This is a genomic window from Candidatus Sodalis endolongispinus, assembly GCF_018777395.1.
Lineage (GTDB): Bacteria > Pseudomonadota > Gammaproteobacteria > Enterobacterales > Enterobacteriaceae > Sodalis_B > Sodalis_B endolongispinus.
This window is the reverse complement of the sequence record NZ_JAFJYC010000001.1, coordinates 403,095-460,765: the sequence shown is the minus strand read 5'-3', so window position 1 is coordinate 460,765 and position 57,671 is coordinate 403,095. Positions and strand designations below refer to the sequence as shown.

Annotated in this window: 28 protein-coding genes and 21 pseudogenes (2 of these 49 cut by a window edge); 21 read left to right on the top strand and 28 right to left on the bottom strand. The window is 57.0% G+C overall.

The window, feature by feature from the left end; genetic code table 11:
• The 3 genes and pseudogenes from JZM24_RS02310 to JZM24_RS02300 all read right to left on the bottom strand — a co-directional run.
• Positions 1-277: the beginning of an ABC transporter permease gene (locus JZM24_RS02310; RefSeq protein WP_215668426.1), read on the bottom strand. 749 nt of this gene lie to the left of the window's left edge; only the first 277 of its 1,026 coding nucleotides appear in the window; it begins with the start codon at positions 275-277; its stop codon lies off the left edge, out of view.
• Positions 274-1,371, bottom strand: a pseudogene (locus JZM24_RS02305) (microcin C ABC transporter permease YejB). Before JZM24_RS02305 ends, JZM24_RS02310 begins: the two are co-directional and overlap by 4 nt.
• Positions 1,372-1,385: 14 nt before the next feature.
• A pseudogene (locus tag JZM24_RS02300) lies at positions 1,386-3,191 on the bottom strand (extracellular solute-binding protein).
• A gap of 146 nt (positions 3,192-3,337) precedes the next feature.
• On the opposite strand from JZM24_RS02300, the gene JZM24_RS02295 reads away from it, so the two are divergent.
• Entirely contained in the window at positions 3,338-4,168 is an 831-nt protein-coding gene (locus JZM24_RS02295; RefSeq protein ID WP_215668425.1) for a sugar phosphate isomerase/epimerase family protein, read from the top strand.
• Between the two features lie 584 nt (positions 4,169-4,752).
• Here the strand turns inward: JZM24_RS02295 and mepS are convergent.
• The 6 genes from mepS to JZM24_RS02265 all read right to left on the bottom strand — a co-directional run bounded on the left by mepS (position 4,753) and on the right by JZM24_RS02265 (position 11,206).
• Positions 4,753-5,328: a bifunctional murein DD-endopeptidase/murein LD-carboxypeptidase gene (gene mepS, locus JZM24_RS02290; protein ID WP_215668424.1), complete on the bottom strand. Its 576-nt coding sequence runs from the start codon at positions 5,326-5,328 to the stop codon at positions 4,753-4,755.
• 410 nt (positions 5,329-5,738) lie between these two features.
• Positions 5,739-6,425: a phosphatase PAP2 family protein gene (locus JZM24_RS02285; RefSeq protein WP_215668423.1), complete on the bottom strand. Its 687-nt coding sequence runs from the start codon at positions 6,423-6,425 to the stop codon at positions 5,739-5,741.
• Between the two features lie 71 nt (positions 6,426-6,496).
• On the bottom strand, positions 6,497-7,495 hold the full coding sequence (locus JZM24_RS02280; protein ID WP_215668422.1) for a CobW family GTP-binding protein: 999 nt from the start codon (positions 7,493-7,495) through the stop codon (positions 6,497-6,499).
• A gap of 12 nt (positions 7,496-7,507) precedes the next feature.
• Complete coding sequence (locus JZM24_RS02275; RefSeq protein WP_215668421.1) at positions 7,508-8,977, bottom strand: mannitol dehydrogenase family protein; 1,470 nt, start codon at positions 8,975-8,977, stop codon at positions 7,508-7,510.
• 383 nt (positions 8,978-9,360) lie between these two features.
• A complete protein-coding gene (gene yeiP, locus JZM24_RS02270; protein WP_215668420.1) occupies positions 9,361-9,933 on the bottom strand; it encodes an elongation factor P-like protein YeiP in 573 nt (190 codons plus the stop codon).
• Between the two features lie 28 nt (positions 9,934-9,961).
• Positions 9,962-11,206 (bottom strand): sugar efflux transporter, encoded by a 1,245-nt coding sequence (locus tag JZM24_RS02265; protein ID WP_215669972.1) that lies wholly within the window; start codon positions 11,204-11,206, stop codon positions 9,962-9,964.
• Between the two features lie 406 nt (positions 11,207-11,612).
• On the opposite strand from JZM24_RS02265, the pseudogene fruB reads away from it, so the two are divergent.
• The 3 genes and pseudogenes from fruB to fruA all read left to right on the top strand — a co-directional run bounded on the left by fruB (position 11,613) and on the right by fruA (position 15,385).
• Positions 11,613-12,737, top strand: a pseudogene (fruB, locus tag JZM24_RS02260) (fused PTS fructose transporter subunit IIA/HPr protein).
• Positions 12,734-13,672, top strand: coding sequence for a 1-phosphofructokinase (gene fruK / locus JZM24_RS02255; RefSeq protein ID WP_215668419.1), 939 nt, complete (start codon positions 12,734-12,736; stop codon positions 13,670-13,672). The pseudogene fruB and the gene fruK overlap by 4 nt, the downstream one beginning before the upstream one ends.
• Positions 13,673-13,684: 12 nt before the next feature.
• A pseudogene (gene fruA, locus JZM24_RS02250) lies at positions 13,685-15,385 on the top strand (PTS fructose transporter subunit IIBC).
• A 345-nt stretch (positions 15,386-15,730) separates the two neighbouring features.
• Here the strand turns inward: fruA and nfo are convergent.
• Positions 15,731-16,615 (bottom strand): deoxyribonuclease IV, encoded by an 885-nt coding sequence (gene nfo / locus JZM24_RS02245; protein ID WP_215668418.1) that lies wholly within the window; start codon positions 16,613-16,615, stop codon positions 15,731-15,733.
• 89 nt (positions 16,616-16,704) lie between these two features.
• Here nfo and yieE point away from each other — a divergent pair, with 89 nt between their 5' ends.
• The 5 genes and pseudogenes from yieE (at position 16,705) to JZM24_RS02220 (ending at position 24,044) form a co-directional block, all read left to right on the top strand.
• On the top strand, positions 16,705-17,580 hold the full coding sequence (yieE, locus tag JZM24_RS02240; RefSeq protein ID WP_215668417.1) for a DNA-binding transcriptional regulator YeiE: 876 nt from the start codon (positions 16,705-16,707) through the stop codon (positions 17,578-17,580).
• 246 nt (positions 17,581-17,826) lie between these two features.
• A pseudogene (locus JZM24_RS02235) lies at positions 17,827-19,290 on the top strand (amino acid permease).
• A gap of 398 nt (positions 19,291-19,688) precedes the next feature.
• A pseudogene (locus tag JZM24_RS02230) lies at positions 19,689-20,740 on the top strand (FecCD family ABC transporter permease).
• Positions 20,737-21,527 (top strand): annotated as a pseudogene (locus tag JZM24_RS02225) (ABC transporter ATP-binding protein). The pseudogenes JZM24_RS02230 and JZM24_RS02225 overlap by 4 nt, the downstream one beginning before the upstream one ends.
• 539 nt (positions 21,528-22,066) lie before the next feature.
• A pseudogene (locus JZM24_RS02220) lies at positions 22,067-24,044 on the top strand (ligand-gated channel protein).
• A gap of 382 nt (positions 24,045-24,426) precedes the next feature.
• Here JZM24_RS02220 and fghA read toward each other — a convergent pair.
• From fghA to ptrR, 3 pseudogenes are all read right to left on the bottom strand, one after another.
• Positions 24,427-25,258 (bottom strand): annotated as a pseudogene (gene fghA, locus JZM24_RS02215) (S-formylglutathione hydrolase).
• 15 nt (positions 25,259-25,273) lie between these two features.
• Positions 25,274-26,223, bottom strand: a pseudogene (locus tag JZM24_RS02210) (zinc-binding dehydrogenase).
• Positions 26,224-26,360: 137 nt separating this feature from the next.
• A pseudogene (gene ptrR, locus JZM24_RS02205) lies at positions 26,361-27,195 on the bottom strand (putrescine utilization regulator PtrR); the annotation flags it as partial.
• 103 nt (positions 27,196-27,298) lie between these two features.
• Between ptrR and JZM24_RS02200 the strand changes: the two are divergent.
• The 5 genes and pseudogenes from JZM24_RS02200 to pmrB all read left to right on the top strand — a co-directional run bounded on the left by JZM24_RS02200 (position 27,299) and on the right by pmrB (position 32,554).
• On the top strand, positions 27,299-28,426 hold the full coding sequence (locus JZM24_RS02200; protein WP_215668416.1) for a YbfB/YjiJ family MFS transporter: 1,128 nt from the start codon (positions 27,299-27,301) through the stop codon (positions 28,424-28,426).
• 130 nt (positions 28,427-28,556) lie between these two features.
• Entirely contained in the window at positions 28,557-29,222 is a 666-nt protein-coding gene (gene folE, locus JZM24_RS02195; protein ID WP_215669971.1) for a GTP cyclohydrolase I FolE, read from the top strand.
• 58 nt (positions 29,223-29,280) lie between these two features.
• Complete coding sequence (gene yeiB / locus JZM24_RS02190; RefSeq protein WP_215668415.1) at positions 29,281-30,444, top strand: DUF418 domain-containing protein YeiB; 1,164 nt, start codon at positions 29,281-29,283, stop codon at positions 30,442-30,444.
• Between the two features lie 351 nt (positions 30,445-30,795).
• Positions 30,796-31,464, top strand: coding sequence for a two-component system response regulator PmrA (gene pmrA / locus JZM24_RS02185; RefSeq protein WP_215668414.1), 669 nt, complete (start codon positions 30,796-30,798; stop codon positions 31,462-31,464).
• A pseudogene (gene pmrB, locus JZM24_RS02180) lies at positions 31,461-32,554 on the top strand (two-component system sensor histidine kinase PmrB). The gene pmrA and the pseudogene pmrB overlap by 4 nt, the downstream one beginning before the upstream one ends.
• Positions 32,555-32,809: 255 nt before the next feature.
• Here the strand turns inward: pmrB and JZM24_RS02175 are convergent.
• Positions 32,810-33,025 carry a hypothetical protein gene (locus JZM24_RS02175; protein ID WP_215668413.1) on the bottom strand — a complete coding sequence of 72 codons (216 nt, stop codon included), beginning with the start codon at positions 33,023-33,025 and terminating at the stop codon, positions 32,810-32,812.
• 24 nt (positions 33,026-33,049) lie between these two features.
• Complete coding sequence (locus JZM24_RS02170; RefSeq protein ID WP_215668412.1) at positions 33,050-33,673, bottom strand: glycosyltransferase; 624 nt, start codon at positions 33,671-33,673, stop codon at positions 33,050-33,052.
• Positions 33,674-34,442: 769 nt separating this feature from the next.
• On the opposite strand from JZM24_RS02170, the pseudogene galS reads away from it, so the two are divergent.
• From galS to mglC, 4 genes and pseudogenes are all read left to right on the top strand, one after another.
• Positions 34,443-35,487: pseudogene (gene galS, locus JZM24_RS02165) on the top strand (HTH-type transcriptional regulator GalS).
• Positions 35,488-35,722: 235 nt separating this feature from the next.
• Positions 35,723-36,716 (top strand): annotated as a pseudogene (gene mglB, locus JZM24_RS02160) (galactose/glucose ABC transporter substrate-binding protein MglB).
• A 110-nt stretch (positions 36,717-36,826) separates the two neighbouring features.
• Positions 36,827-38,302, top strand: coding sequence for a galactose/methyl galactoside ABC transporter ATP-binding protein MglA (gene mglA, locus JZM24_RS02155; protein ID WP_215668411.1), 1,476 nt, complete (start codon positions 36,827-36,829; stop codon positions 38,300-38,302).
• 17 nt (positions 38,303-38,319) lie between these two features.
• Positions 38,320-39,297: pseudogene (gene mglC / locus JZM24_RS02150) on the top strand (galactose/methyl galactoside ABC transporter permease MglC).
• Between the two features lie 330 nt (positions 39,298-39,627).
• On the opposite strand, the gene sanA reads toward mglC, so the two are convergent.
• The 7 genes and pseudogenes from sanA to JZM24_RS02115 all read right to left on the bottom strand — a co-directional run bounded on the left by sanA (position 39,628) and on the right by JZM24_RS02115 (position 48,021).
• Positions 39,628-40,431: an outer membrane permeability protein SanA gene (sanA, locus tag JZM24_RS02145; protein WP_215668410.1), complete on the bottom strand. Its 804-nt coding sequence runs from the start codon at positions 40,429-40,431 to the stop codon at positions 39,628-39,630.
• Positions 40,432-40,583: 152 nt separating this feature from the next.
• Positions 40,584-42,276 (bottom strand): annotated as a pseudogene (locus JZM24_RS02140) (NAD-dependent malic enzyme).
• A 144-nt stretch (positions 42,277-42,420) separates the two neighbouring features.
• On the bottom strand, positions 42,421-43,350 hold the full coding sequence (gene cdd / locus JZM24_RS02135; RefSeq protein ID WP_215668409.1) for a cytidine deaminase: 930 nt from the start codon (positions 43,348-43,350) through the stop codon (positions 42,421-42,423).
• A gap of 83 nt (positions 43,351-43,433) precedes the next feature.
• Positions 43,434-44,131: pseudogene (locus tag JZM24_RS02130) on the bottom strand (CidB/LrgB family autolysis modulator).
• Positions 44,131-44,526: a CidA/LrgA family protein gene (locus JZM24_RS02125; RefSeq protein WP_215668408.1), complete on the bottom strand. Its 396-nt coding sequence runs from the start codon at positions 44,524-44,526 to the stop codon at positions 44,131-44,133. The pseudogene JZM24_RS02130 and the gene JZM24_RS02125 overlap by 1 nt, the downstream one beginning before the upstream one ends.
• Positions 44,527-44,760: 234 nt before the next feature.
• On the bottom strand, positions 44,761-46,479 hold the full coding sequence (locus JZM24_RS02120; protein WP_215668407.1) for a hypothetical protein: 1,719 nt from the start codon (positions 46,477-46,479) through the stop codon (positions 44,761-44,763).
• Positions 46,480-46,563: 84 nt separating this feature from the next.
• Entirely contained in the window at positions 46,564-48,021 is a 1,458-nt protein-coding gene (locus JZM24_RS02115; RefSeq protein WP_215668406.1) for a hypothetical protein, read from the bottom strand.
• Between the two features lie 300 nt (positions 48,022-48,321).
• Between JZM24_RS02115 and JZM24_RS02110 the strand changes: the two are divergent.
• A pseudogene (locus JZM24_RS02110) lies at positions 48,322-48,481 on the top strand (transposase); the annotation flags it as partial.
• A 38-nt stretch (positions 48,482-48,519) separates the two neighbouring features.
• Here the strand turns inward: JZM24_RS02110 and JZM24_RS02105 are convergent.
• Positions 48,520-49,629 (bottom strand): annotated as a pseudogene (locus tag JZM24_RS02105) (IS3 family transposase).
• Between the two features lie 87 nt (positions 49,630-49,716).
• On the opposite strand from JZM24_RS02105, the gene JZM24_RS02100 reads away from it, so the two are divergent.
• On the top strand, positions 49,717-49,962 hold the full coding sequence (locus JZM24_RS02100) for a universal stress protein (RefSeq protein ID WP_215669970.1): 246 nt from the start codon (positions 49,717-49,719) through the stop codon (positions 49,960-49,962).
• A gap of 28 nt (positions 49,963-49,990) precedes the next feature.
• Positions 49,991-52,691, top strand: a pseudogene (locus tag JZM24_RS02095) (cation-transporting P-type ATPase).
• A 140-nt stretch (positions 52,692-52,831) separates the two neighbouring features.
• On the opposite strand, the gene JZM24_RS02090 reads toward JZM24_RS02095, so the two are convergent.
• The 5 genes and pseudogenes from JZM24_RS02090 to JZM24_RS19580 all read right to left on the bottom strand — a co-directional run.
• Positions 52,832-54,187 carry an efflux transporter outer membrane subunit gene (locus tag JZM24_RS02090; RefSeq protein WP_312884989.1) on the bottom strand — a complete coding sequence of 452 codons (1,356 nt, stop codon included), beginning with the start codon at positions 54,185-54,187 and terminating at the stop codon, positions 52,832-52,834.
• A 188-nt stretch (positions 54,188-54,375) separates the two neighbouring features.
• Positions 54,376-55,548 carry an HlyD family secretion protein gene (locus JZM24_RS02085; RefSeq protein WP_215669969.1) on the bottom strand — a complete coding sequence of 391 codons (1,173 nt, stop codon included), beginning with the start codon at positions 55,546-55,548 and terminating at the stop codon, positions 54,376-54,378.
• Between the two features lie 5 nt (positions 55,549-55,553).
• A pseudogene (locus JZM24_RS02080) lies at positions 55,554-57,257 on the bottom strand (MFS transporter).
• The gene (locus tag JZM24_RS19585) at positions 57,254-57,517 is read right to left on the bottom strand and encodes a MarR family winged helix-turn-helix transcriptional regulator (RefSeq protein WP_376775505.1); all 264 of its coding nucleotides are present in this window, start codon (positions 57,515-57,517) and stop codon (positions 57,254-57,256) included. The pseudogene JZM24_RS02080 and the gene JZM24_RS19585 overlap by 4 nt, the downstream one beginning before the upstream one ends.
• 24 nt (positions 57,518-57,541) lie before the next feature.
• A protein-coding gene (locus JZM24_RS19580; RefSeq protein ID WP_376775504.1) for a hypothetical protein crosses the window boundary here: on the bottom strand, positions 57,542-57,671 show its 3' portion. Its footprint extends 14 nt past the window's final position; the window shows 130 of its 144 coding nt (coding positions 15-144); its start codon lies off the right edge, out of view; it ends in the stop codon at positions 57,542-57,544.

The window sequence follows — 57,671 nt, the reverse complement described above, 5'->3', positions numbered from 1 at the left end:
CCCAGCCTTGTTCCTCAAGCCGCTGCGTCAGCCACGGATCGCGGTAATCCGCGCGGGTGGCCAGCGGGCCGCCGAAGTCAGCCTCGCTGTAATCATGCCACAACGGCAGATAGAACTGCCCCTGATACCGCACCAGCAGCGGTCTGTCGTTGGCGATAAGCTCTGAACACAAACTGAAGGCGAACAGCAAGATAAATAACCACAGCGACCAATAGCCGCGGTGATTGTGGCGAAAACGCGCCCAGCGCGCCTGATTCACCGGAGACAACGATTTCAATGGCGCCTCCCGAAATCAATTCTTGGATCGACCAGCGTATAGGTAATATCGCTGATGATATTCAACAGCAGACCGATGAGCGTGAAGATGTACAGCGTACCGAACATGACGGGGTAATCACGCGACAGCGTGGCGTCATAACCCAACAGCCCCAGGCCGTTAAGGGAAAACATCACTTCAATGAGCAACGAACCGGTAAAAAACATGCTGATAAAGGTGGCGGGGAAACCCGCGATAACCAGCAGCATGGCGTTGCGAAAAACATGGCGATAAAGGATGGCGCCTTCCTTGAGTCCCTTGGCGCGGGCAGTGATAACATACTGTTTGCGGATCTCGTCGAGAAACGCGTTCTTGGTGAGCATAGTTAAGGTGGCAAAACAGCCAATCACCATCGCCAGTACCGGCAGGGTAAGGTGCCGGAAATAATCGGCTATCTTGCCATACCAGGGAAGGGCGTCGAAATCACCGGACACCAGACCGCGTAGCGGGAACCAGTCCAGATAGCTGCCGCCGGCGAACAGCACGATAAGCAATACGGCGAACAAAAACGCTGGAATGGCGTAACCGATGATGATGAGCGAGTTGCTCCAGGTATCGAAGGTGCTGCCGTTGCGTACCGCCTTTTTGATGCCGAGCGGAATCGACACCAGATAGATAATCAGCGTACTCCATACCCCCAGGGAGACCGAAACCGGCAGGCTGTCTTTGATAAGCTGCATCACCGAAGCGCCGCGAAACAAAATGTCGCCGAAGTCAAAGCGGACATATTGCCATAACAACGTGAAATAACGTTCGTGCAGCGGCTTGTCGAAACCGTAGCGGCGGGTTATTTCGGCAATCACCTCCGGATCCAGCCCCCGCGCGCCGCGATATTGATTATCCCCCAGCTGGCCGCCGTGCAGGGTCTAATTGCGCGACAGGGGATCGCCGCCGTGGCTGCCGCCGAAGCCGGCCGTTTGTCCCAGCTCAATGGCGGCTATCGCCTGATCCACCGGCCCGCCGGGCGCAATTTGCACGATAAAGAAGTTGAGCGTGATAATGGCCCACAGTGTGGTGATGATCAACAGCAGGCGTTTTAGTAGATAAGGTGTCAAGCCACTCCTCCTGGTCAGCGCCGCTGGGCGGGCAATTGCGCCGCCTTGTTGACATCATACCACCAGCCGTCGAAACCCAGATCGTAGGCGGGGCGCTGGGCGGGCATGGCGAATTTGTCCCAGTAGGCCAGGCGGATCTGGTGAGAATACCACAGCGGGATCATAAAATAATTCCAGGTTAACACGCGGTCCAACGCCCTTCCCAACGGCAGTAACGCCGCTTTATCACCCTGATGGCGCACGATTTGGTTAATCAGCGAGTCGATCGCGGGGTCTTTTACTCCAGGACGGTTATAGCTGGACTCTACATACGCCGAACCACAAATGATTTGCAGATCGCTACTGGGAAAGGCGTACGCACCGTAGGTGGAGGGGATCATATCGAAATCCCGTTTTCGCTGGCGGTTGATAAATTGGGCGCTGTACACTTCGCGTACCGTCATGGTGATGCCGAGGCGGGACAGGCTGTGCTGAAAAGGCAAAATGTACTGGTTATTGCCGCCGCTCATTACCAACAATTCAAAGCTGAACGGTTTGCCCCGGGCGTCGACCAGGCGCTGATTGCGCAGCGTCCAGCCGGCTTGTTTTAGCAACGCCAGCGCCTTGAGTAGGTTGAGGCGGTCGTAGCCGCTACCGTCGGACACCGGCGGCTGGTAAATCGCGCTAAAGACCTCCGGCGGCACCTGCTTTTTCAGCGGCGCCAGTAGCGTCAGATCGGCGGCATCCGGATAAGCGCGCGCGGCATAGTCGGTGTTCATGAAGTAACTGTTAACGCGCTAATAGCCATTATAAAACAGCACCTTGTTCATCCATTCAAAATCGAACGCCGGCGACAGCGCCTCGCGGACTCGACGGTCGGCAAACAGCGGCCGCTGAATGTTAAAGCTCAGCCAGGGTGTCCCCACCGTGGCGTTATTGGCCACTTCGCGATGAACGATAAAACCGCGGTCGAAATTACCGCCGCGGTACTGGGTCGCTCATTTTTTGGGCGAGCCTTCAATGCGCAGATCGAAAGTCCCGGCTTTGAAAGCCTCCATGGCGACATTATCATCGAGATAATAGTCATAGCGCAGCGTGTCGAAGTTGTAGCGCCCGACATTGACCGGCAGCGTGGCCGCCCAATAATCCTTCACCCGGCTATACGTCACCGATTGTCCCGTGCGCCTGGCGGTGATGCGATAAGGCCCGCTGGCGGGAGGGGGGAAAGTAAGGGGATCGCTCAGTTTATGCTGCGACCAGTAACTTTCCGGAAGTATCGGCAACGTAAGAAGCCCTAATAACGCATCTTTGTTCGGCTCGGGGAACTCGTAGCGGACCGTCAGCCGCGAGATAGCCTTCACCTTGACCCCTTTATAAAATACCAGGAACTGGGGGACGCCTTCGGTCATGAACTTATTAAACGTGAACGCGACATCGGCGGCGGTGATCGGTTGATGATTATGGTAGCGGGCCCGTGGATTGAGCGTGATTTCCGCCCAGGCATAATTGGCGGGATAACGGGCCGATTCGGCGACGAGCGGATAATAGCTGCCCACTTCGTCATCGGAGGTGACATACAGGCTGTCATAAAGCTGTTCCGTACGCGCCGCCGCCGTGCCGCGCGAGGCATAACGGTTGAAATTGTCGAAGGTACCGATGGCGGCCATGGTCACGCTGCCACCCTTGGGCGCGGCCGGATTAACATAGTCGAAATGGGTGAAGGCTGGCGGGTATCGCTGTTCGCCCAACAGCGCGAAAGCATAGCCGTCATGCAAGGGTGCGCCCCGAGCGCACAGGCAAATAACGCTGAACAACAGCGCCAGCCAAAAACGTGGAAACATCAGCTTATGCTCCTGCATCGTTATGCATCGCCGGCGGGAATGAAAAGATCAATCAGCGATACTGTTGGGAACTATAATGGTTTTTTACCATAATTGTTCAAACAATCAATGGTGTTCTCCGCCTGAGGTGGGGTAGCAGGAGTAGGATGATGCGCAAAGCTATCGCCACCGTGGCGTTATCGGGCACGCTGCCGGAAAAACTCGAGGCTATTGCCCGCGCGGGTTTTGCTGCCGTCGAAATTTTTGCCGACGATTTATCAGCTTTTCCCGGCAGTGCGCGGGACCTCCGCCGCTTGGCACAGGCCTTGGATCTGGAGGTGCTGCTGCTGCAACCTCTGCGTGATTTCGTCGGTGCGCCGCCGGAACGCCGCGCCGACGTAAAGGAAAACGCGCGACGAATGCTGGCGCAAATGAACCAGCTCGGCTGTCGGCTGTTGCTGGCCTGCAGCGGGACCGATGCGGCAACGTCGCCCGACCCGCAGGCGCAGATTGAAGATCTCCATCGTTTAGCGACTCTCGCGCAGCAGCATGACTGCACTGTGGTCTTTGAAGCGCTGGCCTGGGGAACCTATGTCAATCGCCTTAGTCAAGCGTGGGACCTGGTACGCGCCGTTAATCATCCTCACCTGGGTATCATGCTGGACAGTTTTCACGTCCTGGCGCAGGGGGAAGGGGCGCGCGAAATAATGGCCATCCCGGCCGACAAGCTTTACTTTATACAAATGGCGGACGCCGCCGCCCGACCTTATCCGGCGATACCGTTCGAGGAATGGAGCCGCCATCATCGCTGTTTTCCCGGCAAAGGCACATTAGCGGTGACGGCGTTTGCCGCGGCCGCGCAGCAGGCGGGATATCAAGGCGTCTGGTCGCTGGAGATTTTCAACGATCGCTACCGACAATCGGCGCCTGCCGCCGTGGCCGCGGAGGGTTTTGCGTCCCTGCAGTGGCTGGAGCGGCATTTGCCGCCACGGGGCTAGGCAGGCGCTGCCGTCTGTCGCCACTGACAGGCAAAACTGTAGTTTTGGGCTTATTCCGATTGAAACCGGTAACATCACCTGGCCCGAGTGGCAACCTATCGTCCTGATGCCCCCGGCCGACGGTCCCATAAAGGTGCTACCCCGCCTCGTGGTGCGCACCGCCGCTGAGGATACCACTCTCCTATCTCGCATCGTTGTCGGCGCCCCTGTTTGGCATAGCAATTATCCTGGTCCGGCAGGGTAAAGGCGCGTTTTTGTCATGGCGCGACGGCGGAACGCCGGCAAATTATTCTGCTGCACGCAGCGGATAATGTTGTCACCGCGCCGATTATCTTTGGCTTTAATCACGTCAGGCGGGGGGGGATAATGACAAATTTCCGGCAACATTGTTAAAACAATTAAATCACAGATTAATGAAAATGCTGATGAGGAAAGTATTAATTAACAGTCATTAATTGGTTTGTAAATTAATTTACACAAGCCTTAATTTGCTACGAAGGGGACGAACAATAAAAAAGCCGCTAGCATGATGCGTCTTTTCTTTTCTCTCATTGGGCAGTGCGGACGTTCAATTAATAACCAGATTAACTCTGTGCTCCGTTGGGCAACACGCGACGAGCTTCGCGGTAGCGGGACTTCCAATAGCTTTCATTCAGGTTGGAAATCATTACGCCACTGCTGGTGGAAGCATTAACGAATTGATCGTTACCCAGATAAATGCCTACATGGCGGCCCGTTGAGCCGGCGCGAAACAGCACCAGGTCGCCTGGACGCAGCTTAGTACGTTGAATTCTGGAGCCTATTTCCCGCTGATCCAGCGTAGAACGCGGCAGGTCAAGGCCAAACTGCTCGCGGAAGGTCATTTGTACGAAACCAGAGCAATCAATACCCCGTTTAGTACTGCCGCCGAGGCGGTAACGCACGCCTTTCCAGTCGGCATATTGATCCATAATTTTGGATTTAATATCCACATTACGAACCATTTCTTCAAATTCATCCTGAGAGGCTTGCAGTAAAAAATGATTTGAATCGTTTACTGCACGCATGTCAGCGGTTTGTTTCGGACTATGAGAAGTACTGCAAGCGGATAGCATGGCAGCAACCGCCACTGCGGGGATGAGCCGCAGAACATATCTCAAGATAGGTTGAGATTTGACCATTATTCGTGTTGTCCCTTGAAGTACTTAACGACAATGTCGTTATAAAATGCCAAACCAATGAGAGTTGAGCGCGCGTCCTAATTGAACAGATTTCGTTCATCAAGTGTGTGGTATTACTCACACAATCGCTTTAAAGATAAAAAAATTAACGGACCGGACGGCGAGCGAATTCGAGGTTACCGTAATGAATAAAGGAAAGCGAGGTTTTTTAAACGTAAACTTATAACTTTTAATGATGTCATTATTTGCCAGCCTGCACAGAATACCATTGCGGAAATAATCACCTGCCGCTGGCAAAAGCGGTGCCGGGGCAGGTTGCACGGGCATACCGTGGCATTGACGGCGGGGAGGCGACGCACAGAACCGCTTTCCCGGTGGCAAACGGCGGGCAAACGGCGAATACTATTTTCTTATCCGTGCGGCTGATGACGACGGTTGAACAATGTCGCGCGTGGCAGGTGGCGCTCAAGCCAGCTCACCAGCGCATCGCAACCGCCGCCGGGCAACCACAACCCCAAACCTACCAGAACGATGGACAACGAACCAACGGCGACATCGGTGAACCAGTGCGCGCCTATCAGGATCCTGGGCGTCGAAAAGAACAAGACAATCAGCACGGCCTGCAGGAAGCCCCGGCGGCCGAAATAGTGCAGCATAAAAGCGGCAAAAATCATCAGCAGCATACCATGATCACCCGGAAAGCTGTCGCTTGAAAACTCTTTAGTGGGAATACGGGTCAGCTCGGCGATGCTGACGACGCCGGGCGTGGCTTTGAAATAGCGCGACGGACTGACATGCGACACCGGCACCAGATGGCCGAGCTGGTTGAGCACCAGGGCGGTGATGATCATGGCCAGAGCAATCGCCAACATGCGGTGACGGCCGGCGGCATCGGCGTGCAGAAAGTAGTGCAGGTACAAACTCCCCATCGCCAGCAATGAGCAGAGATCGAAAACGCGATGGTTGGTGATAGCCAGTAAGTCGGCAAACAGCGGATGGCGGACCGCCTGATGATTGACCGCGTGATAGATGCGGCTGTCGAGTGCGAACCAGAAACCGTGGTGCGCGGGTAGGTACCATGAAATAAACAACGCCACGCAAGCTCAGCATCGCCATGGCCAGGAGGCGAGACATGGAAAAACCCTTAAGATAATAAATTGAACTTCGTTTAAATATAAGTGCGATAATTTAAACGAAGTTTCAACAATCCGCTTTGAAGGTGATTCCAGTCCGCGGCCTGCGGGTGAATAAGCTCTATTCGACTATCTGCCGGCGGCGGCTGCAGCGTTTCCGTGTGCAGATAATGCCCCTGACGGTTAACCCGCAACGTGCCCTCGCTAACCCGCAGTACACCTTTAATGCGTTCTACCGGCGCCAGACGCACCCATTCCAGCAGTCCCAGCGTGTCAAACCGCGTTGCGCCATCAAATATCCAACCGCAGGCATGATAGCCTTGCCCCTGATTCAGCGCGCGGCGCCAGCCTTGATTGTCCGGCAGTCGTAGCCCGGCCATGCCGGCGGGGGGCGCGGCGTGCTGATGCTGATGCCCGGCGCCGGGGGACAGCGGTCGCAGATTTATCCGCGGGCTGTCCAACAGCGCTAGCGGCAGCTGTCCATGGCTGACGCTGAACAGCGCGCGGCCGTTTGCGTTAGCGCGCCACCATGCCGCCAAAGCCTCCCGATCCGCGCATGCATAGGTATCCTGCTTGTTGGCGACAATGATATCGGCCGCAGCCAGCTGGCTACGGAAGTTTTCGTTGTCGCGATAGCGTGGTTGGCTAAGCTGCCGCGCGTCAAGCAGGCATAATGTCGCCTGCAACTGAAGCCAGTTATGGTAGGTATCGGAGGCGAGCAGAGCAAGGATTTGCGCGGGATGACCCAGGCCAGTGGGCTCTATCAATAATCTATCGGGCCGGTTCCGCGTCAGCAAGGTGTTAAGGCCGATTTGCAGCGGCAAACCATTAACGCAGCACATGCAGCCGCTGGGGATCTCTTTTAGCAGCGCACCGCTGTCGGCGAGCAGGGCGCCATCGACCCCGATTTCGCCGAATTCGTTCACCAGGATAGCCCACTTTTCGTCGGCGGGTTTCTGGCTGAGTAAATGGCGTAAGGTGGTGGTTTTGCCACTACCGAGAAAACCGGTTACCAGGGTGGTTTGGGTAGTCATGGCGGTTCCGCTTTAGTCGTTAACCAGACCGGCGACCGTCGCCAGCGCGCCGTGCTGCATCAGCGACCGATAAGCTTCGGTGACCGCGGCGACGAACGCCGGGTTTTCCGGCAGATCCTGACCGAAAACGCTGCAAAGCGCAAGCCATGCCCGCACCCGCGCCGGCCCCTCTTCATGCCGGGCGGCGATCTCCGAAAGTGTGCCCTGTAGCGGATCGCGGATAGCGATAGGCTGACCTTGCTCGTCAATGCCGCCGGCGTAACGCATCCAGCCCGCCACCGCCAGCGTCAGAAGCGGCGCAGGGCGGCATTGTCGTAAATGCCAACGCAGCGGATCAAGAATACGCTGCGGCAGTTTTTGCGTACTGTCCATCGCGATTTGCCAGGTGCGATGCTTCAGCGCGGGGTTAGCGAAACGCACCAGCAATTGCTGGGCGTAGTCGCCGGTGTCCACTCCTGCAATGGCCTGCAGGGTGGGTGCTTGCTCGTTAAGCATCAGCTTCTCGACCGCGGCGCGCAACGTGGCGTCGTTCATGCAGTCGCTGATATGAGCGTAACCGGCCAGATAGCCCAGCCAGGCGAGGAACGAATGACTGCCATTAAGCATCCGCAGCTTCATTTCTTCAAACGGCGCCACGTCATTGACCAACTGGGCTCCCGCCAGCTCCCATTGCGGGCGGCCGGCGACAAAGTTGTCTTCTATGACCCATTGAATAAAGGGCTCGCAGGCGATAGCGCAGGGATCCCGTACGCCGAGGATTGCCGCCACCTCCGCAAGCATCTCCTCGCTGGCGGCGGGGACGATACGATCCACCATGGTGGCCGGGAAAGAGGCGTGTTCGGCGATCCAACGGCCGAGCGCCGCGTCTCGCGCCTGGGCGAGACCCAGCACCGAGGCGCGCACGACATGACCATTGCCGGGAATGTTGTCGCAGGAAAGCACGGTAAACGGCGCCAAACCGCGTTGATAGCGCAGATTAAGTGCTTCCACCAGGATGCCAGGCACCGTGGCAGGCGCGTGCGGCGCCGCCAAATCGGCCATGATGCCCGGGTGGGTGAGATCGAGTTGGCCGCTGCCCGGTTCGATGCAGTATCCTTTTTCGGTAATGGTCAGCGAAACGATGGCGACCTGCGGCTCGGCAAACTTTGCCAGCTGGGCATCAATACCCTGCTCGGCGACGACAAGCGAGTCGCATACCGCGCCTATCACCCGCGCGCGTTCCCCGTCGGGTCCCTTGGAGACAACGATATAAAGATGATCCTGACGCCGCAGCGCCAGCAGCAGATCGGCGCTGTGCAAACTGACCTCGCATATTCCCCAGTCGCCGCCGTGACGATTGAGCACCCGGTCGGTCATGACGCCCTGATGGGCGCGGTGGAACTCACCAAAACCAATATGCACAATACGGCTGACCAGGCGACGGCGATCGTAGCCCGGCTTCTGCACGTGTTCCGGTAGCGGCCGTGAGGCGAGGGTTGGCATGAATTGTCCTCTATCAAGGGGAGTTTGCGCCCGGTGACGGCGCGACCGAGGCGAAAGTGATTTTTTGTTAACAGAGTAAACATGAAAAGTTAATGCTGCAAGCCAGGCGGCAGAAAACCGCTTTTTTTGCCAGGCTAAGCACGTCGGAAGGGGAAGGCAGCAAACCGTCTGACGATATGCGGTCTCGGCATGAACCACGCAGCGGCGTCAGGCGGTCAACTGTCCGACGATAGCGGTCCCGGCATGAACCACGGAACGGCGTCAGGCGGTTAATAGATAAGGCCTGTTCGGCCAGCGCCGTGGGTTGCGCGCGCAGCCGATAAGGGCCGCTTATTCGATGTCGCGCGGTCAGAAAGCGCGGTGCGGTTAAGCGGACCGGTGGGTTAGTCGGCGCGTCCCATATAGCGTCGTTCCGCCACATGGATGCGAATACGTTCACCGCTGCTGAGGTATTCCGGTACCTGGATAACCAGACCGGTGGTCAGGGTCGCAGGTTTAGTGCGCGCGCTGGCGGAAGCCCCTTTGATACCCGGCGTGGTGTCAACGATATCCAGATCCACCGTTTGCGGCAGTTCCAGCGCCAGCACCGCGCTGTCCATCGTCAGCACTTGCATACCGGGAATACCGCCCTCAGGGATAAACAGCAGCTCGTCTTCAATCTGATCTTTTTTGAAGGTGTAGGGGGTGTAATCCTCATCATCCATAAAGATATATTCATCGCCGTCCACATAGGAAAACGTCACTGAACGCCGCGTCAGGGTGATAGTGTCCAGGATATCGTCGCCTTTAAAGCGCTCTTCTACCTTTAAACCGGTACGTACGTCGGCAAAACGCATTTTATACAGCGTGCTGGCGCCACGCGCGCTCGGGCTTTGGATGTCGATATCTTTAACCAGCAATAATTTACCGTTGTAATTTATCGCCATACCGCGCTTTATTTCATTAGCTCTAGACATTAACAAGGACCTGTAGTATATGTCGGGATCATGGAGACACCTTACCATTGCCGTCGGCGTCGGCTAGAGGGGTAAGCAGTGTGTCGCGGGGCTGCGGCGAATCTACATCACGAATGCGCCACATGCAATAACCGGCACCGGCAATCATGAGCAATGACAAGTAAAACACGCCGTGGAATTGCCCGATTGCCGACACCAGCCCGGCCAGTGAGCCGGCGATAATCCAGCCGACCCGGCCGCTATTGGTGAACAAGGTCGTGGCGGCGCCGGCCTGACCGGGCATCAAATCCTGAAAATAGATCATGCCGATGCCGGCCAAAATCCCGATGAAAACGGCGTTCAACCACTGCAGCATCAGCAGCGCCGTAGGATCGTTCATCACCAGCATGCCAAGGTAAAACAGCGCCCCGGCCGCCACCGCCAGTCTCATCAACCGCCGTTTCCCCCAGCGTTTGCTTAACCAGCCGGCCAGCAGCATGGTGGGTATCTCCAGCCCGGCAGCTGTACCCATCATCACCCCGGCGGTTTTCGCCGGCAAATGCAATTCGTGCAGGATATACAGCGGCATATTAATGAGGTACATGCAGTTACAGGTCCACATCAAGGTACAAGCGGCAAACAATAACAGCGTATCGTGCCGGTTGCGGCGCGGCGCTTCCAGCACCGACCTGGCCTGAGTCCGGGTTTTCGGCCTGGAGGGCAACATCAGCCAGACCAAAGCGCCGCAGAGTAAGAACGTCACGCCGGCCATCAAATACATCACCTTGAAGCCGAAGCCTATCGCGAACGCCAACGGGGGACCGATAACCCATGCCAGCGAAACCTGCGCGCGCAGCACCGAACTGAACATGACCGCTTCGCGGCCGGTATGATCGGCATGTTCGCGCGCCAGGGCGAACAGTTGCGGGTTGGCGGTGGAGCCAAAACTGGTCAGCAAAACACCCAGACCCAGCAGCAGATAATAGTTGCGATCGTAGGCGAACAGCACGCAGCCCAACGCACCCAGCAGGCAGCACTTGAGGATCAGAAGCTTGCGATCGCCCTGTTTGTTCGAACGGGCGGCCAGAAACTGGCTGACGAAAATACCGATGATGGCGCTGCCGGTATAAAACAGACCCACCATAAATGGTCGGGCCTGGACTTCCTGGGATAAAAACAGGCTGAGTGTGGGAAGCTGGAGCGCACCGGCAATGCCGGTCAGAAAGGCTATCGCCAAAAAGGCAGTAGCGGTCATATCCGGCAGGCGCCGCACCAGAGCGGCATGGGTAAGCATCATGAATATCGTTCGGGGTAAAGGACAGGGGCGGGCGCATCATACGCCGATGGTGGAAAAACAAAATAGCGTGACGGAAAAAAGACCTGCCGGCCAAACTGCCCGTTAGCACCATCCACCAAGGGAAGACACCGCGCGTGGAAAAATCACGTTTGGCGCGCCCAGACAGGCTTCAGCGCTGCTTCAGCACCTACGGTTCTGGCGAGGCCGTCGGCGGGAAAAATGTGCGGGGCATCAAAGATTCATCACGAAATATACGCCACCCCTTGCATTCAAAGCGATCTGGTTTCACACTGCCTTGAAACGTGTCAGCGTGGCTTTTCGAGCAACCTTTCAGAAGTCACGCGTTTTTTAACTCCATTAGCTGAAACGATTCAACTTCAGCATTCAGCAGGTGAGGAGAACTATGTTCGAGCTGTCATTACATGACATCCATCCCGGTGCTCAGGCCGAGGATAAAGCGCAAGCCATTCATCAGGTGGCGTACGCGCTGACGCAGGCGGGCTGCGTCAGCGACGGTTATCTGTCGGATGATGGAGCGGGAAACCCAAACCTCGACCTTTTTGGGCAACGGTATCGCCATTCCGCACGGTACTACCAAGACTCGCCATCTGGTGCAAGATACCGGCGTGCAGGTTTTTCAATATCCGCAGGGAATTGACTGGGCCAAACGGCCTATGTCGTCATTGGTATCGCCGCGCGATCCGATGAGCATCTTGCCCTGCTGCGACAGTTGACTCACGTGCTGAGCGATGAAGCTCTGGCGGCGCGCCTGGCGCAAACCGACTCGGCCGAGGAACTGCGCAGCGTACTGATGGGCGAGCAGCAGCCCGCGACGTCTTTGTTTGACAGCTCAACGTTGATATTGGACATTGCGGCCGGCGACCTGATGACGCTGAAAGCGTTGAATGCCGGTTTGCTAAAGCGCCTCGGCGCCGTGGACACCGGTTTCGTTAGCGACGTTATCGCCAGCCCGCCGCTTCATCTGGGGCAGGGCGTGTGGCTTGACGATAGCCCGCGGGGCAACATGATAAGCGCCGTCGCCGTCAGCCGCCCGGCAACACCCTTTGCGCACGATGGCATACCGGTCATGCTGCTGATGACGGTGGCAATGGTGGACAGTCAACCGCTGCCGGTGCTGGATTATCTTGCCGCGCTACTGCGCCAGGGACGCGCCGACCGATTGGCCGACGCCGATGGGCCGACGTTGTTGGCGCTACTGACCAGCGAAGTGGCGGAGAAGGCGAATCAACTCACCGCCGAATTCGTGGTGCGCAACGAGCACGGCTTGCATGCCCGGCCGGGCACGGCGCTGGTTAGCGTTATCAAACAGTTCGACAGTGCCATCACCGTCACCAACCTGGACGGTAGCGGTAAACCCGCCAACGGACGCAGCCTGATGAAAGTGGTGGCGCTCGGCGTCAAAAAAGGTCACAAATTACGTTTTACCGCTGAAGGCAATGATGCCGAACAGGCGCTGCAGGCAATTGGCGAGGCCATTGCCTCAGGTCTCGGGGAGGGAGAGGCATGAGCAGACGCGTAGCAACGATTACGCTAAATACGGCTTACGATTTGGTGGGCTTTTGCCCGGAAATCGAGCGCGGCGAAGTCAATTTGGTGCAAACCACCGGGCTGCACGCTGCGGGCAAAGGCATTAACGTTGCCAAGGTGCTAAAAGATCTGGGCATCGACGTCACCGTTGGCGGGTTTTTAGGCAAAGAAAATCAGGACGGCTTTCAACTGCTGTTTAGCGATCTGGGCATTGCCAATCGTTTTCAGGTGGTGCAGGGCCGCACCCGTATCAATGTCAAGTTGACCGAAAAAGACGGCGACGTCACCGATTTTAACTTCTCCGGTTTTACAGTAACGCCACAGGACTGGGACCGTTTCGTCAACGACTCGCTGACCTGGCTTGGCCAGTTCGATATGGTGGCGGTCAGCGGCAGCCTGCCGGCCGGTGTGGCGCCGGCGGCTTTCACCGAATGGATGGTGAAACTGCGCAGTCATTGCCCCTGCATTATTTTCGACAGCAGTCGCGAAGCGCTGGTGGCCGGGCTGAAAGCCTCCCCCTGGCTGGTGAAACCCAACCGCCGTGAATTGGAGATCTGGGCCGGCCGGCCGATGCCGGCGCTCAGCGATGTCGTCGAGGCCGCCCATGCTCTGCGCGAGCAGGGGATCGCCCATGTTGTTATCTCTCTCGGCGCCGAAGGCGCGTTGTGGGTAAATGCCTCCGGCGCCTGGCTTGCCAAACCGCCGGCCTGCGAAGTGGTGAGCACCGTCGGCGCGGGCGATTCGATGGTGGGGGACTTGATTTATGGCCTCTTGATGCGCGAATCAAGCGAACATACGCTCCGGCTGACGACGGCCGTGGCGGCGCTGGCGGTCAGCCAAAGCAATGTGGGCGTGACCGATCGCCCACAATTGGCGGCCATGATGGCCCGGGTCGACCTGAAACCTTTTAATTAAGCGGGAGTGAGTATGAAAACACGTCTGATTCTGGACGGTGCATTAGGCCAGGCACGCAGCCATCTGCTGCGGACCTTATTGACTGATGCAGCAACGAAAAGCGATCTGCAACTGGTCAATGACAACGCGGATGCGGAACTATGGGTGTTGGTGGGACAGGGGGCCGGCGATGCCTCGCTCAACGGTAAAATCGCGTTCCAGGGCGCGGCGGAGGATGCTGCCGCCGATCCGGACGCTTTTTTAGAGCGCGCCCGCGCGCAGGCCGCACCCTATCAGGCCGCCGCTTCCGCACCGTCTGGCGCCGGCGCGGTGACGGCGTCCGGCCCGAAACGGGTGGTCGCGGTGACGGCGAGCCCCACCGGCGTCGCCCACACCTTTATGGCGGCCGAGGCCATCGAGGCCGAGGCGAAAAAACGCGGCTGGTGGGTCAAGGTGGAAACCCGTGGATCGGTAGGCGCCGGTAACGCTATCACTCCCGAGGAGGTGCGCGAGGCGGACCTGGTGATTGTGGCGGCGGATATAGAAGTATAGAAGTGGATCTCGGCAAATTCGCCGGTAAGCACATGTACCGGACCAGCACCGGGCTGGCGCTGAAAAAAACCGCGCAGACGCTCGATAACGCCGTGGCGGAAGCCAAAGTCTTTCAGCCGGCGGGACAGGGCGCGGTGGCTGAGGGGAAAAAAACCTCGCCGGGCGCTTATCGCCATCTGCTCACCGGCGTCTCCTACATGCTGCAGATGGTGGTGGCGGGGGGGCTTTGTATCGCGCTGTCCTTCATTTTCGGCATCCATGCCGCCGAACAGCCGGGCACGCTGGCTGCGGCGTTGATGGAAATCGGCAGTAAATCCGCCCTGGCGCTCATGGTGCCGGTCTTGGCGGGCTTCATCGCCTTCTCGATAGCCGATCGTCCGGGCCTGACGCCTGGGCTAGTGGGCGGGATGCTGGCGGTCAGCACCGGCGCGGGATTTATCGGCGGTATTATCGCCGGGTTCCTGGCGGGCTATGTGGCGGAGCTCATCAGCAATAAACTGCCCCTGCCGCAAAGCATGGCGGCGCTGAAACCGATACTGATCTATTCCGCTTATCGCCACCTTGATAACCGGTCTGGTGATGATTTATGTGGTGGGGACGCCGGTGGCCAAAATCCTGACCGCCCTGACGCATTGGTTGCAGGTAATGGGAACCGCGAATGCCGTACTGCTTGGTGCTATCCTCGGCGCGATGATGTGCAGCGACATGGGCGGCCCCATTAATAAAGCTGCCTACGCTTTCGGCGTCGCGCTGCTCAGCACGCAGACCTATGGCCCGATGGCGGCGATTATGGCTGCGGGTATGGTGCCGCCGTTGGGCATCGCGGTGGCCACGCTTATCGGACGCCGCAAGTTCGATGACACCCAGCGCGAAGCCGGTAAAGCCGCGTTTGTGCTCGGACTGTGCTTTATCTCGGAAGGGGCGATTCCGTTCGCCGCCCGCGATCCGATGCGCGTGATCCCGCTTAGCATGCTGGCTGGCGCGCTCACCGGCGCCCTGTCGATGCTGTTTGGCGCGACGCTGATGGCGCCGCACGGCGGTCTGTTTGTGCTGCTAATCCCGGGCGCCATCTCGCCGGTGTCCGGCTATGTCATCGCGATAGCCGCCGGCACCTTGTTGCTGGGCGTGCTGTACAGTTTGCTGAAACGTCCTGACGAAGAGAGAGTTAAAGCGATGGCCTGATAGCGCCTAACCCCCTATGGCCGCAGGAAACCTGACGCCGCAAGTGCCCTGAGCATCACCGGGTAAAGGCGGCGGCCGCGTTAGCCCGCCGGCAAGCGCTGGCAAGGCGTAACGCCTGCGGCATACTGTTCTGGCAAACAGGCAAGCTAGCAAACAAGCAGTAAGACAAGCAGGCAAATAAACCAGCAAGCGGCAAGCAATCAAGCAGCAAACATTCAAGCTCGCGCTTCTGGACTCATTGGCCAAGGCAAGCGGCAGGCTAAGCTTAAACGATCGATTGCCCGCGTAAAATCGGGCTCTTAACTGACCGCAGGGTGTATCCTGCGGGCGGATGTCGTTTGGCGCTCAGCTTGCCGCCAGCGTTGCCGAGGTTTTTTTGCCGGCGGCCAGCGCCTGCAACCAGGCGATTTCCTGCGGCCAAATGTCTGGATTGATCGTTTCCAGAATCATCGGAATGCCGTCGAAGCGTTTATCGGCCATGATCCAGGCGAACGCGGCTTTGTCTATCTTGCCTTCGGCGAGGCTGTGGTGGCGATCGACCCGGCTACCGCAGTCGGTTTTGGCGTCGTTAAGATGCATCCCGCGCAAATAGGAAAAACCGACGATATCGGCGAACTGCTGGAAAGTGTCGGCGCAGGCCGATGCGGTGCGTATATCATAACCGGCGGCAAAGGCGTGGCAGGTATCAATGCATACGCCGACACGGTTTTTATCCTCAACGCGATCGATAATGGCTGCAAGCTGTTCAAAGCAAAAGCCGAGATTGCTACCCTGGCCGGCGGTGTTTTCGATCACGGCGGTGACCCCCCGGGTTTTTTCCAGCGCCAGATTGATGGAATCGGCGATGCGCGCCAGGCATTCGTCCTCTTCAATCTGCTGTAAATGGCTGCCGGGATGGAAATTGAGCAGGCTCAGGCCGAGTGGCTCACAGCGCTGCATTTCATCAAGAAACGCCGCGCGCGATTTTTCGATGCCCTCGTGGGTGGGGTGGCCTAGATTAATCAGATAGCTGTCATGGGGTAGGATCTGGCGCGATGAATAACCGTAGCGCTCGCAGGCGGCGCGGAAATTATCGATGGTTTCGGTGGTCAGCGCTGCGGCTTTCCACTGCCGCTGGTTCTTGGTAAAGAGCGCGAATGCTGTTGCCTTGAGACTGCGCGCGCGCGCCACCGCCTGTTCCACGCCTCCCGCTGCGCTGACATGCGCGCCGATAAACTTGTTTTCACTCATCCTGGCTGGGCTCCCGGTTAAAGTGATGAAGAGGAGAAAAGAAATGATTATAGTTGGTTGTCTCATTGAAATGTTGGATTACTGAAGCTATGGCCATTACCCTGCGCCAGCTGGAAGTCTTTGCCGAAGTGCTGAAAAGCGGTTCTACCACCCAAGCCTCCCAGGTATTATCGTTGTCGCAGTCGGCGGTCAGTGCGGCGCTGACCGATCTGGAACAACAGTTAAAGGTAAAATTGTTTGACCGTGTAGGCAAACGGCTGGTGCTGAATGAGCATGGACGGTTGCTCTATCCCCGCGCCGTCGCGTTGCTTGAACAGGCGGGAGAGATAGGCACGCTATTCTCGCAAGGAAATGGCGCCTTGCGGCTGTTCGCCAGTAGTACCATCGGCAATTATATTTTGCCGGCGCTAATTGCGGGCTACCGACGCGCGGTACCTGATACCCCTCTGTCGCTGCAGGTGGGCAACAGTCAAGAGGTCATCAACGCCGTGGCGGATTTCCGCGTCGATTTGGGGCTGATTGAAGGGCCGAGTCACCACCCGGATCTGGTAACCCGCGCCTGGCTGAATGACGAATTGGTGATTTTTGCTGCACCCGATCATCCGCTGGCGGGACGAAAGCTTGAGCTAGCCGCCCTTGCGGATGCGCCCTGGATACTGCGCGAACGCGGCTCGGGCACCCGCGATATCGTCGACCACCTGCTGCTCTCGCGTTTGCCGCACTTTCATTTGGAAATGGAGCTCGGCAATTCCGAAGCCATTAAACATGCGGTACGCCACGGCTTGGGGATCAGCTGCCTGTCGCGCCGGGTGGTAGCAGAGGCGCTGGCGCTGGGCACGCTGGTGACGCTAACGCCGCCGCTGCCGCCGTTTTACCGTACGCTGCATGTCGTTCATCACCGGCAAAAACACCTCTCCCACGCCCTGCAGCGGTTTATCGACTATTGCCAGCACCACGCCGGCTAACACGCCCGCTAAGCGCAGCACTCACCCCCGGCCATCGGAAGAAAGCATGGCCGGGTGGCCGACTTGTGAGGTTAAACGGCGGCACTGTCGCGGCAGGGTGGTGTTAAAATCGGCGCTTTTGTCATATTGCGCTTATAATTGACCATGAATTATGAAGCTGTCTTATAATTTGACTGCTTGGGCGTGCGTGACGGGAACGATTTGCTACAATCCCGCCTCGATTTTTGCAGAGACCCGTCAAACGCCATGTGTCACAAAACTTCTTCTCCCCCGCCGCAGAGCGGCCTGCGCCGCGAATTGAAAGCGCGCCATTTGACCATGATCGCCATCGGCGGCTCCATTGGTACCGGTTTATTTGTCGCCTCCGGCGCGTCTATCTCACAGGCTGGGCCCGGGGGCGCGCTGCTGTCATATGTGTTGATCGGCCTGATGGTGTATTTCCTGATGACTAGCCTTGGCGAGCTGGCGGCCTATATGCCGGTTTCCGGTTCGTTCGCCACCTACGGGTCACGTTATGTTGAAGAGGGCTTCGGCTTCGCCCTCGGCTGTAATTATTGGTACAACTGGGCGGTCACCATCGCGGTGGATCTGGTGGCGTCGCAGCTGGTCATGAATTACTGGTTCCCGGACACGCCGGGCTGGATCTGGAGCGCGCTGTTTTTGGGCGTCATGTTCCTGCTAAACATCATTTCGGTGAAAGGCTTTGGTGAGGCGGAATACTGGTTTTAGCTCATTAAAGTCGTCACCGTGGTGGTGTTTATCGGCGTGGGGGTGTTGATGATTGTCGGCATCCTGCGCGGCGGCGAGCATGCGGGTTGGCACAATTGGACGGTGGGCGACGCGCCTTTCGACAGCGGCTTCGCCTCCATGATAGGCGTCGCCATGATTGTCGGCTTTTCTTTTCAGGGGACCGAGCTTATTGGTATCGCCGCCGGCGAGTCGGCGGATCCGGCCAAAAATATACCGCGGTCGGTGCGGCAGGTGTTCTGGCGTATTTTGCTGTTTTATGTGCTAGCGATCCTGATTATCAGCCTGATTATTCCTTATACCAGCCCCGACCTGCTGCGTAATGATGTGAAAGATATCGCCGTCAGCCCGTTTACACTGGTCTTTCGCAACGCCGGGCTGCTGTCGGCCGCGGCGGTGATGAACAGCGTCATTTTCTCACGGCGGTTTTGTCAGCGGGTAATTCCGGCATGTATGCCTCGACGCGCATGCTGTATACCCTGGCGGTGGAGGGCAAAGCGCCGAAGATTTTCGCCCGCCTGTCGCAGGGAGGTGTCCCGCGTTATGCGCTGGTGATGACGACGCTGGTGGCGGCGCTGTGTTTTCTTTCCTCCCTGTACTCCAACCAGAAGGTTTATTTGTGGCTGTTAAACACCTCAGGCATGACCGGGTTCATCGCCTGGCTGGGCATCGCGGTCAGCCACTACCGGTTCCGCCGCGGCTATGTGAAGCAAGGCCGCGATCTTGCTGGCCGGGTTGTTCCCGCTGGGTCCGGTGCTGGCGTTTATCTTGCACTTGCTTATTACCCTGGGTCAGAATTATCAGGCCTTTTTGGCGCGGACGATTGACTGGAATGGCGTCATCGCCACCTATATCGGGCTTCCGCTGTTCCTGCTTATCTGGCTGGGCTACCGCTGGCGCCGCGGCAGCCGGTGGGTCCGCTATGAAGACATGACGTTTCCCGATACCACAGATAACCGATGATCCCTTTTCGTCGGGTCAGAGCGGTGACTGGCACCGCCGGGCATCAGGTACTAGGTAATGGCTTATTAGGATTGATAAGCTTTATCATTTGATTTAAGGTTAGCGCTTCATCTTTGTCGGCCCGCCCGGCGGGCGCTTTTGGGGTCGCGATACTGGTGTGGGTGCCGTTTGGGGTCTGCCAGACGCGTTTCACGGTTGCCAGGCCAGCATGGATGCCGTTGAAATGCACCAGGCGCTTTTCATAGATGCCAAGCTATTATGGGTGCCGTTGGGGGCCGGCCAGACGCCTTTCATCGTTGCCATGCTAACATCGTTGCCGTTTGCGCTCTGCCGGACATCACACCCCCACGGGCCCGTACCGGCAAAGTCGTCCCTTAGCCCGTTTTTCAGGTACCAGAATGTGTATACCCCTCGAACCGACGCCTGACGTCTCCCGAGCCGCCGCGATGGGGCAGTATCAGCGTCTATTGCGCCGGCGCCTGCTGCTGCTGGCGGCCATTGCCGCCTGCGTGTTGGTGGACTTCACCCTCGGCCCGTCGTGGCTGGGGTCGGAGGCGTTGTTGCACACGCTGTTCCATCCCCAGCTTGCTGATGCGGGGACGCGAGTCATTGTCTGGGATATTCGCTTGCCGTACGCCTTGATGGCGGTCGCAGTGGGATTGTCGCTGGGACTGGCCGGCGCGGAAATGCAGACTATCCTGAATAACCCCCTCGCCAGTCCCTTCACCATGGGCGTATCATCGGCGGCGGCGTTCGGCGCCGCGCTGGCGATTATCCTGGGGATAGGCGTGCCTGGCCTGCCCGAGACGTGGTTTATCGCCATTAACGCGTTTGTTTTCGCGCTGCTGGCGGCGTTGTTGCTGGATGCCGTGACGCGCTGGACCCGCGTGGCGACCTCTGGCGTGGTGCTATTCGGAATAGCGCTGGTGTTTACCTTCAACGCGCTGGTGTCGATGATGCAGTTCATCGCCACCGAAGATACGCTACAAGACCTGGTGTTTTGGACCATGGGCAGTTTGGCGCGCGCCTCATGGCCGAAATTAACCATAATGAGCGCAGCCTTTGCGATCATGTTGCCCTGGTCAATGTTCAGCGCCTGGAAGCTGACCGCGCTGCGGCTGGGCGATAAGCTTTGGCATCGACGTCAAGCGGTTGCGCCTGGGCACGCTGCTGCGTATCAGTATTCTGTCGGCGCTGGCGGTCGCCTTCGTCTGGCCGATTGGTTTCATCGGTCTGGTGGCGCCACACATCGCCCGGCTGATGGTCGGCGAAGATCACCGCTTTTATCTGCCCGCTAGCGCGTTAGTTGGCGCGCTGGTTTTGTCGATAGCGTCGGTGGCATCTAAAAATATCGTGCCGGGCACGCTTATCCCCGTCGGCATTGTGACCTCGCTGGTCGGGGTGCCGTTTTTCCTGAGCATCATCATTGCGCCACCGGAGGAATTTATGACCGCGGGACTGTGTATTGCCGGCTTTAGCGCCGGTTATCCGAAACGTCTGGTCATTGACCAGCTCGAGGTGCCCTGTCTACCGCGTTGTCAAATTAGCGTGCTGCTGGGGCCCAATGGTTGCGGCAAATCCACCCTGCTGCGATCGTTGGCCGGTTTGAATCCGGCCCGCGGGGAGCTGTGGCTGGCGGGGGAAGATTTAATGCAATTGCCGTTTGCCCGGCGCGCGTAAAAGGTGGTGTATCTACCGCAGAGCCTGCCAGCCGGTGTTCATTTGCAGGTGCTGGAATCGGTCATCGTGGCGCAACGCGCCTCCGTCGGCCGCACGCATCGGGCTGACGAGGCGGCGGTGATGGCGCTGCTGGCTCGGTTGTGGATAGCCCATCTGGCGCTGCAGTATCTGGACAACCTCTCCGGCGAACAGAAGCAATTAGTGGGGCTGGCGCAATCGCTGATACGCCAGCCGGCGCTGTTGCTGCTCGACGAGCCGCTTAGCGCGCTGGATCTCAATTATCAATATCACGTGATGTCACTTATTGGCAGCGAAACCCGGCGCAGCAATATCGTCACCTTAATGGTGGTGCAATATCAATATTGCGTTGCGTCACGGTCAACATGCGCTGATGTTGCGCGACGGACGTTTGCTGGCGGACGGCGTCCCTGAACACGTGATCACGCCCGCCAGTCTGGCCAGCGTTTATGGCTGTCAAGGGCCGTATTGAGCGCTGTTCACAGGGCCGGCCGCAGGTGTTGATCGATGGTCTGGTCAGTCCACCGGGGCCTATTTGAACGCGCCGCCGTCCGCGCCGATACAGGAGAACAGGGCCCTGACAGAAGAGCGCGGCAGGCATAAAAACATTGTGCGGATAAAAAAGCGCGGTATTGAAAAAGGCGTGCGATTTTGACTACTTACCGGGTCCATTTCCCAAAGCGATGTTCCTTTACCCCTGCATGGCGATAAAGCGCCTAGGTCCCCTCAGCCCCACTGACGAGAGGGCTGCCGCTTGGCGCCCGTTGCCATCGCTTACGTTCGACACTGGCTTTGCCTCGCCGGTATTGCTCGGTGCGCGCTGCCTGCATCGGCGCCTGATGCGCCAGAACTTTCGCCGTCGACGCCCGTCACGCCGCGTAACATCACGTTCCCTGATTCACCAAATCCTTGGTAGTAAACACCTGCCGCGCCGGGTAAAAATCACGGCGCTCAACTGCTTTCCATTAAACCAAATAATTATGAGAATGAGAGTGATTTTTATTTACATAAATTAGTATTTTCTTACAATGGCTCACGCAATCAAGGCTAAGTGGAAACACTATAAGGAAATATTGTCATGCGTAACAGAGTTACTGCCCGCGCTATGGTCCTGTCGATGGCCGCGCTCGGCGCCCCGCAGGTGGGCGCCTCCCCGGTAGATCCCGAAACGGACACCGTGGTCGTCACCGCCGCCGGCTTCCAACAAAAAATTGAGGATTCCGCCGCATCCATCTCGGTTATCTCGCGTGAAACCCTGGAAACCAAAGCTTATACCGATGTCACCGACGCGCTTAAGGATGTGCCGGGCGTGGTGGTCACCGGCGGCGGTAGTCGCAGCGACATCAGCATCCGCGGTATGGCCGCCAAATACACCCTGATCCTGGTAGACGGCAAACGCGTCGATAGCCGCGGCACGCGCCCCAATAGCGATGGTCCCGGCATCGAACAGGGCTGGTTGCCGCCGTTGGCGGCGATTGAGCGCATTGAGGTCGTGCGCGGGCCCATGTCCTCCCTGTATGGCTCCGACGCCATGGGCGGGGTCATCAACATTATCACCCGTCAGGTCGGTAAATCCTGGCATACCTCCGTGCGCAGCGAGGCCGTCTGGCAGGAAGATCGCCGCTCGGGGGACAGCTATCAATCCAGTCTTTATACCTCGGGTCCCCCCCCTGATTGACGGCCTGTTGGGCGTCAAACTCAACGGCCTGCTCTCGCACCGCAGTGAGGATCGCATAGTTGAGGGGTACAATGCTCAAAGGATGAAGAGCGGCGGCGTCACTTTCACCCTAACGCCGGATGAGGCCAATAGTATTGATTTGGACTTAGGGCATTTTGTCCAAGACAGAGACAGTTCCCCCGGAAAATCGGTGTCTGCCAGTAGCGACCTCAGCGATGTGCGTTACACGCGCAATAATTATGCACTGACGCATCACGGTAATTATGACGGCGGCATGACCACCAGTTATCTGCAGCGCGAAGAAACCCGCAACCCGTCGCGGGATATGAAGACGGCTAACACCCTGATGAACACCCAGAACACACTGTATCTCGGCGATCATACTTTCAGCATCGGCGGCCAATACCGTTACGAGACGCTGAACGATAAGGGAAACCAGCTGTCCTTCGCCCGTTCCCTTAGCGAGCTGAACCGCTGGAGCTGGGCGCTGTTCGCCGAGGATGAATGGCTGATGACTCAGGACTTTGCCCTCACCACCGGCTTGCGCATGGATCGCGACGAAAATTACGGCAGCCATTGGACACCAAGGCTGTATGGCGTCTGGCATTTAACCGAAACCTGGACGCTGAAGGGCGGCATTTCCGGCGGTTATCGCTCGCCGGATTTGCGTCAGGCCGTGGCGGACTGGGGCCAAATCACCGGTGGCGGCGGGGCGCCGGCCATTATTATCGGTAACCCCGGTCTCAAGCCGGAAAAAAGTCTTAATCAGGAAATCGCCCTGCTGTGGGATAACCACCGCTTTTTGAGCACCGGCGTGACGCTGTTTAATACCGACTACCGCGATAAAATTACCGAGGTGCGCAGCTGCACCGATCCGAGCGGGACCAATGCCGGCGCCTGTAAAATCGGCGATGTCGCCTATAAATTTATCAGCAACCGGGTCAACGTGGATAAAGCTCGGGTCCGCGGCGTTGAGGCCTCCTTTAACTGGACCCTCTCGCCGGCGTGGTCGCTGGTCTCCATCTACACCTTCACCGAAACCGAACAGCGGAGCGGCGAATTCATCGGCAAGCCATTGAACGAAATGCCAAAGCATATGGTCAACGCTACGCTTAACTGGCAAACGACTCCCGATATCGCCAGTTGGCTTCGGGTCAATCATCGCGGCCAGAGTTCGGCTTACCTCGGGCGCAGCAGTATGAGCGAAGGGCGGCCGTCCTACACCTTTATCGACCTGGGCGCCAGCTGGCGGCTGTCGAAACAGCTGCAATTGCAGGCCGGGGTTTATAATCTGCTGGATAAACGTGTCGATTATGTTACCTACGGTCGGGTGCTGGACGGCAGACGCTATTTTCTGGGGGCCAATATTGATTTCTGACCGGCACGCCAGCGTAATGCCCCGCTTGCCGTCGCGCATCGGCGCACGACGCAGGACAAAGAGGCTCGCCGAAGGTGCAACGCGGTCAATGGCGGTCGACGGGTGTTGGGTCGGTGTCAATCAATAGGTCGATGGCAGGGGGCCGTCGGGAATGAGTCACCGGGGGCGATCCCCTCCTGCTGCGTCGGCCGGGGACAGTAGTCGTCGGCCTCTGCATCCGGGGCGCCCCCCTCTTTCTGCGCCGGCCAGGGGACGGTAGCTATCGATCTTTAGCCTCGAAGTAGCGTTCCCTTCTTTTTGCGTTGGCCGGGGCCGGTAGTCGTCCGGTTTTAGCATCCGGGGGAACGTCATTCACCCGGACAGAGGGTGTTAGCGCGGGGGATCAGGCGTGCAGATAACCGGCGTGAAAGCGCAGGTGATCATCAATAAAGCTGGCGATAAAGAAATAGCTGTGGTCATAGCCCGGATGGATACGCAGCGTCAGCGGCCATTGATGCTGGCGCGCCAGCGTGGCCCATGTTTCCGGCTGCAGCTGTTCCGGCATGAACGGATCGGCATCGCCTTGATCTATCAACACCGGTAGCGGCTGCGCGCCGCCGTCGGGAGCAGCCGGCAGCTGTCCCATTGCCGCCACGCTTTCTCGTCCTGTCCCAGATACTCGCCGAAAGCTTTACGACCACAGGGCACCTCGCTGGGGTTGACGATCGGCGCAAAAGCCGACGCCGAGCAATAACGCCCCGGATGACGCAGCGCCATTAATAGCGCGCCATGGCCGCCCATCGAATGGCCCATGATGGACTGGCGATCCCCCGTGCTGAACTGTTGGCGGATAAGCGCCGGCAGTTCGTCGCTGAGGTAATCGAACATCCGATAATGGGATGACCAGGGCGCGACCGTGGCGTTGAGATAAAAGCCCGCCCCCTGGCCCAGATCGTAGGCCTCATCGTCGGCCACCGACTCGCCGCGCGGGCTGGTATCGGGCATCACCAACAGCAAATTAAGCTCGGCGGCCAGGCGCTGCGCGCCTGACTTGGTGCTAAAGTTCTCATCGGTGTAGGTCAGGCCCGACAACCAGAAGATCACCTGCGGCGGCCGTTTATCCGCGGCTTCCGGCGGCACATAGACGCTATAGGTCATCGGCACCGATGCCGGTAGCGGTACTGCCAGCCGCCGTACAGGCGGTGGGCCGCGATGCGCTCAGCGTTGACGGTCATCGCTGTCTCCTTTTATCACTGGCCGAAATGGATAACGGAACGGATCGATTTGCCTTCATGCATCAGGCTGAACGCCTCATTTATCGCCTCAAGTCCCATCGTGTGGGTAATGAAATCGTTGAGCTGAAATTCGCCGTTCAAATAACGTTCAACGATGCCGGGCAACTGCGAGCGGCCTTTCACGCCGCCGAAAGCGGAACCGCGCCATACGCGTCCGGTGACAAGCTGGAACGGTCGGGTGGCGATTTCCTCGCCGGCGCCGGCGACCCCGATAATGACCGATTCGCCCCAGCCTTTATGGCAACATTCCAGCGCCGAACGCATGACATTGACGTTGCCGATGCATTCAAAGGAAAAATCGACGCCGCCGTCGGTCAGCTCGACAATCACCTCCTGAATGGGACGGTCGTAATCCCGCGGATTGATAAGATCGGTGGCGCCAAGCTTGCGGGCCAGCTCGAATTTACTGGTGTTGAGATCAATGCCGATAATCCTGCCTGCGCCGGCCATCTGGGCGCCGACAGACCGATGCCGCCAAGGCCAAAGATAGCCACCGAATTCCCGGGCTGAACTTTGGCGGTATTGATAACCGCGCCCATGCCGGTGGTCACGCCGCAGCCCAGCAGGCAGACTTCTTCCAACGGCGCGGCCTTATTGATTTTCGCCAGCGAAATTTCCGGTATCACGGTGTATTCCGCGAAGGTCGAGGTTCCCATATAATGGAAAATGGGTTTGCCGTCCTTGAAAAAGCGGGTGGTGCCGTCCGGCATCAGTCCTTTACCCTGGGTGGTGCGGATAGCCTGACATAAATTGGTTTTGCCGGAGCGGCAAAATTTGCACTCGCCGCTGGCGACGATGCGGACCAGCACTTCGCCTTTCTGCGGCGGCATCAGGTCCACCTCGGTCACCGACAACGGCTGGTTCGGTCCCCAGGCGACGGCGGCACGGGTTTTAATCATTTGCATGGTGAAGCTCCTAAAGCAGAGTGAAAGGCGGGCGCGTCGGCGACGCACTCCCCCTCGTGAATGTCCGCGCCGCAGCCGGGGACCGGCTGCGACAAGGCAAATGACGGCGACGGCGCAACGGCGGCGGTGGCATCGTGGCTATCGATGATAAGCTGTTTTAAGGCTTCGACGTTGGGCCCGAACGCATCGCGCCGCCAGATGAGCCAGGTCGCGGCGTTGGCGATATGACGCGGCAGCGGATGTACCTTGACCCGCTCACGGCCGGGCAACTGCGCCAACACCGACAAGGGCAGCAGCGCGACGCCGGCGCCGCTGGCTACGCAGGCCTGCATGGCATGATAGGATTAAATTTCCAAAATCGTACCGGGATTGACGCCATCGGCGTAAAACCAGATTTCCAATTTTTGCCGGTACGAACAGCTGTGGCGAAAGGCAAACACCTTCTGGCCGGCGATATCTTTGGCTGAGGTGATAACCGGCTGGTCCGGACTTGAAATTAACCCCAGCGTTTCGCAAAAGCTGACGCAATATCGTCATACTCCACCGGCCCGTCCACCAGTGCTGCCGCCAGCGTGCCGGCGCGAACGCCGTTGATGATCTCGCCGGAGGTGCCGGTGATAATCGATAAGGACACCTGGGGAAAATGTTGATGGTAGGCGGCCAGCAGACCCGGCAGACGAGTGGCGGCGGTGCTTTCCATCGACCCCAGCGTGAAACGCCCGCCCGGCTCATCGCGAGGGCCTCCTCGCTCAGCGCCAGGATACGGGTGGCATAGCACAGGAAATTATGTCCCATGGGCGACAGCCGCAGCCGTTGTTTTTCGCGGATAAACAGATCGGTGCCCAGTTCGTTCTCTAACTGACGCAGCCGGGTGGTCAGGTTGGACGGCACCCGATGAAGCTGCTCGGCGGCACGGGCCAGAGAGCCGGTTTCAGCCACACAGCAAAACATTTTAAGTTGGGTTAGATCCATATATTCTCATTTTGTCATCAACTTGGTCTTAATTATTCATTTTCCGTGATTCTAGCGATAGGACATTCTTTTGGCAACTACAATGCGTTGTCGTGGAGTTAATATGGCCATAAAGGTGGCATTAAGCGGGTTTCTGGCATTGCTGGTGGCCATGGGGATAGGGCGTTTTGCTTTCACGCCGCAGGTGCCGCTAATGATAGCGGACGGACAGCTTACCCTAACCAGCGCGGCGCTGGTGGCGGCATTCAATTATTTGGGTTATCTACTGGGGGCCTATGATGCGATGCGCGCCCGCCGCGGTATGGAAAAAAGACTGTGGCTCGGTGGTGTTGACCTTGTTGTCGGCGCTGCTGCATCAGCCCTGGACACCCATGCCGCGCTGCGGTTTCTCATCGGCTGGTCCAGCGGCTGGGCGATGGTATTGGTGGCGGCCTGGACCAACAATCAACTGTTGCGACTACGCCGTCCGGCGTTGAGCGCCGCAGTCTTTGCCGGTCCCGGCACCGGCATTTTCGCAAGCGGCATGCTGGCGATGTTGCTGCACTATTGCCGGGTTGACGCGGCCACCGCCTGGCTGGTTTACGGCGCCGTCGCCGCGGTGCTTATCGCCTTTATCAGCCGCAATCTGCCGCGCAGCGGCACGCTGGCGCACCCTGCCCAGACCGCCAGGGTAGCGGCGCTGAGCCTGCCGTTGAAAAAGTTGCTATGGAGCTATTACCTGGCGGGTTTTGGCTATATCTTGCCCGCGACTTTCCTGTCGCAAATGGCGGCGCAGCGCTTTCCCGCCAGTGCTTTTGGCCAGTGGGTATGGCCGGTATTCGGCGCCGCCAGCGTCGGCGCCGCCAGCGTCGGCGGTATCGTGCTCGGCATCCTGACCCGGCATCGGTTGTCCGCCGGCCGTCGTCTGGCGCTGACGCTGTGGGCGCAGGGGGTCGGGGTGTTGCTGATGATAAGTTTACCCGGTATCGGCAGCCTGATTGTCGGCGCGCTGCTGACCGGCGGCGGTTTTCTCAGCGTCGTACAGTTAACGCTGGAATGTAGCCGCCGACAGGCGCCCGATCATCTGCGTCACATGGCGGGTCTGCTGACCTGCGGCTATGCCTTGGGGCAACTGGCGGGCCCGATGCTTTCGGCGCTCTCCTCCTGGTGGACCGGGCGGCTTGAACCGGCGCTGCTGGCCTCTATGCTGGCGTTGGCGATAGCCGGCTTGTTGGTCTGGCGTCAGCCATAGCAGGCTAAGTGTGAACGATTCAGCTATCATGAAACACATTCACTGGATTATCCCCGCGCACTCCACTAGAGTGTTGCCCATTCTGCGGTTAACCCCGCGGGAGCGAATCGCCTGCTGGAGAATAATGAATATGGTAACGCTGACAAAAGATGCCTCGCAGGTACGCGACGCTTTACTGGCCCGTGGCCTGGAAACAACGCTGCGGGGCGAGGTACTGGATAACGAAGTGCGCAAACGTCTTATCGCTGAGCGTATGACGGAAATTATGACGTTGCTTAATCTTGATTTGACCGATGACAGTCTGGCGGAAACGCCGCACCGTATCGCCAAGATGTACGTGGAGGAGATTTTCGCCGGTCTGGATTACGCCAATTTCCCCAAGATCACCGTCATCGAAAATAAGATGAAGGTGGATGAAATGGTCACGGTGCGCGATATAACGCTGACCAGCACCTGTGAACACCATTTTGTTATTATCGATGGCAAAGCGACGGTGTCCTATATCCCAAAACAGTGCGTTATCGGACTGTCGAAAATCAATCGTATCGTGCAGTTTTTTGCCCAGCGGCCGCAGGTGCAAGAGCGGCTGACGCAGCAGATCCTGCTGGCGCTGCAGACGCTGCTCGGCACCAATAACGTGGCGGTGTCCATCGACGCGGTGCATTATTGCGTCAAGGCGCGTGGGATCCGCGATGCCACCAGCACCACGACCACCACCTCGCTGGGTGGACTGTTTAAATCAAGCCAAAATACCCGCCAGGAATTTTTGCGTGCTGTCACGCATCATAACGGTTAATCTATTGTTAACCCTTATTTGCGGCGCTGCCGGCGCCGTCTGACAAAAGAGAATACCCATGCGGCAGCGCATCGCGATGTTGGATTGCGCGCGCGGGATAGCCATTCTGGGCATCCTGCTAATGAATATCACCGCCTTCGGGTTGCCGAAAGCGGCTTACCTTAACCCTGCATATACCGGTAGCATTTCCTCCAGCGAAGCCTGGACATGGGCCGTGCTGGATTTGGTGGCCCAGGTTAAATTTCTCACCTTATTCGTGTTATTGTTTGGCGGCGGCCTGGTGCTGCTATTACCGCGCGGACCGCGTTGGACTCAGGCGCGGCTTCTGTGGTTGATGGGGTTTGGTGTTATTCACGCCATCTTCTTCTGGGATGGCGATATTTTACTGGATTACGGACTGGTGTGGCTGCTGTGTCTGGGGCTGATTCGCCGGTCGCCGAGCGAGCGAAGCCTTATCGCCGCAGGTATCGTGCTCTATGCTTTTTTAGGGATAGGGCTTTTGCTGGTGTTTCAACTGTTGCTCGGCGACCAGCCTCCAGGCCGCTTCTGGCTGCCGGATATTGCCAATCGGGTGTATGAACATTATTGGCAAACCGAGGGCGGCCCGGAAGCCTGGCGCGAGCGGCTAAATTTACTGCACGGTAGTCTGCTGGCGATGGCGTCGCAATACGGTTGGCAATTGGCCGGCGCGATATTGATAGGCGCGGGGCTGATGCATAACGGTTGGTTGGCGGGTCGCCGTGAACCGGCGCATTATCGGCGGATGGCGCTGTGGCTGATTCCAGCGGGGTTGATAATCAACCTGCCGGCGGTGGTGGCCCAGTGGCAACTGGGCTGGGATTATCGCTGGTGCGGTTTTTTACTACAGATGCCGCGGGAAATCAGCGCGCCGCCGCAGGCGCTGGGCTATGTCGCCTTGCTGTATGGGTTCTGGCCGCGGCTGGCCGACAAGACGGTTATCCGCCTGCTTGGCAACGTCTGGAGAATGGCCCTGACCAATTACCTGCTGCAAACCCTTATATGTACCTTGCTCTTTAATAAGCTGGGATTATTTATGGCTTACGACCGGCTACAGCTGATGGCGTTTGTGCCGGCGGTCTGGTTTATCAATATTGCTGCGTCTGCCCTGTGGCTCAGGTATTTTCGTCAGGGGCCGCTGGAAGCGGTCTGGCAACAGTTAACGCGTTTGACCGGCGGTGTGCCGCAGCCGGACGCCTCTTAAGGTCTCATCTTTTGTGTTTTGACGCCGTCGGTCTCCGGCGGTGCCGTTCCCCTCCCTCGCGCCGCTTACTCCTACATCCGCCGCTGGCCTTTGCATCCGCCTGGGCTATCCTTAATGCCATACTTTTTCGCACGGCGTTTAGCGCCGGTCTGCGCCGCGAGGCCGCCGGTCCGGTTGAACATGCCGGATAAAATGAGGTCTATTAGCATCATTGACCGCCCGTTGACGGCTGCCGGGCAGGCCTGAGGGGCGTTTCGTTCCGACACGGCAGCGGTTATCCGGTCAATAAAACGGGCGGCCGCGCTCCGTGTCGCCCGATGGATGAGCGCTTTGCTACTGGGATTGCGGGTAATGAAAATTTTGGTGATTGAGGATGATAAACTCTTGCGCGAAGGCCTGCAGCAGGCGCTGGAGCAGGAACATTTTGCCTGTGAATGCGCTGCTGATTTGCGTCAAAGCTGGCCGTTATTGACCTCCACGACATACAGCCTGATTATTCTTGATTTAGGCTTGCCGGACGGCGATGGGATGACGCTGCTGGAAAAACTTCGCCGGCAAGGCAACGGCGTGCCGGTATTGATCCTGACCGCGTGTGACGCGATTGACGAGCGGGTCCGCGGCCTGGATTTCGGCGCAGACGATTATCTAATTAAACCCTTTGCGCTAAGCGAATTGCTGGCCCGCGCCCGGGCCATCATTCGCCGTCATAAGGGTGTCAGTAATAACCTGCTGTGGGTAGATGGTATTTCCCTGGATTTGACCCACAATGATGTCACCGTGGACGGTAAAGCGGTCATATTGACCCCGAAGGCGTTTGCCATCCTCTCCCAGCTGATGTTGCGGGCGGGGCATCGCATCCATCGTGAAATTCTGCATCAGGATCTTTACAGTTTGGATGATGATCCCTCTTCCAACTCGCTCGAAGTGCATATTCATCATCTGCGCCAGAAAATAGGCCGTGACCGTATCCAGACGCTGCGCGGCTTCGGTTATCTTCTCACCACCGCGGAGAAATCATGAGCGGTCTGCGGATGCGCGCCGGCCGCTTTTACAGCATGCGTTGGCGGCTTATTATTGTGCTCGGCGCAATCATGCTGGTATGCCAGCTGATAAGCGTGCTTTGGTTATGGCATGAAAGTAGAGAGCAGATCGACTTGCTGGTCGACAAAACGCTCGCAGAAGCGGTGCGCAATGAGCACGTCAATACCGAAATACATGAGGCTATCGCCTCTTTGAGCGTGCCCTCATTGCTGATGATACTGGTAACGCTGTTTTTTGCTTTCAGGCGGTGAAATGGATCACCCGGCCGCTGTCGGTGCTGCAAACGCAGCTGCAAACCCGCAGTGCGGAAAGTGTTGACCCGCTGCCGGAAACCGGCGATATCAACGAGGTGCTGGCCGTTACCCGCAGTTTGAATCAGCTGCTGGCGCGGCTGAATACCACGTTGCAGCAGGACAGGCAATTTACCGCCGACGTGGCGCATGAATTACGTACGCCGCTGGCGGGGATCCGTTTGCATCTGGAATTGCATGAGAAGCAGCACCAGATTAACTGTCAGCCGCTCATTGAGCGGGTGGATAATATGGCGTTTACCGTTGAACAACTGCTGATGCTGGCCCGGATCCGCAATGATTTTTCGTCAGGACAGTATCAATTGGTGCGGTTGGTGCATGATGTCGTGGTGGCCCAACAAGACGAGCTGGCTGAGATGGCGGCTTTGCGCGGGCAGCGGCTGGAGTGGCGATTACCGGCCGCGGATCCGGAGATCCAAGGCAATGCGGTATTGTTGCGCCTGTTATTGCGTAATCTGGTGGAAAATGCCCATCGTTATTGCCCGGATGGAAGCACGATTACCGTTACCCTTCAGCAAGACGAAACCCCGTCTGGGCGCCGATGTGTTTTGCAGGTCATGGATGAAGGACCAGGTATCGACGAAGCGCGGTCGGTGGCGTTGACCCGACAATTTGTCAGAATGGATCAGCGTTATAACGGTATTGGCCTGGGGCTGAGTATCGTCACCCGTATTGCGCAATTACATCATGGCCGCTTTAGTCTGAGTAACCGTAAAGACAGGGGGGGTACCTTGGCTCGGCTGGAGCTGGACGGCTGACGGCGGTGGTCGCCTGTGGCGGGTCGGACAAGGCGCACCGGGTGTCGCCAGCGTCGGGGGCATACGCTCACCAACGCCTGGATGATGCGGGGGGGCGCGCTATTGGCTGCCCGTGGCTGGCCGATTTAACGGCTCATCGGTCGGGCAGTGTCCTGGCGGTAGCAGGCCTTGGTGGTTAACTGTGACCAAGCTCGGCCGTTATACACCGGCGATATCGGTCAAGCGCCAACTTACCTCTGACTTATGACGATGGCGCTAGCGACTGAGGATCAGTTTAGCGGTATTGCGCAGGGCTTGTGGCAAAGGGGAACGGATGTGATCGAGCAATGCCGTATTCACCACATAGTCCTGCTTGCCATCATCAAACAGCAGTTTGGCGGAATCCACCACGCGACTTTCCCACTTCTGATGGGTTTGTACCTGACCTTTTTCACGACTAATACGCTTGCCGCTGTCAATACGCTGTTCCAAATCCGCCCGGATCTCATGACGAAACTAATTGCCAGCCGCTTTAGCAGTACGCAAATCCAATCGATGCTGAATCTGCTCAGGATAGCGGTATTGAAAATGTTTCAAACGGATATGATGGGGCCAGATGAGATTGGGGAATTTGCCGACCGGCCAGAGGCTGTCCTCTTTCCATTCGCGGTTTCTGTGTTTCACAAAACGCGCTTCAGAACTGTTACAGGCAAAGAATTTCAGGGCATCAATTGATGCGCCGTCACGATAACGTTCCGGGTATAGCCGATAGTCCTCGGCATCCTTTTCAGTGAAATAATATTGAAAGCTTGCGCAGTGAACAATATCGTAATGCTTGCCGACCTTGGCTAAAAATTCACGCGGGTTATCAATATAGAATTCATCAGAGTCCAGCCGGCACCACCAGTCGCCTTCCTGTGCCTGTTGGCAGAATTTATTGTAAGCCCGCGAACGTAGACCGTCGGTAAATTCATCCGTGATTTGGCCAAAGACTTCTACCTTGTCCCAATGGCGAAATTTTTGATCGATAAGCTCCCAGGTTCCATCCGTGCTAGCATGATCAATCAAAAAAATCTTATCGACCCAGGGTAAAGCCGCTTCCAGCGCTTTTTCCAGCACGTCGATTTCATCTTTCACCATACAAATCGCGAATATTTTCATTTTTATCTACACCCGTTGTCCGGACCGCTACGCAAATTTATCAGCATTAAGTCCGTTTCAAGATTAAAATCAAAGAGTTGCAGTCATAACATCCATTAAAATAATCACTTCCATTACACATCGTTATTGCTGGGCCAATCCAGGCACTGAGCATCACGCTGTAACCCCTGTTACGACCTGATTCGCATGACGTTCATTGAAAATTATCACTCGCCGAGTATAACTTTTTGCGCTCAGGCACAACAGACGCGGTCGGCAAAATCAGATTTTTCTAGGGCTTAGCTGTCAAGGCCGGCTTCGGACGTCCGGCCGCCAATGGCGAAGTACTGTGTGGTGCCCCGTCCCTGTTTCTGTTCCTGCCACTGACCTTGATCTTGACCCTGTTCCCGCCTCTGTATCTGTGCCTGTTCCCGTCCCTTTATCTGGCGCTGTATCTGGCCCTGTCCTGGTCCGGTGACCGCCCCTGGGCCTGCTGCGTCCTTATAATGCTTGCGTCCCGGCTCAGCGGCAAAGATGACATCGGGTCAGACAGGACAGTCAATGAAAATAGTTACAACATACTGTAACGTTTCATTCTTACACCCTTTTCACTTTGCTAACTCTTCCATAGCCCGGCTTTAATGATGTAAGCGTTTTCTGTCCTGTGATCTGATTCACGCTGCGTTTAATTTAAACCCGTTAGGATAAGCGCAGATGTTTCGTAATTGTTATCACATGGAGTGAGAAACATGAGGGAAGAGCTGATTGTATGACAACGATTCGTGATGTAGCCCGCCTGGCGGGTGTGTCAGTGGCAACCGTTTCTCGGGTGTTAAACGACAGCGCGTCTGCCAGTAAGCAGGCGAGGGAGCGCGTTCTCTCAGCGGTATCTCAATTGGGCTATAGTCCTAACGCCAATGCGCAGGCGCTGGCAAACCAGAGCAGCGATACCATCGGGGTGGTGGTCATGGACGTCGCCGACCCCTTCTTTGGCGCGTTGGTAAAAGCGGTGGATGATGTGGCGCAGCGGCATCGGAAGAATGCCCTGGTAAGCAACAGCTACCATCAGGCGGATAAAGAGCGCCACGCCATCGAGGTTTTGATTCGTCAGCGCTGCAGCGCCCTGGTAGTGCATGCCAAAATGCTCAGCGACGAGGAACTCATTGCCTTCATGCAAAGTGAGCCGGGCATGGTGTTGGTTAATCGCACCGTGGCTGGCTATGAGCACCGCTGTGTCGCCCTGGACAATGTGGCTGGCGCGCTGATGGCGACGCGGATGCTGCTCAAGCAAGGGCATCGCAATATTGGCTATATCGGCTCCAACCATGATATCGAGGACCAGCACCAACGGCGCCAGGGGTACCTGCTGGCCATGAATGAGGCGGGTATTACGCCACAGCAGAGCTGGCAGGTGAGGGCGGATCCTTATCTGCACGGCGGCGAACAGGCGATGGTGGAGCTCGCTCCTCGGCCGCAACCAGCAGTTGAGCGCCGTATTTGTCTATAACGACAGCATGGCGGTCGGGGCGTTGGCGACGCTAAAAGAAAACGGTATCACCGTTCCGGCGCACTTTTCAGTGATTGGTTTTGACGACCTTCCCATGTCGCGCTACACCAGTCCACATTTGGCGACGGTGCGTTATCCGGTATGCATGATGGCGGTAGCCGCGACATAACTGGCGTTAAAAGGGACGGCCGGCCAACTCGATCCCAGTCAGCACCATCTGTATATGCCGACGCTGGTACGTCGCCATTCGGTGGCGCCGCGCCAAACTGTGACGGCGATCGCTGCTTCGCCACAAGATGAAATGTAACCGGTTTCAAAGTGTAAGAACATTCACATTATATTAACATCCATCCCGATATGCTGTAGCCGTTCTCCCGTCAGACATGGATAAATGCGTCGTTCGAGTTGCTCTCGGATGACGCACTTGCCACGGTCCCTGATGCCGTCTGGCGGGGCTATCCGGCTTGGCCCATTTTTGCCATGACCTGAATGCATTGTGAGAGACTCACTGAGTGCTACCCTACTGATATCCGGAGATACTAATGAATAAGAAGGCATTTACCCTTACTGCTCTGGCAGCTGGCCCGATGTTTTCCATGGCCGCGCAGGCCGCCAACGTGCGTATTGGCGTCACGATTTATAAACATGACGATAATTTTATGTCGGTAGTACGCAAAGCTCTGTAAAAAGACGCCAAAGACAGTTCCGGCGTGACGTTGCTGATGAATGACTCCCAAAATGATCAGTCCAAACAAAACGACCAAATTGATGTGCTGATTGCCAAAGGGGTTAAAGCGCTCGACATTAACCTGGTAGACCACGCAGCAGCGCCCGTTGTCATTCAGAAAGCGCGCGGCAACGATATTCCCGTTGTGTTCTACAACAAAGAGCCGAGCCGTAAAGATCTGGATAGCTACGATAAAGCCTATTACGTCGGTACCGACTCCAAAGAATCGGGCATTATACAAGGCGAGCTGATTGCAAAACATTGGAAAGCCCATCCTGACTGGGACTTAAATAAAGATGGTGTCATTCAATTCGTCATGATAAAAGGCGAGCCGGGACACCCGGATGCGGAGGCGCGCACCAGCTACGTCATCAAGACCCTGAACGATCAAGAAAAATTAAAGACCCAGCAGCTGCAGCTTGACACCGCCATGTGGGATACCGCTCAGGCCAAGGACAAAGTTGACGCCTGGCTTTCCGGGCCTAACGCCAACAAGATTGAAGTGGTGATCGCCAATAACGGCGCCATGGCCATGGGCGCGGTAGAAGCCCTTAAAGCCCATAACAAGTCCAGCATCCCGGTATTTGGCGTGGACGGACTGCCGGAAGCCCTGGCGTTGGTTAATTCTGGCGCGATGGCCGGTACCGTGCTTAACCGATAATCAGGCCAAAGCCACGTTTGATCTGGCAAAAAACCTGGCGGAAGGTAAAGGCGCCGCCGACGGCACGCAATGGAAGCTTGAAAATAAAGTCGTTCGTATTCCTTACGTTGGCATCGATAAAGACAACTTAGCGCAATTCAAAAAATAAAACCCGATACCCCCGCCGATCCCGGCGGGGGAATGAAACCTGTCTATTTTTGAGCTGGTGTAACTATGGACGACATTACGACCGAACCGCATCACGAATGATTGCTGGAAATGAAAAATATCAGCAAATCATTTCCTGGCGTAAAAGCATTGGATAACGTAAATCTCAATGTCCGTCCCCATTCTATTCACGCCTTGATGGGGGAGAACGGTGCGGGCAAATCCACGTTATTAAAATGCCTCTTCGGTATTTACAGTAAAGATGCGGGAAGCATCATATTTCAGGGACAGGAAGTTAATTTCAAAAATTCTAAAGAAGCGTTAGAACAAGGGGTTTCCATGGTGCACCAGGAGCTTAACCTGGTGTTACAGCGTACCGTAATGGACAATATGTGGCTAGGTCGCTACCCGCGCAAAGGGATATTCGTCGACCATAAGAAAATGTATCAGGACACCAATACCATTTTTGAAGAGCTGGATATCGATATCGACCCACGGGATAAAGTGGCCACCCTCTCGGTGTCTCAGATGCAAATGATCGAGATAGCCAAGGCGTTTTCCTATAACGCCAAAATCGTCATCATGGATGAACCGACCTCGTCATTGACCGAAAAAGAAGTCAACCACCTCTTCAGTATCATTCGCAAATTGAAAGCGCGCGGCTGCGGCATTGTGTATATCTCCCATAAAATGGAGGAGATTTTCCAGCTGTGCGATGAAATCACCATTTTGCGTGATGGACAATGGATTGCCACTCAGCCGGTAGAGGGGCTGAGTATGGATCAAATTATCGCCATGATGGTAGGCCGCTCGCTGAGTCAGCGCTTCCCCGATCGTATTAGCGAGCCGGGAGAGGTGATGCTCGAAGTCCGCAACCTCACCTCGTTGCGTCAGCCCTCAATTCGCGACATTTCGTTTGATTTGCATCAGGGAGAAATTCTCGGGATCGCCGGCCTGGTCGGCGCCCGGCGTACCGATATTGTGGAAACCTTATTCGGCATCCGCGAAAAATCCGCCGGCACCATCCGTCTGCACGGCAAAACAATCAAAAACAGCAGCGCCAACGAAGCCATCAGCCACGGTTTCGCGCTGGTGACCGAAGAGCGGCGCGCCACCGGGATTTATGCCTTCCTGGATGTCGGCTTTAATTCGCTGATTTCCAATATTCGCAGCTACAAGAACAAGATGGTCCTGCTCAATAACACCCGTATGAAGAGCGATATTCAGTGGGTCATCGACGCGATGCGGGTCAAAACGCCGGGACACGGCACCCATATCGGATCGCTGTCTGGCGGCAACCAGCAAAAGGTCATCATCGGCCGCTGGCTGCTTACCCAGCCGGAAATATTGATGCTGGACGAGCCCACCCGCGGTATCGACGTCGGCGCCAAGTTCGAGATTTATCAGCTAATGACCGAGCTGGCGAAACGGGGTAAAGGCATCATCATTATCTCTTCCGAAATGCCGGAACTTCTCGGCATTACCGATCGCATTCTGGTCATGAGCAACGGTCAAATGGCAGGGATCGTCAATACCAAAGAAACCTCGCAGAATGAAATTTTGCGTCTTGCTTCCCTGTATCTTTAATTTTTAAGGGTTTAACGATGAATGCGTTGAAAAAGAAAAGCATGCTCACTTACCTGAAAGAGGGTGGCATTTATGTGGTATTGCTGGTGCTGTTGGCCATTATTATTTTCCAGGATCCGACTTTTTTAAGCCTGATGAACCTGAGCAATATCCTGACCCAATCCTCGGTGCGGATTATCATTGCCCTTGGGGTGGCGGGCTTGATTGTCACGCAGGGAAAAGACCTGTCGGCGGGGCGCCAGGTGGGCCTGGCGGCGACGTTGTTACAATCGATGGATAACGTCAATAAAGTCTTCCCCGATATGCATAGCCTGCCCATTCCGGTGGTTATCTTGATTGTGTGCGCCATTGATGCCGTTATCGGGCTGGTTAACGGTTTGGTCATCGCCTATTTAAACGTGACGCCGTTTATTACCACCCTGGGTACCATGATTATCGTCTATGGGATTAACTCGCTTTATTACGATGTGGTCGGCGCCTCGCTGATTGCCGGTTTTGAGTCGAACTTCTCAAGCTTTGCGCAAGGGTTTATTCGTTTCGGCGATTTTAAATTGTCGTACATTACTTTTTACGCGCTGATCGCCATCCTGTTTGTCTGAGTGTTGTGGACCAAAACGCGTTTTGGTAAAAACATCTTCGCTATCGGTGGCAACCCGGAAGCGGCAAAAGTTTCCGGCGTCAATGTGCCGTTAAACCTGATTATGATTTACGCCTTTGGCGGTATGTTGGAAGCGGGGCGTATTGGCAGCGCCACCAACAACCTCGGTTTCATGTATGAACTGGATGCGATTGCGGCCTGCGTGGTGGGGGGCGTTTCGTTTGCCGGCGGGGTCGGCACGGTGCTGGGGGTGGTTACCGGCGTCATCATCTTTACCGTCATAAACTATGGCCTGACCTATATCGGCGTTAACCCTTATTGGCAATATATCATCAAAGGCGCCATCATTATTTTCGCGGTCGCGCTGGATTCCCTGAAATACGCCAAGAAAAAGTAATTTTAGCCTCGTTCGGGTCCGCGTGCCGGCGTGGCCCGCGTATGGCACGATTGCCGCACGTCAATGTGGTTTCGCGACGACGTACCCGCGCCCGGCACGATTGCCGCACGGCAATCCGCTATGTGAAGACGTGCCAGTGTCCGGCCTGGTACTGACACCCGTGTCCTTGGCATTATCGTTGCGGCGCAAAGAGAGTTTTCTTGCGCCGCACCAATGTTTGCCATCATCGGGCCCGCGCGCTTAGGGCAGTCGGTCCCGCGGTGCGAACTGGCCACCCTCGACGCTGTCCCGGTAATGCCGCTTTCCTTAAAACCGCATCAAACCAGCGGGCTACTCTTGAGACCCGTTATCACTTGCCTCTCCCGACGGGTTAACGTCATGGGTTTTGGCCGAACCGGGCAGCACCGGTTTAACCCCGTGTGGCTGCTTTTGCTGGATTTCCAATAGTTGCTCCGGCGAGACGGCCGGATACCCTTGCGTGCCTTGCGGAATTTCATGGCGCGCGGGGATGGGGATCAAGGGACCCAGAAAACGCGGCTCCCGCTTCATGAGATACAAATCCGACAGCGCGCCCAGGCGAGCGCCGATTTCACGCACCCGGACGGACAGCATGTTTTTCGGCGACGGCACCGCATAGCACTGGGCTTGAATGCCCATGTTTAAGGCGATAAACAGCGCGCGCTCACAATGAAAACGCTGGGTAATGATGGTGAAATCGTTGGTGTCAAAGACTTTTCGGGTACGGATAATGGAATCCAGTGTCCGAAAGCCGGCAAAATCCAGTACGATATCGGCGGCGGGCATACCCTGCGCAATCAGGTCACGACGCATGGTAACCGGTTCATTATAGCTTTGCAGCGCATTATCGCCGCTCAGCAGGAGGTAATTGACCTTGCCGCTGTTGTAGGCATTGAGTGCGCCCTGAATGCGGTAAAGGTAATACTGATTGATGACGCCGGTGCGGTAATACTTGGCGGTGCCCAGCACTACGCCCACCTGACGGTGCGGCAGGGCCGTCAGATCATCATAGATGAAGGGCGCGGTTTTCCAGCTGATCCAGCGGTCAAGGCCCACCGCCGTCAGTACGAGAACGCCTGCAATAATGAACAGGGTAAAAATCAGGCGTTTCAACATGCTATAGCCTTTGCCGGTTCCCGCGAAATAATCATGGCTTCAAGGCTACTTTACCTGTCGGGCTGAAGCAAGGTGCGCAAGGGGCAAGTCAGGTCAATGCCGCAAATTTGCCCCTTTGCCGGCCGGGTTTTCCTGACCGGTTGATGGAGGGTTTAAAAATAGGTGCGGCGATAATCGCGGTACTGCGGCTGCCAGAAGTTATGCTCGATGGCCAGAGACAGCGTTTCCTCAGAGGTGACCAGCGCCACCCCGTGAACTTGCGCTGCCTTGGCGACCGCCATGGCGATCACCCGCGACACCGACTGAATATCGTTAATGTCCGGCAGCAGCGCGCCGCCGTCGCCGTTGGCCAACGGTGAGCACTCCGCTAGGGCCCGACTGGCCGCGATCAGCATGGCATCGGTTACCTGACCGGCGCCCGAGGCCAAGACGCCCAGACCGATACCGGGGAAAATATAGGCGTTATTGCACTGTGCAATCGGGTAGGTTTGGCCCTCAAGCTGAACCGGTGCAAACGGACTGCAGGTTGCCACCAGGGCCGCGCCGTCGGTCCAGCGTAAAATATCTTCCGGCGTCGCTTCAACGCGTGAAGTGGGATTGGACAGCGGCATCACGATGGGACGCTCGCAGTGCTGATGCATATCCCGGATAATCTCTTCGGTAAACAGCCCCGGCTGGCCTGAGACGCCGATCAACACCGTCGGTCTGGCATTACGCACGACATCCAGCAGCGAGATGGTGTCGCTGTCCAACTGCCAATCGCTAAGGCTATCGCTGGATTGCACCAGGCGACTTTGGAAATCCAACAGGTTCGCCAGCTTGTCGGTCAGCAAACCAAAGCGATCGACCATCAGGACACGGCGGCGGGCTTCGTCTTCGCTCAGACCTTCGGTACGCATTTCCGCGATAATCTGTTCGGCGATACCGCAACCGGCTGAGCCGGCGCCCAGGAATACCACCTTTTGATCGCGTAAGCGTTTCCCCGCGGCTAGCGGCCAGCAAACAGCCCAGCGTGACGGCGGCGGTACCCTGAATATCATCGTTAAAGCAGCACAGTTCTCTGCGATAGCGGTTAAGCAGAGGGGTCGCGTTTTTCTGAGCGAAATCTTCAAATTGCAGCAGGACATTCGGCCAACGGCGTTTCACCGCCTGAATAAACGCATCGACAAACTCATCGTATTGCTCACCGGTGATGCGCGGATGGCGCCAGCCCATATACAGCGGGTCGTTAAGCAGTTGCTGGTTATTCGTGCCAGCATCTAGCACCACTGGCAGAGTGTAGGCGGTGCTGATGCCGCCGCAGGCGGTATACAGCGACAGTTTTCCGATGGGAATGCCCATGCCGCCAATCCCCTGATCGCCCAGGCCCAAAATGCGCTCGCCGTCGGTAACCACAATAACTTTGACATTCTGCTTGGTGGCGTTTTGCAGCATATCCTCAATCTTGTCGCGGTTATTATAGGAAATAAACACGCCGCGCGCGCGGCGATAAATATCGGAAAACCGCTCGCAGGCGTCGCCAACGGTCGGGGTATAGATAATTGGCAACATCTCAGCCAAATGAGCCGCGAGTAAGCGATAAAACAGCGTTTCGTTGGTATCCTGGATATTGCGCAGATAAATGTGGCGATCAATATTAGTGCGAAAATCCTGGTATTGCCGCCAGGCGCGCTCAGCCTGCTCCTCAATGGTTTCCAACGTATCCGGCAGCAAACCCTGCAAATTGAAATTGTCACGCTCTTCCAGAGAGAAAGCGCTGCCTTTATTCAGCAGAGGGAATTTCAGCAGAATAGGGCTGGCATGGGGTATATACAGGGGACGTTTGCTTTCGTATTCCAGTTCCATTTTCTTCACTCATCGTTACTGATAATGTTGGCTGTAGCAACAGCATAAAAGATCACGGCGGTGATTGTCCTGCCGGAGTTGTAATATATTTTTTACTGCGCGCCGTTAAATACGCCCGTTGCCGGACCGTCGACGCGTCGTGGGTCACAGAGAAAGACTGAGATGATGTACCTCATGGCAGCCCAGCGCGGCAAGAGTCGCATTCGTCGCCGGCCACTGCGTTATCGACGCATTTTGTCGCTCGGCCAATACCGCCCGCGTTATCTGCTGGTTATAGACGCCAGCGGCGTTCATCAGGATGAGCGCCGTCTGCAGCGGCGGCAGACTGGGATTGAACGCGGCGTTTTCCGCATAGCGTCCCGCGTAAATGCGGCCATCCTGCGCCTGTAGCGCAACGCCGCTATGGCTTTGGCTGTAGGGCGCATGGCTGCGGCTTGCCGCAGCTAGCGCTGCGCTAACCAAAGGATCATCGTCATCGGGGGATGCCGCGGACAGGCCATGGTCCAGCCAGGCAGCGACGGCGAAAGCGTGGTCAATTTCATCCAGCAACAGGCTGTGAATAGCGAGATCGCGTGGTCCGAACGCATCGGGAAGATAGCTGGCGAGCGTTGCGGCGGCACGCTCGGGCAGGCAGATAATCAAATCGGTGCCGCTGTTCAATTCATTCATAAACTGCCGGCAATGGCCGCAGGGGGTGTAGTTAACCGTGAGCGCCCGCAGACGTTTCTCGTCACGCAGCCAGGCGTGGGCGATCGCGCTTTGTTCCGCATGCACCGTTTGCTGTAATGGCGCGGCGACGAATTCCATATTGGCGCCGAAATACAGATTGCCGCTAATGCCGCGCGCGATGGCGCCGACGTTAAAATGGGAAAGCGGCGTGACGGCATAAGCAGCGGAGAGCGGCAGCAGCGTCAAGCACAACGCGTCTTCGTCCAGATCGTTGGCCTGCATAAGTTGCTTAACCTGAGCGGCGCTCAGCCATCCGGCGAAGTCGTGTTGACTGATTAGCGGCGCTATGGTAGCACGCAACGCAGGGCTAACCGCGGCCAGCGCCGGTGCAAAACGAGCCATCATAATGGATCTCTGTACATTGGGCAGGCAATCATTGTAAACAGGGATAACGCGATTAACTACGATCGATATCTTATCGTTAACAATTAACCGAATAATTTGAGCAATAATGGAAACAAAAAAGGTGCAATCAGCGACGTGATGATGCCGCAGATGACCAGCGCCAGCGAACTGAATGCCCCTTCTTGAAAATCCACCTCGGCGCAGCGGGCGGGTAACCCAGCGCGTGAGATGCGGTTCCCATCGCCAGGCCGCGCGCCGCCCGGGTGGATATCTGCAGCAGCTTGAACAGACTATGGCCGAACACCGCGCCAAGAATGCCGACGAAGATGACGCATACCGCCGTCGCGGCAGGAATACCGCCGATGGATTGGGAAACCGCCATGGCGATGGGGGTTGTCACCGATTTCGGCATTATCGAGGCGGCCATCTGCGGCGAAACGCCCAGCCACAAGGCAATAGCGGCGCCGCTCACCATGGCGGTAAGACTGCCGGCGAAGCAAATGCTGATAATGGATTTCCAGCGCGCGCGAATCTGATGCAACTGTTCATATAACGGGTACGCTAGCGCCACCACCGCCGGCTGGAGCAAATCATTTAGTATCTTGCTGCCGGCGAAATAGCGCTCATAGGGTATACCGGTCGCCAGCAGTAGCGCGATAATTACCACCATGGAAACCAGCAACGGATTTAATAGCGGCATGCGTGCCCAACCGACCAGGCTGCGAGAGGCGAAAAAGACGCCGAGCGTTAGCGGCAGCGACCACATAAGCGTAGGCAGCATTATCGGTCTCCGGCGTCCTGCGGCTGACCGGCGATCGGCCACTCACGGTGCACATCATAATGGGAACTGAGCCCCACTACCACCATCACCATAACGGTACTGACGGCGCAGGAGATGACGATAGGCCCCAACTGCTGATAATAATTCATCACGCCGACGCCGATGGGAACGAATAACAGCGCCATATAACGGATTAGCAAATAACAGCCGGGTTTCAGCCACAGCGTGGGGACCAGCTGAAAAGAGAGCAACACAAAAAGGAGCAACATGCCGATGATACTGCCGGGGATCGCGAAGGGCAGCAGAGCAGAAAAGAAAATGCCGGCATATAAACAGAGGTAGATGAGTATAAACGCCCGGACAAAGGCCCAGGCATTAGTCACAATCTTGCGCATAATAGCCATCCTAACGATGATGTATTTATTATACAATTAAATTTTGAATTGTGCCAGCCCTCACGGATCGGCAACGGATATCCCCTCGGGGCAACCCACAACGCCGCCGCCAAGGGGAAAATAGCGCTAGTTCAACAAGGGGCGTCGGCGCAGCGATGAGGCACGATATGCCAATCTCTGCACGCGCGTTGACCGCGGCGATAGTCACGTATGATAAGCATAAGCCAGTCTGCGCTATTCATCATCAACGCGCTTTTCAGCTCTACATGCAGTTGGATAAAATCGCTGACATCCTGCTCCTTGGGTGGGGGGCAGGCGATGTTTTTCGGCGTACCGGGTTAATTCGGTCATCAGCCCGTCGCTGAAATGCACCTCAAGCTGGGTGAGCACGTCTTCCGGGTCAGTGGAGCAGATTTTCGGCACCGTCGCTGACGCATCGTGCTGCAGAGTAATAAATCGGTTAACGGGGGACGAGAGCAGAATGATTTGCTTTAACAATTCATCGTTCGCCAACGCAATCCGTTTTTTCACATCGGGGTAATCATGACAGAGCAAAAGTTTGACCAGCGGATCCGTGATAACCACTAAGCCTTTAACGTAAGCGTCCTGCGCCGCATAGAATAACGGCGTTTTTTTCAGCATCGTCGGCGATAGCGCTGACGAAATAGCCGTGCGATTGCCGTCGTCAGTACCCACCATAGCAACATTGGTATAATTTAACCGGGTGATGTTATTAATGAAGTCACAGGCGCGTCGCAACACGTCATTGAATGACGCCACGACCCGTGCAAGCTCGCGGTCATCTACCGAGGAGAGAAAAAGACTGATAAAGGCCTTAAATGCGGCCTCGTCGACCTCGATACGCCGTTGTAACTGGCGCAAGCGGGCTTTGGTGCCCTCCAATAGTAGCCCGGTAAATTTTCGCGCCTCGCTAAATTCGTAGGGCTCCGCCTTTATCCCCTGGGGCGAAAGACGGCGTAATAATAGTTTATCGTTTTCAGCGCCCAATAATGGCTCGTAGAAGGTCACTTTCTGAATATGGGGTTCACGTGCCATCGCCTGGGCGTTAAGCATGGCTTGCTGCCGTCTTTGTGTTTGCGCAGGAGGGAGCCTGGTTGCGCCGGTCATTTTCTCCAGAGTGCTGGACATATTGCCCAAATAGAAAAATTGCCAGCTATTGCCATTGAAGCCTCCCCCGTTATTGAAGACCTGACCGGTGCACGCCGGTGCGTCGTCGCTGGAGATGGCGCACGCCGCGTCCAATTGCGCCAGTGTCAAGCCACTGGCAACACCAAGCCAGAACACCGGCGGCAACCGGATGCCGGCATCGACGACAAGCCACGCGCCTCGCTGGCCTTTTATCCCTAATACCGCGTCCGCGCGCGCCGCCAAAACCGAGCGTAAGCCGATTGTACGATTATAGGTTCGCGCATTATCGCTGAGACAATGGAACATCATGACCCCCTGAATGACCTGCGCAGGGGTTATTTCTTCTATTACCCTTCGTCCGGGCCAGGCGGTAGGTGCCGTACAGGCAAGCGGCGCCGCGGGGCGGCAGGAACTCTTGGCGTCGGCGGGCGGCGGGAAGTCTGACGACTTGGTCACTGAGGGAACGTACTCTCCCAGCGCCGCTTTGACGTCCTTTAAGCGGAAGGGATACCACAGACCCAGGAACAGGGTCTCCAGTATCTCGGGGGCAATAACCGGGCTCCCGCTGGTACCATAACTCTTGACATATTCCAACGTCGGTAGGACCTGCAGATAGACCAATATCGCGGCAAAGCGCAGGTCGAAATCGAGTAAATGCGGGTTGCCGGTGAGTCGCCGGTAAATTTCATGTTGACTGAGGTTATAGAATGCCGGCAATTGCCGATGCTTAGCCGAGAGATCCTGTCGTAGTTTTTGTAATGCGATATACAGCCATTCGGCGGTATGAAATAGTGCGCGCGCCATAGCGGGGTCAGGAGGTTGCTGGGCGTTATACAGCGTCATCAGCCAGGAAGACGAGTGGAAAAACAATGTTGATAAGATTGGGGATTACTCAACGATACCCCCGATCTCATTTTGCATAAAAATCTCCAATTCGCAATACAATGCGCCCGGCACCAGGCGGTCTAACTCAATTTGGTATTTGCCGTGAAAATCCGTCATTGCCATGGGGCCATTAAGGTATTGCGATAGGATACTGCCTAGCTGGAAACGTCCTAACGGCGGGGTAGCAATGACGTCCGCCCATTCGTGGCGCATGGTGCGATAAAGCTGGTGTAAATGCAGGAGATACTGCCTGACTTCGTGCGTGTAGGCGATATGCGAGGCATGAATAAGGTTAATTTCCCGCAACAACTGCAAATAGATTTTTTGCAACAGAGTACCCAAAAGCAAGGGTTCAGCGCCGGTTGCTTCTTCATTACTCAGTGCCTCAATCATAATCGGATGAGAAATACGGTTGTAAAAATCCCGCGGCAGGTGATGGTCAATGAAATCCCCCAAAATAGGCACGTTGCTGACGTCGGCAATATTGTTGAGCTGTGCGCGCTGCAAGGGATAATCGAGCCACTGCTGGCGGGTCGAATTGCGGGATGGGGCGGGTGTGACGCCCACGTCCGCGGTCGCGAGCTGTGGCGTGTCCACGGGGAACAACGGCGTAGGCTGCTTGATGTCGACGGACTTGACGTCAGTGGTTCGGTCGGGCATGACGTCAGTGGTTTGGTCTGGTATGACGTCAGTGGTTTGGTCGGGCGTGACCTCCGTGACTTGGTCGGGGGTGTAGAGGTCCGGGTCAACGCGGGGTTCGGCGCGAGCGCCGGTTGCGGATAACGACATCCCCCCCAGCAGCATTCTTTGCGGCCAACTGCCCCGGGAGGGGATAGCCAACCCTATCGCTGTCGTCAGCAGCGTTTCCAGAGCACCTGATAGCGTCACATAGCCCTGCGGTGAAGATACGCTGGCACCGATGGCCGGCTTGGGCGACGATGTGCAGACGGCAGTAAGTGCGTTTTCCTCCCGGGTGTCTTCACGGTACCTACCTGCCGCCGGTACGCATTTTCTGACCCAGACTTGTTGCCCAAATGACGGCCCACAGGGGGGATCCTCGCGGTGACGGGCTAACGCCTGTGGGCGGTGCGATGCCCCGTTTGCCGCGATTTCCCCTGTGGCGCCGCGACGTTTCCCCTTCGGCACGAAAGGCAGCTGCGCCGCCCCCCCCGGCGCACGCCAGTGAGTGGTCTGCGCGGGCAGGGCGATGTTAACCAGCAAAGACCAATACCGCCGCGCCTTGACGAAAAGTTGATTGACGCTGATGGGGAACTGCAGCCATTGACGCTCGGGCAAAGACGGTGTGGCCGGTAACTGATAATCCAGCGCCACCACCAGACAGGCGAAGGCAAGTAAACTCGGGTCTGGGTCGTCTTCACCGTATTCTCCATCAAATAACAGCGATAGCAGGTTACCGCCCAGCCAGTCCGTTGCGATGGCGTGAAGATAGCTGGCCAGCACCGCCAGCGTGACGTCAGCGCAAGACCTTCCATCATGGCCAAAGCGATATCGCGGCGCTCCGTGACGGACACATATATCGCCTGCGCCAGGGACATTATCTGCAGGGGTAAGATAACATGGGTACTGGCCAACGCCTGAAACAATAAGCGGGATTTCTGCAGTTCGGCAAATGACTTAAATACATGGAGCATGCAGCGGCGGCTATCTTCTGATTTAGCCCCCTGAAACACCAGACAGTAGCTGTATCTCCAGATAAGAGATAGGCTTGAATATATGTCTAACACTAACGCCAATTTTGATATGACCGGGATCCTGTTAGGTCAAGAAGTCCGTAAACGTAAAACTCCTCAGGAAAAAATGGCCATTATTCAGCAGAGGATGGAGCCCGGCATGAATGTCTCCCATCTCGCACGACTGCACGGTATTCCAGCCCAGCCTGCTGTTTAAGTGGAAAAAGCAATTGATCTTGCCCCGCCATCTCCGTACAGCTTTTGTATCTTAAGTTAACGAAGCCCGCTGCCGCCGGTATTCTCTCGGAGAGTGATATCCCAGCGCGCTGTGCGGATGGTTTTCATTGTAATGCGTGAACGCTGCTGCAAGGTTTCGCAGGGCTGCTCACCGCTGTTGTGCAGGGCTCCAGATCCAGTTCTCTGGCGAACCTCTGCGTTTCATGCGCGGTATACGCTGAACCGTTGTCCGTCAACCACTGCACCGCTGTATCGGGTAACCTGTCGCCGAAGCGCTTTTCTACCGACATCAGCATCACATCCTGCACGGTCGAACTGTCGTAGCCTACAGTGCTCGCAGACCAGTCTATGGCCTCTCTGTCGCAGCAGTCCAGTGCGAACGTGACCCGCAGTTTTTCACCGTTGTCGCAGCCGAACTCGAAGCCATCTGAACACCAGCGCATATCGCTTTCTGCCACCGCGATCCTGCCCTTATGCTCACGCCTCGGCCGCTCTGGTTTTCAATGTAATAACAGCAGGTTATGCTCACACATGATCCTGTAAAGTCGTTTCGCATTTACCGGCGTCAGTCCCTCTGCGCGACGTTGTTTACACAGGATGCCCCACACCCGCCGATAGCCGTAGCTGGGCATATCGCTGATGATGTCGAGGATGTCCGACAGTATTTCAGCGTCTGCTTCGTCATTACGCCGGTTACAGCGCCTGTCCTGCCAGTCGGCAGAACGCTTAATCCGCAGTGACAGCGGCGCACGCGACACGCTCATGGCGCGGCTGACCTGTGCTATTCCCCGGCCTTTGGCAACAAGGGCGCGTGCGCTATCCATTTTCGTGACTGGCCGTACTCCACGGCTTCTTTTAGGATCTCAACCTCCATCGTCTTCTTACCCAGAAGGCGCTGGAGCTCCCGGACCTGCTTCAATGCAGCTGCAAGCTCAGAGGCAGGAACAACGTCCTCCCCGGCAGTGAGGCTTCCTTCCTGATATTGCTTTTTCCACTTAAACAGCAGGCTGGGCTGGATACCGTGCAGTCGTGCGAGATGGGAGACATTCATGCCGGGCTCCATCCTCTGCTGAATAATGGCCATTTTTTCCTGAGGAGTTTTACGTTTACGGACTTCTTGACCTAACGGGATCCCGGTCATATCAAAATTGGCGTTAGTGTTAGACATATATTCAAGCCTATCTCTTATCTGGAGATACAGCTACTGTCTGGTGTTTCAGGGGGATAAATCACGCATTCGGCGCGGGAAAAGCTGAGTGATTTCGCCCAGAAAATCGCTATACCGCAGGACAATGTCCATTGCCATATCCGCGATGGCAATATTCGTGACGCGGTGACGCGGGCGGCGGATGAACTGAAGGCCGATGTCATCATTATCGGTTCACGTAATACCAATCTCCAGACCCACCTACTTGGCTCCGATGCCGCGGACATTGTGCGTTATGCCCGTGTTCCTGTTTTTGTTATTCGCTGATTACCTAAGCCGGAAGAAGATACGTTTTATGAAGACAGAAAACACGTTAAAAGCGGCGGATTCGACGCCGCATTATTACCAGCTGTCGGTAGCGGACACGCTGGAGAGAATAAACAGTACGGCGGAAGGATTAAGCCGTGAACAGGCCGCTGTGCGTCTGCGAACGCACGGCGAGAACGTGCTGCCGCAAAAAAAGGCCGGCCGGCATGGTTACGCTTTCTTGCACATTTTAATGACGTATTGATTTATGTGCTTTTGGCCGCCGCGGTGTTGACCGCCGTGATGGGGCATTGGGTAGATACGCTGGTGATTCTGGGCGTGGCGGTGGTGAATGCGCTCATCGGCCATATACAAGAAAGCAATGCGGAAAAATCGCTGCAAAATATTCGCAATATGCTTTCCAGCGAAGCGGTCATTATCCGGCAAGGCGCGCACGAAACGGTGCCCACCGCGACGCTGGTGCCGGGGGATGTCGTTATTATCCGCGACGGCGATCGCATCCCGGCGGATTTGAGAATTATCGAGGCGCACGGTCTGCGCGTCGAAGAGGCCATCCTCACCGGCGAATCCACGGTCGTGGAAAAAACCACCGTCGCGCTGGCGGGGGAACTTTCGCTTGGGGATCGCTCCAATCTGGTATTCTCTGGGACCACCGTGAGCTCGGTTGCCGGTAGAGGCGTGGTGGTGGCGACCGGCGGTGCGACTGAGTTGGGTCATATTAACCAGATGATGTCCGATATCGAGCAGCACCGTACGCCGCTGCTGGTGCAAATGGATAAACTGGGCAAAAGCATCTTCATCAGCATCCTGGTCATGATGGCCGCGTTGTTCGGCTTCAGCCTGCTGTTTCGCGAGATGCCGCTAACGGAATTGATGCTGCCGCTTATCAGCCTGGCCGTGGCCTCGGTACCGGAAGGGCTGCCCGCCATTATTTCCATTATTTTGTCCCTTGGCGTACAAACCATGGCGCGTCAACACGCCATCATTCGCAAGCTGCCGACCGTAGAGACGCTGGGCGCGATGACGGTCATCTGTTCCGATAAAACCGGCACGCTGACCATGAATGAAATGACGGTGAAAGCGGTGATTACCGCCGATCTGGTGTAACGCGTGGAGGGGGACAGCTATGCGCCGGTGGGCGCCATGCACCCCGTGGACAGCCAAACGCCCGTCGCCATCAGCGCCGGTTCGTTGCTGGAGCGGTATTTGCGCACCATCGATCTCTGCAACGACAGTCAATTGATGCAGGATGAAAACGGTCACTGGCAAGTTACCGGCGGACCGACGGAAGGCGCGCTGAAAGTGCTGGCGGCCAAAATGACGCTGCCCCCCGTTTCGACCGCGTTGAGCAGTAAAATTCCCTTCGATTCACAATATAAGTACATGGCGACGCATCATCTTGTCGGTGATGAGGAGCGTATTTTGCTTACCGGCGCGCCGGATGTTCTGTTCCGGCTGTGCCGTGAACAGCAAACGAAAAACGGCCTACAGCTGTTTGATCAACCTTATTGGGAAAGTAAAATCGTCGAGTATGCGCGCGATGGGCTGCGCATGGTTGCCGCCGCCTGGAAACCGGTTACGGCCGGGAAGGGGGAATTGACGCATCAGGATCTTGATCATGGCGTGATATTTCTCGGTATCAGCGGCATGATGGATCCGCCTCGTCCCGAAGCGATCGTTGCGATTCGCGACTGCCTGCAGGCCGGCATCCGGGTGAAGATGATCACCGGCGACCATCCGCAGACGGCGATGAGTATTGGTCAGATGCTGGGAATCGGCAATGCGCACCAGGCCATCACCGGCCGCGAACTGGAGGCGATGGACGATAGCCAGCTCAGCGAAGCGGCACAGGCGTATGACATTTTCGCGCGCACCAGCCCGGAGGATAAATTCCGCTTGGTGCGGGCGTTGCAAAGTCAACAGGAAATCGTCGGCATGACCGGCGATGGCGTGAATGACGCGCCGGCGCTCAACAGGCCGATGTCGGTATCGCGATGGGCATCAAGGGGACCGAGGTGACCAAAGAGGCCGCCGATATGGTGCTGACGGATGACAACTTCTCCACCATCGCCAGCGCGGTACAAGAAGGACGGCGCGTTTATGATAATTTGAAGAAAACCATTTTGTTCATCATGCCGACCAATCTGGCGCAGGGGCTTTTAATCATTATTGCGCTGCTGGCGGGGAATCTGATCCCGCTCACGCCGGTGCTGATTTTGTGGATGAATATGGCAACCTCCGCCACGCTTTCTTTCGGCCTGGCGTTTGAGGCGGGCGAGGCGAATATCATGCGACGGCCGCCGCGCGATCCCCGCTTGCATGTGATGGATAAGTTTGCCCTTTGGCGCGTAGCGTTTGTCGGCGGCATGATCGCCTTTAGCGCCTTTGTGCTGGAGGCCTGGCTGCAACCGCGCGGACACTCTCCGGAATTTATACGCACCGTGCTGCTGCAAACGCTTGTGTCAGCGCAGTAGTTCTACATGATTAATTGTCGCGTTGCCGATGGCTTCTCACTCAATAAAGGCCTGTTGGCCAACCGGTGGATTTGGGTGGTCAGCGCCGTGCTGCTGCTCCAGCTGCTTATCATTTATGTTCGCTTCATGCAGACGCTGTTTGGTACCGAAGCCTTGCCGTTCCGTTACTGGGTTATCACGTTGGTGATCGGACTGGCGATGTTCCTGGTGGTCGAAATAGAGAAACCGTTAACGCGGAAATGGCGCACTGCCTGACCCACGCCGCCTCGTTTACGATGAAAACGAGGCATGATCGCCTCGCGTTGCAGGGCGCCCGCCTTACGGGGTTGGGCGACCTCAGGGACGGTCATTTTACCGCGAAACGTCGGGTAGTGCTGCCGCCGGCCGGCGCATTATCAGGACGCCGCCGCGGTGTCAACCTGCCAGCCGCCGCCTAAAGCGTGGTAAAGATCGATTTGCGCCTGCAGCAGATCGTTTTGCAATGCAATCACGCTTATCTGGGTAGCATAAAGCGTACGCTGTGCGTCCAGCTCCTCCAGATAGGATGCGTAGCCGTTGATATAACGGTTATGCGCGATACGCAATTGCTCCTGCACCACTTCCTGCTGCGAGCGGGTTTGCGCAAGCTGATCGCGCAGCTGCACGATATAGTACAGACTGTTATTGACTTCGCTAAAGGCGTTACGCACCGTTTTCTCGTAATTATATAGCGTTTGGTTACGCGAGGCGGCGGCGATGTCCACCTGCGCATTCAGCACTTCACGGTTAATCAGCGGGGCCAAAATACTGCCGCCGACGCTCCATAGACGGAAAGGGGTATCGAGCAATTTCGCCAACGCGTCATCCTGCAGCGTGCCGGTGGCGGTCAGATTGATCGACGGCAGCAAATTGGCGCGGGAGGCGGCCAGAGAGGCGTCAGCGGCGATAAGCTGGCGTTCTGCCTGCACGATATCGGGACGACGACGCATCAGCTCCGACGTTAGCACGGCGGGCAGCGGCAACGCGACAATATGGTTCAGGTCGGCGCCGCGAACCACGCTGCCGGGATTGCTGCCCACCAGGATGCGCAACGCGTTTTCCTGCTCGGTGATTTGATGCGTCAACTGCGGTATTTGCGCCCGCGCGGCCTGATATTCCGCCTGCGACTGTGCCAGCTCCAGCCGCGAAGAGTAACCGGTTTCAAATTGCCGACGCGCCAGATTGAGCGAATTTTGCCGCGTTTGCAGCGTCGCCCGGGTTAGCGCCAGTTGTTCATCCAAGGAACGCAGCGTGAAATAACCCGAGGCAACGGAGGAGGCGACGGTCAGCATAGCCGCCGCCGCGGCCGCCTGCTGTGCTTCCAGCGTTGCCCGTGCCGCACGCTGCGCCCCCCACAGATCGACATTGTAGCTGGCTTGTAACCCCCCCTGATAAACGGTGCTGTGGATAGGCAGACCGGTCACCGAGGACAGCGTGCGGGCGCGGCTACCGTTGATTTGTGCCTCAAGCGTTGGCAGCCTGTCGCCCTGAATTGCCCGCAGACGGGCGCGGTATTCCTCGACCCGCGCCCGGGCGGTGAGGATGTCGGTGTTATTGCGTAGCGCTTGTTCCACCAGTGCGCTTAGCGCCGGATCGCCGAACGCATGCCACCAGTTCGCCTCTACCGGTGCGCCGGGGCCGACGCTATTACGCCAGGCGGCCGGGATCACTAGCCGCGACGAGGCGACGGGTTCGCGGGGGGCACCGCAGGCGGCCAGCAGCAGGCAGGTGATCGCGAGGCAGACGGTGCGATAGCACAATGAACAGTGATCTAACGGTCGGCAACGGCAACGGCCATTGGGCCCGCGCCGGCGCTGGTTGCGCGGGTGCGCAGGGGGCCTGTGTCGGGTCGATTGGCGGGCTGTTACCGTCTGACGCCAGACGAAACCGGTTAACGGGCGGCGCAGGCTTTGAGGGGCCATCAGTGTTTTACTCCCTCTGCCGCACTGGACACATCCGGCGTGCTGTCGCGGGCTGCCGGGGTAGCGCCAAGCGGCGCCGGCGTGCCGTCGGGGGATGCCAGGGTGCAGCCAGCAGGCGCCGGTGTCGTGTCAGGAGCAACCTGCGCTTTCTCCTGCGTGGCCGGGGTGCTGGCGGTTTCGATATTCACCTCCACCGACATCCCGGGACGCATCCGCCGGTACAGGGCATTATCATGGTCGATGCGCACGCGCACGGGAATACGCTGGGCGATTTTGACGAAATTACCGGTGGCATTGTCGGATGAAATGGCGCTGAACTCCGATCCGGTGGCCGGCGAGATGCTTTCCACCACGCCGCTGAAAGTGGCGCGCTCGAGGGCGTCGACGCTGAAGCTGGCCCGCTGCCCCAGCCGGATCCGGGCCATTTGCGTTTCTTTCATGTTGGCAATGATCCACATTTGCTCCGGTACCAGCGAAGTCAAATGAGTACCGGCGCTGACATAGGCGCCTTGGCGCACTGAAATCTGGCCCAACTGACCGTCGCGCGGCGCGACGATGCGGGTATTGGCCAGATCGATTTGTGTCAGTTCCAGCGCTGCCTGGGCATTGGCGACATCCGCCGTCAGCGAGGCGCGGTTGACGATCACCGTTTGCAGGTCCTGTTTCGCTTTTTCCAGCGAGGCTGCGGCCTGGGCGATATTGGCGGCTGCCTGACTGGCGCTGGCGCGTGAGGCATCCCGCTCCCGCAGCGATAACGAACCGTCGGCGACCAGATTTTCCACGCGTTGCAGATCCAGCTGCGCCTTGAGCGCCTGCGCTTCGGCGTTTTTCACTTCGGCCCGGTATTGCTCGACCGACGCCTGTGCGCTGCGGCGCTGCTGAACGTTATTTGCCAACGCCGCGCGCTTCATCGATAATTGCGCCTGCGCTTGATGCACCCGCTGACGATAAATGCGCTGATCGATAACCATCAGCACCTCATCCCGCCGGACCCAGGCAAAATCCTGTACCCGCACCTCGGTGATGTAGCCGCTGAGCTGGGGGCTGATGACGGTAACTTGCCCCCGGACATAGGTGTTGTCGGTAGACTGAACTTGACGGGTGAAAGGGGGCAATTGCCAGGCGTAGAGGATCACCAATACCCCTACTAGCGCGATCGCCGCCGAAATCATGATGGTCAAAATGCGCGCATTACTGCTTTTTCTTTTTCCGGCGCCGCCGCCGTTGCCGCCTGTCTTATCGTCGTGGCCGCTTCACGCCGCGGTGCACGTCGCGCCTGAATGCGCAGCCGCAGTAAACGCCATAAAATCCAGACCAGCGTCACCAGCGCAATCGCTACGGTCAGCAGGTAAACATCGTTATAGGCCAGCGTATTGGCTTCGCGGCTGGCAATGCTTTGCAACTGCGACAACCCCTGTACCCCTTGAAGATAACTGTCGTTCAACATGCCACCGTAGGCGGCGGTATAACTGTTCACCCGCTCCGCTACCAGCGGATTTGCCAGCGTCAACTGCTCGGTAAGCTGGCTGGAATGGAATTTTTTGCGCACCACCTGAAAAGTACCCAGCAGCGCGGCGCCCAGCAGGCCGCCGATATTCTGACTCATGCCGAAGAGCACCGAAAAACTGACCAGATTGCGCGGCTCGGCCACCACGCCGCCTATCCCCGCCAGCAAGGCCGGGGCCAGAAAGAAGGTGCCGCCGAAGCCGAGCAAAAACTGGCTGAAATAAAAGTTTTCCGGCCGGGTCAGGCTATTGGAATGAGCGTCCATCAGCGAGGCAAACATCATCAGCGCCAGGGAGATAATGATAGGCTGCGGCAGTCTTTTCGGATTGACGGTCAAGGCGCTGCAAAAGACACCCGCTATCATGCCGAGCAGAATGGCCACCGACAGCCCGCGCATCTGGTCATTGAGCAGGCCGATTTGCTGCAAATAGCCAATGGCGCCGGTATTTTGCTCCGATAACACAATCCGTATCAAAATCATGATAAGCCCCAGGCGGATGATAGCGCCGCTGCTGAGCCAGCGGGTGTTAAGCAGCGGATTGCGGCGCTGGTGCTTTACCACCAGCGCGCTGACGATAAGCACTACCGAGGCGGCCAGCGACCTGCCTATCCAGGGCGCTTCTTGCCACCAGTCGATTTTTCCCAGTGACAGGACGCCGCACAGCAACGCCATGCCGGGTGCCATCAGCATAAAGGTGAGAGAATCCAGTTTCTCGAACACCTTGATCCGATCGCTCGGGGGCAGCTTCATCAGTAATACGCCGGCCAGCGACAACAGCGCCAGGCCCAATTCAAACAGGTACAGGCCGCGCCATTCGTTCAGCGCCAGCAATTCCGAAGAAGACAGCCGCGCCAGCGGCGTGGCCATCTAGGCGATGCCGATGCCGACCGTCAACGCCTTGAGCCGTTGCTTGGCCGGAAATGCCTGTATTTGATAATAGATGGACAGCGAGCTGAGCGCCGCGCCCACCATGCCATGCGCGGCGCGCACCATCATCGCCGTACTGAGATCATTGACGAACAAATGGAAAAAGGTGACCAGCACATACAGCACCAGAAACGCTTCCGTAAACACCCGCAGACCGTACTGCTGACGGAATTTCACCAACAGCAGATTAATCGAGACATTGGTCATCAGGTAAACCGCCGGCAGCCAGGCTATTTCGTTGGAATAGGCGCCGAACGAACCCTGCAGGTTGGTGAGATTGGCGGTGACCAGCGCATTACCCAGACCGCCGGTAATGGACACCAAGATGCCGACCAGACCATATGCGAGGCGTCGGTGCCAGGGGTGCAGCGGCGTGGACGGCGAGCCGGGCAGGGTGGGTTTTTCATGGGGCAGCCACTGCCGGGGGGCGTAGGGATCGCTTTTCATCGCTGTTTGGCCTCCGCTGCCTGTAATAAGGTGTCCAAAACCCGCCAGGCGGTATCGAGATCCGGCTCGCTTACATAGGATAATAGTTCATTTCTCAGCGTGTCTGCCTCGTTTTTCACCTGACGATAGAGGGCCTTACCTTCTGCTGTGGTGATCAACAGTTTTTGGCGCTTATCGGCGGCGAGCGTCTGGCGGCGAATCAGGTTTTGTTGCTCCAGGCGATAAATCAACGGCACCAGGCTGGCGGTTTCCAGTCCCAAAAACGCCGCCAGTTATTTTTGGGTTCAGGGTAGTGTTTGCTCGGCGTCGGCGATAGCGGATACCGCGACCCAACTGGCGCGGCTAAGCCCGGCCTCTTCAATGGCAAGGCGCCAGGCGTGGGCGGTACGGTGCAATAGCCGGGGAAAATTTGCA

What these genes read in the sequence shown, in the direction of transcription:
- JZM24_RS02295 (WP_215668425.1), top strand. Translation starts at nt 3,338, where the DNA reads ATGATGCGCAAAGCTATCGCCACCGTGGCGTTATCGGGCACGCTGCCG.
- mepS (WP_215668424.1), bottom strand. Translation starts at nt 5,328, where the DNA reads ATGGTCAAATCTCAACCTATCTTGAGATATGTTCTGCGGCTCATCCCC.
- JZM24_RS02280 (WP_215668422.1), bottom strand. Translation starts at nt 7,495, where the DNA reads ATGACTACCCAAACCACCCTGGTAACCGGTTTTCTCGGTAGTGGCAAA.
- JZM24_RS02275 (WP_215668421.1), bottom strand. Translation starts at nt 8,977, where the DNA reads ATGCCAACCCTCGCCTCACGGCCGCTACCGGAACACGTGCAGAAGCCG.
- yeiP (WP_215668420.1), bottom strand. Translation starts at nt 9,933, where the DNA reads ATGTCTAGAGCTAATGAAATAAAGCGCGGTATGGCGATAAATTACAAC.
- JZM24_RS02265 (WP_215669972.1), bottom strand. Translation starts at nt 11,206, where the DNA reads ATGCTTACCCATGCCGCTCTGGTGCGGCGCCTGCCGGATATGACCGCT.
- fruK (WP_215668419.1), top strand. Translation starts at nt 12,734, where the DNA reads ATGAGCAGACGCGTAGCAACGATTACGCTAAATACGGCTTACGATTTG.
- nfo (WP_215668418.1), bottom strand. Translation starts at nt 16,615, where the DNA reads ATGAGTGAAAACAAGTTTATCGGCGCGCATGTCAGCGCAGCGGGAGGC.
- yieE (WP_215668417.1), top strand. Translation starts at nt 16,705, where the DNA reads ATGGCCATTACCCTGCGCCAGCTGGAAGTCTTTGCCGAAGTGCTGAAA.
- JZM24_RS02200 (WP_215668416.1), top strand. Translation starts at nt 27,299, where the DNA reads ATGGCCATAAAGGTGGCATTAAGCGGGTTTCTGGCATTGCTGGTGGCC.
- folE (WP_215669971.1), top strand. Translation starts at nt 28,557, where the DNA reads ATGGTAACGCTGACAAAAGATGCCTCGCAGGTACGCGACGCTTTACTG.
- yeiB (WP_215668415.1), top strand. Translation starts at nt 29,281, where the DNA reads ATGCGGCAGCGCATCGCGATGTTGGATTGCGCGCGCGGGATAGCCATT.
- pmrA (WP_215668414.1), top strand. Translation starts at nt 30,796, where the DNA reads ATGAAAATTTTGGTGATTGAGGATGATAAACTCTTGCGCGAAGGCCTG.
- JZM24_RS02170 (WP_215668412.1), bottom strand. Translation starts at nt 33,673, where the DNA reads ATGGTGAAAGATGAAATCGACGTGCTGGAAAAAGCGCTGGAAGCGGCT.
- mglA (WP_215668411.1), top strand. Translation starts at nt 36,827, where the DNA reads ATGAAAAATATCAGCAAATCATTTCCTGGCGTAAAAGCATTGGATAAC.
- sanA (WP_215668410.1), bottom strand. Translation starts at nt 40,431, where the DNA reads ATGTTGAAACGCCTGATTTTTACCCTGTTCATTATTGCAGGCGTTCTC.
- cdd (WP_215668409.1), bottom strand. Translation starts at nt 43,350, where the DNA reads ATGATGGCTCGTTTTGCACCGGCGCTGGCCGCGGTTAGCCCTGCGTTG.
- JZM24_RS02125 (WP_215668408.1), bottom strand. Translation starts at nt 44,526, where the DNA reads ATGCGCAAGATTGTGACTAATGCCTGGGCCTTTGTCCGGGCGTTTATA.
- JZM24_RS02120 (WP_215668407.1), bottom strand. Translation starts at nt 46,479, where the DNA reads ATGGCGCGCGCACTATTTCATACCGCCGAATGGCTGTATATCGCATTA.
- JZM24_RS02085 (WP_215669969.1), bottom strand. Translation starts at nt 55,548, where the DNA reads ATGATTTCGGCGGCGATCGCGCTAGTAGGGGTATTGGTGATCCTCTAC.